Source organism: Paraburkholderia aspalathi, from assembly GCF_900116445.1.
Classification (GTDB): domain Bacteria; phylum Pseudomonadota; class Gammaproteobacteria; order Burkholderiales; family Burkholderiaceae; genus Paraburkholderia; species Paraburkholderia aspalathi.
Genome location: NZ_FPBH01000026.1, coordinates 57167 through 114070 on the forward strand (window position 1 = coordinate 57167; position 56904 = coordinate 114070).

The window sequence follows — 56904 nt, forward strand, 5'->3', positions numbered from 1 at the left end:
GGCAGCGAAAGCGATGGCCGTACGAAGAATCTGCTTGTGCATCATGGTTTCCTCAAGTCGAAAGAAAAGCGAACGCCGGTCACACAATGGTGTTCCGGCGATATGAGTAGTACTAAGCGGGCAAGTCAAAGCGGCACCGGAATTAAATCCGGCGCTACGGTCAAACAACGGTCATCGATCAATCGATATGAACCGGGAGAGAATCAACCCGGCCAATTACGGCGCGCCGCAATGCGGCGCGCGTCGCGCTGGTAAAACGGCGTAACCACGGGTTCGGGCGACTGTCGTGCGCGCTCGAGCTCGGCAGTCAGCCGCGCCAGTACGGTCTGCTCTTCGCCCGGGTGCAGATTGCACGGGTCGATGAAAAAGAAATGCAGTTCCGCTTCATGATCACGCACGATCACCGGCGCCTCGCCTTCGGGTGGCCGCGCGAGCGCATCGGCGAGGTCCCACGCAGTGATACGGGCCTGCCGGGGATCGATATGCAGTTTCAGACGATCGAGCGGATTGCCGGTCGGATCGGCGTCGATCTCAGCCCAGACGCCGTCGCAACGATTCAAGGTCTCGCGCCACAGCGTGAGATAGCCGCGTTCGCGAGCGCGAACCGCGACATGGTCGCGCTGCTGCCATTGTTCGAGCGCGGTAATCGCGCCCACAATGCCTTCCTTGCCGACTTTCATGCCGCGGCCAATGCCGCCGTTCTGGAAATACGCGGCACGTACCAGCGTTTTATTACCCGCGACGATGCCGGCGGTCAGCCCACCGAGAAATTTGTGCGCCGAATAAAGCGCAAAATCAGCGCCGGCTTCGATAAAGCGTTTGAGGTCGTATTCGGAAGCCGCGTCGACGATCACAGGCACACCCTTCGCGTGCGCAACCGCAATGAATTCTTCGAGCGGGATCATGCCGAATTGCACCGTATGATGCGAAACCACGTAAAGCGCCGCAGCCGTGCGTTCGGTGATGCCGGTATTCAACTGGTAGCCGTGCGCTTCGGTTGCCGCACCCACCGGCACGACGCGCGCGCCGGACAAACGGATCGCCTGGTCCGCCGGTGCGCCATAATTGACGAGGTGACCGGTTTGAATCACGACTTCGTTGCGCTGCAGGGCGCTCGTATCGGGCAACCGTTCGATCAGGCCGTGGTCATCGCCCGTCATGGTCGCGGCGATGCACAGCGTGATCGCCGCCGAGCACGACGCGGTGATATACCCGGCTTCGCTACCGCACGCCTCGGCAATCGCCGCTGAGGCTCTGCGTTGCAGATCGTCGATCTCGACGAATTGCGGCAGCACCTGCGCTACCGCGTCGATTACCGGCGCGCTAACGATGGACGCGCCCAGACTCGTCATCGTGCCTGAAGCATTGATGACAGGGCGTAAGCCAAAGCGAGAGCGAATGTCCATGAAGCGCCTCCGACCGGGTATTTCTTAATTATGGAATATATGTTGTAATTGCGGATCAGTCTAGCATACAATCACCCTGCGTCAACTGGACAAAAACATCTCGCGTCAAAGGAGCACGATGGCTCGCACGTCCCGACCTTCCGCGTCCGAAGCAGTACCCGCGGCGCCTTCAGCCAGCGCCGAAGCACAGGCTGAAACTGCCGCGCCGCGCACGCGCACCAGCGCGATCGAGCGCGCCGTGCAGATTCTCGACGCGCTCCAGCAGGCAAACCGCCCGGCCACCGCGTATGAAGTCGCGCGCATGGTCGGCGCGCCGCTGTCCACCGTGTATTCGATCATCAACGATCTGGTCGAGAAGAACCTGTTGGCGCGGCGCATGGACGGCACGATCTGGCTCGGCTCGCGTCTGTACGGCTACGGTTTGACGTACGCCAGCTCGCTCGACTACCTCGCGGTCGCTCATGAAGAAATGCAGCGGCTCTCCGCCGAAGTCGAAGAAACCGTGCAGGTCTGCGGACTCGAAGACGGCATGATGGTCGTCCAGCAAATGGCCGAAGGGCCGGGGCATTTCCGCGTGACCTCGCGAGTGGGCAGCCGCGTGCCGCTCAACTGGACCGCGTCCGGACGCCTGCTCGTCGGGCACCTGCCGGATGCCGAACGGGTCGCGTTTTTTGCGCAGCACGCGCAAAGCTCGCCGACCGGTCGCGCGGAAACCCGGCCGCAAGTGCTCGCGCAGATTGCCCGCGAGGCGCTGGAGGCGCGGCTGTCGATTCAGATCGGCGAATCGGATGCGTCCGTGGCGTGTCTCGCGGCGCCCGTGCTCGACAACACCGGCGCGTGCGTTTTCACGATTTCGATCGTGATGCCCGAGGCGAAAGCCGAGCTTGGCACCGAACGGTTCGCACAAGCTGTGCAGGCGGTGGCCGCCCGGATCGAAGCGCGCCTCGGCTGGCGGCATCGCGAGCAGGACCCGGCGGCGTAAGGCCGCCCGGGCCCGAAGCACGAAGAAGCATTAAAGAAGCATTAACTCCAAACCCGCACGCAACGCTGACTCCTTAAAGACCGCTCACCATCACTTCCCCACCGATGAACTGCTACGACCGGCTGCACACGCGCGGCCTCAAGCTCCCGCAAGTGCCGACGCCGATCGGCAATTTCACGCACTGCACGCGCGAAGGCAATCTGCTGTTTCTATCCGGACAGGGTCCGCTCGACGAATCCGGCTCGCTGATGACCGGCAAGGTCGGCGCCACCGTCAGTGCGGACGAAGCGTACCGGCACGCTCAGATGGTCGGCCTGAATCTGCTTGCCGTGTTGCATAACGAACTGGGCGATTTACGGCGCGTGAAGCAGGTCGTCAAGCTGCTGGGCATGGTCAACGCGGCGCCGGATTTCACCGAGCATCCGCGCGTGATCAACGGCTGCTCGGATCTGTTCGTCGATGTATTCGGCGATGCCGGTCGGCATTCCCGCTCGGCGGTCGGCGTGGGCTCCCTGCCGGGCAATATTACCGTCGAGATCGAGGCGATCGTCGCGATCCAGGATTGACCGACGCCCAATTCTCAACAAATACCCAAATTTCCACATCTTCACAAAAGTTACACAGGTAAGCGACTATTCTTGCGCATCGCTGACCTGGGCGCGTGGATGCCCTGGCGCATCCTCCCCGTGCCGGAGACATTGCCATGTCTGTTGTGTCGAAGCCGTCCATTGCCTTCTATCGCAAACGTTTGGTGGGCGCACTGGCCGCCGTGTCGCTCTGCATGCTGCTCGGCGCTTGCGGCAACGACGATCCCGCACCGGACACGGGCACCACCAGTTCTACCGACGGCGCCGGCGATAACGGCGGCGCTTCACAGGTTCTGTCAGCGAATCCTTCTTCCGCTTCACCAGCGTTACCCGCAGTCACGATTCAAACCCCAGCACTGCCCGCATCAAGCGCCGACGCGGCGCTGTCCGCTGCCGCTTCGACGCCGCTCGCTACACCCGTCATCCACACCGTAGATTGAGTTCCGCGCCCCATGCGGCGCGTGGCTCACGCGCCGCATGGCTCGTTCCTCTTATGAAGATCGAAAGCCAAAACCATGACTTCAAAAAATCGCCGTGATTTTCTGCGCTCCGCCGCGCACGCCGCCGGTTCCGCCACCGCGTTGAGCATGTTGCCGCTGGGCATTCGCAACGCCCTCGCCATTCCAGCCAACAATAAGACCGGCACGATCCGCGACGTCGAGCATATCGTCGTGCTGATGCAGGAAAACCGCTCGTTCGACCACTACTTCGGCACGCTCAAGGGCGTACGCGGTTTCGGCGACACGCGCGCGATCAACCTGCCCAACGGCAAGCCGGTCTGGTACCAGCCGCTCGCCGCGGATGTCGGCTATGTGTTGCCGTTCCGCCCCACCGCGCCAAACCTCGGTCTGCAATTCCTGCAAGATCTCGCGCACGACTGGACCAGCACGCACGCAGCATGGAACGGCGGCCGCTACGATCAATGGGTGCCGTCCAAGGGCACCACGACGATGGCCTACCTCACGCGCGACGACATTCCGTTTCACTATCAACTCGCCGACGCCTTCACGATCTGCGACGCGTATCACTGCTCGCTGATGGGCCCGACCGACCCGAACCGTTACTACATGTGGAGCGGCTGGGTCGGCAACGACGGCAACGGCGGCGGCCCGGTGATCGACAACTCGGAACTCGGCTACGGCTGGTCCACATATCCGGAAGTGCTGCAGAACGCCGGCATCACCTGGAAGATCTATCAGGACATGGGTACAGGACTCAACGCCAGCGGCTCGTGGGGCTGGACGCAGAATCCGTACATCGGCAACTACGGCGATAACTCGCTGCTCTACTTCAACCAGTACCGCAACGCGCAACCGGGCAACCCGCTGTACGACAATGCCCGTACCGGTACGAACGTGGCGAATGGCGACGGCTACTTCGACATCCTCAAGCGCGACGTGCAGAACAACGCGCTGCCGCAAGTCTCGTGGATCGTCGCGCCGGAAGCGTATTCCGAGCACCCGAACTGGCCGTCGAACTACGGTGCGTGGTACGTCGATCAGGTTCTGCAGATTCTCACGTCGAATCCTGAGGTGTGGAGCAAGACGGTACTGCTGATCAATTACGACGAAAACGACGGCTTCTTCGATCATATGGCGTCGCCGTTCGCGCCGGCATCGAGCGCAAACGGTTTGTCCACCGTCGACACCAGCAATGAAAACTATGCGGGCAGCGGCAACACGCCGGCGGGTCCGTACGGACTCGGACCGCGTGTGCCGATGCTGGTGGTCTCGCCGTGGTCGAAAGGCGGCTACGTGTGCTCGGAACTGTTCGACCATACGTCGGTGATCCGCTTTATCGAAAAGCGCTTCGGCCAGCAGCACAATCTCGGCGAATCGAACATCACACCGTGGCGTCGTGCAGTGTGCGGCGATCTGATGTCGGCGTTCAACTTCAGCACCCCGAACGACGCGTTCCCGACTCTGCCGAGCACGGCCGGCTATGTGCCGCCCGATCAGAATCGTCATCCGGACTATGTACCGCTGCCGCCGCTCGTACAGGCCGTGCCGAAGCAGGAACCCGGCGTGCGCCCGGCGCGCGCGCTGCCGTACGAACTGTTCGTACGCGTGCACGGTGAAGGCGCGGAGAACAAGCTGACGATGCGTTTCGTCAATTCGGGCCGCGCGGGCGCCGTGTTTCTCGTCTATGCAGCCAATGGTCTAGCTGCGCCGCTGACCTACACGGTTGAAGCCGGCAAGCGGTTACAGGATCAACTGCCGTTGAATATCGACGGCACGTACGATTACACGGTGTACGGCCCGAACGGTTTTCTGCGCCGCTTCGCGGGCAAGCCGGTCGCAAGAAGCTGGTGGCACGGCTCCGACATTGCACGGCCGGAAGTCGCCGAAGGCTACGACGTCGCCAACGGCAATCTGCAATTGCGACTGGAAAATGTGGGCAGCGCGCGCTGCCAGTTCACCATCGTCAATGCCTATGACGCGCACAACGTGGTCAAGCATTCGGTGCGCGGCGGCGATACTGAACAGCTGTACCTCGATCTGCGTAACGCATACGGCTGGTACGACCTTGTGATCACCGTCGACACGGATCCGTCGTTCGCACGACGCTTCGCCGGACACGTGGAAACCGGCCGGAGCAGCATGAGCGATCCGGCGCTGGGGAGCTAAGCTTCAGTTCGGTTTCGATTCAGTCCGTACGAAAAGAAGCGGCCGCTGCGATAAAAAGCAGCGGCCGTTTTTTTGCCTTCACGTCTTGATGTGTAAGCCTTAATCTCAAGCCGCCACAGCCGACCTCACCGACTCACGCTCGCGCATTTTCTCTCGAATCGCCTGTACGACGAACTCCGCGTCGCGCGCGACGCCCGAGAAGCGCCCCGATCCCCATGTATGCAGCCACGGCAAACCGACGAAATACAAACCGTCGATCGGCGTAATGCCACGGGTATGCGCTGGATAACCACGACCATTGAACACCGGCGCGTCGAGCCAGCTAAAGTCGGGAGTAAAACCGATGCACCAGATAATTGCCGAAATGCCGCTAGTGTGGAGATCAAGTGTCGTACGTTCTTCGGCTGGCCTCCAGACGGGTTCGTAGACTTCACCCACCGGTGCGTCGATGCCATGCTTTTCAATGAAACCATCGATGCTCGCGTTGATCCGGTTGTACGTGTCGTCCGCGGCGTCGAGATTGGTCGCGAGCGTCGGTGCGAAATGGAGGTGCCCGTCGCGCAGGTCGTCGAGCCTGCCGTATAGCTCCATGCCTTCAGCGGCGAACTTGCGCAGATCGATGTCGCGGCCGCCGTCGCGGCCGGTCACATAGTGATTGGTGTTGTCGCGCACGCCTTCGCGCAACGGATGTTTTTCGACCGGCATGTCGTAGTACTGCATGTCGGCGAGCCAATCGACCACGTCACGCCCCCGATAAAAGCGCGCACAGCGTGGCGCCTCGCCAACCGCGAGCACCACTTTGCGTCCAGCCAGATGCAAGTCTTCTGCGATCTGCGCGCCGGATTGCCCCGTGCCGACCACCATGACCGCGCCTTCGGGCAAGGTCTCTGGATTCCGATACGCTGACGATTGCAACTGCACGATGCTTGCGGGCAAGCGCTCGGCGAGACGCGGCACGATCGGCGTGTGATAGCCACCCGAGGCGACCACGACCTGATCCGCTGTGAAATCGCCTTGCGTGGTCACGATCGCATAGACGCCGTCGTCGCGCTGCTTCACGCGTTTGACTTCCGCGTGCTCGATCACCGGTGCTTCGACGTGCGCGATGAAACCGTCGAGATAGCCGATGATCTCGTCCTTCTTCATGAACCCGTGCGGATCGTCACCCAGGTAGGGATAACCGGGCAACGCACACTGCCAGTTCGGCGTCACGAGACAGAACGCGTCCCAGCGTTGCTGCCGCCACGTATGCGTCACCGTGTTCTTTTCCACAACCAGATGGTCGATGCCGGCCTGCTTGAGGTAATAGCTGACCGACAGGCCCGCCTGCCCGCCGCCGATGACGAGCACGCTGTAATGCCCGTCAGCGCGCCCAGGATGGGTTGGATTCGACATGATGCGTCCTCTGCAAAAATAAGCGCCTAGCTGAATTCGATAACCTTGACGGTCGCTTCGGGTCGATCGCGAAAACGCTCGGCTTCGCGTTCGATCTGCGCGAGCTGATCCATCGCCGCCGAGCAGGCAAAGCCGTACTTCTCGCGCACGCGCTCCGAAGCGATACCCAACGCCTGCCGCGAACGTTCGACGAAGTCGTCCAGCGCATAGGCCTCGCCAGGTTTGAAGAAATCACCAATGACGAGCGACGGCGAATAACAGTTCGCTTCATCGCCATCGGGCCACTGAATCCGAAAGTGCATGACAGGCATCGCAAATCCTCAATTGATCAATGAATAGCTAATGCGCGCGCTGCCAGCAATTGGCGGTACACGTCGACGTGACGCCGAGCGCTTGCGGCCCAACTAAAGCGTGCGAGTAACCTGGGCACGGCCTGCTCGAAATCAATTCGACTACCGCTGCCGCCGAGAGCACGTAGCAACGCCGCCGCTATCGACTCGACATCGGTCGGATTCGCCCAGTAACACGTGGAGTCGTCGAGATACTCGGTGAACGGCGCGATTGCCGAGGCAACCACCGGCGTGCCACTAGCAAGCGCCTCCAGCACCACCAGACCGAAGCCCTCGCGCAACGACACCATCGACAACACGTCTGCGCTGCGAAAGAGTGCGGGCATGGCGGCGTCTTCGAGCGGCCCGGTCACGACCACGCTTTCGCCCGGGCCAATTGACAGCCCCAACTCCGCAGCTCGCTTAATCACGCCACGGGCGTAGACGTCGTGGTCGAGCAGGCTCGCGCCGCCGGCAATCACAAGTTGCGCGCCCGGCAACGTGCGCAGCACCAACGCAAATGCTTCCAGCAGCGCGAGGGTGTTCTTGCGCGCTTCGATACCGCCCACTGAAAGTACGATCGGGCCACTATCAATACCCAAGCGCCGCGTGATCTGCGCGTCGTGCTCGTCTTGGTCAGGCGTGAAGCGCGCGATGTCGACACCGTTCGGCACCGTCAGCGCCGCAATACCGAGTGTCGAACGCATCTCTCGCGTCCATGTATCGCTGACACACAACACTTGCTCCGCATCCTCGTACGCCCGCCGCTGCCATGCAGCAAGACGGGGATCGTCGAAATGATCCAGGTGATGAACGGTGCGCATGAAACCACGAATGAGTCCTTGCGCTCTCAGTTCCGCGAGTGCGTTGCCGCTGATACTGTCCTGCGCGTGCAAGACATCAAACGACCACGCGTCGTGTTCCATCAAGGTCTGCTTGAATGCATGGATACGCGCCTCCACCATGGCAACCGTGCTGGTCTGCGATAGCTTGATCGGCGCATAGACCACGCGGCATGGCGGCAGGCGGAACAGCGTCTCGCCCGGCGCAGCCGGCGCAAAGACGGTCACATCATGACCGAGCGCGGTCAACGCGGTCGCCAGTTCAAGCGTATGCACCACCCCGCCACGCGGATTGACCGAATGCGTCAGCAACGCGATACGCAACGGGTTCATCGCAAACCGTCCTTCGCGATCATGAACGGCTCGCGATTAAAATCCCACAACACCGCCGCCTCATCGTGGTGACGCAAAACCACCTCACACGTCGCATCGACCGAACCGATCACGGCGCAAGCGAGCGAACGCGAATCGAACTGCCCCTGCACGGCGTCCACCTGATCTTCGCGAACCGATAGCAGATAGCCGAAGCTCGGAAAAGCGGTGACCCAACGCTCCAAGGGGACGTCAGCAGGCTTCGGAATACGCTCGAGATTGATTCGCGCACCCACTCGTGAACACTCGAGAAGCATCAGCGCCGTGCCGAGTGTGCCGGCCATGCTGATGTCCTTCGCCGCGTCGCATAGGCCACTTTCCGCCAGCCGCGGAAGCAGTTCGAGATCCGCTCTCAAACGTTCAGGCGGCGCACCCACCGACGCATTCCAGAACGGATACGGTTCCTCGAAATGCCCGCGCAGATCGACGGCCATCATCAAACGATCACCGGGCTTTGCATTGAAGCTCGACAAGAGCGCTTTCGCGCGCCCTACGATCGACACCGCCAGTTGCGCCGCATCACTGCGTGTATTCGTATGACCGCCGACTATCGGCACGCCATAAGCAACGGACGCCGCTGCCATGCCGGCGAGCACCTCCTCGGCGGCGCCGATGCCTCGACTCCATAGCGCATCGACCACCGCCAGCGGCCGTCCGCCCATCGCGTAGATATCGCTAATGTTGACCATCACGCTGCTGTAGCCGGCGAACCACGGCATTGCGCTCACGAAATCGCTGACCATGCCTTCGATGGCGAACAGGAGATAGCCATCGCCATCGGCAATGGCCGCGCAATCGTCGCCAAGTGCAACAGCCTGCGCGAGATCCTGCGTGCCGCCAGGCAGACGCCGGGCGAGTGCGCCGACCACGTCGACGATATCCGTCTTGTGCCGAAACCCGCGACTTTCGCGCAGGCTGGCGACGAGATCGGCCACGCTTGTCATGCCGCGCTCCGTGCGGAAGCTGCGCGGTGCGGTTGAGTATGTGTCACGAAGCCGCTATACGGCGTCACGCATGGCGGATACCAATCCAGTTGCGCCTGCATCAGATGATGCGGCCGGCCCAACAACGTTTCCTCTGCAAGCACGTCCCAATGCATTGCGCAAAAGAGCGGCACGTTCTGGCTCTGCACATGGGCGAGAAAAGTCTCGCAGCCGAGCGCATGGGCACTGCTCACGGCGAGACGAATCAGCGTCGCGCCGACTTTTCCGTAGCGGCGAAACGCGGCATGCACGGCCAGACGTGAACCGAACCACACGCTGCCCTCGTCGCGATGAATCCGCACAGTGCCGACCACCTGCTCCGGCATGCCGGCAACACAACTCACTGCTACCAGTTGCTGCGCGTGCGTGTCGATATCGTCGCGATCGTCGCCGACAAAAATGCCCTGCTCGATGCAGAACACCGCGCGCCGCAACATGTGCGCTTCATCGGCCTCCCAATCGAGCGTCGTCCACTTGATGCGGAATTCGCTCGGCGCATAGGGTGCGAAACCCACGTCGCCTTCCAGTGCCTCGCCTGCGATCGCCTCACCGAACATGATCACTCCTCGTACGACGACAACGACGAACACGCGCCGCATTTTCCGCAGCCGGCTTTGATATCGCTTGAGCGCATCGCGGCCACGTTCAGCATTGCGCCGAGCGGTTGCAGAACGGACTTCATGAATTCAGGCGTGGGTGCGGGATGATCTTCGAGCGGCGTCCCACTGATCGGCACGAAGGGCACAACGAACGGATAGACACCGAGCTCGATCAACTCGCGCGACATGGACAGAATGGCCTCCGCGCTATCACCAAGACCGGCGAGTATGTACGTACTCACCTGACCGCGTCCGAACACAGCAACTGCCGCCTTGAACGCTTCCATGTAGCGCGCCGGCGGCACGCTCGCCTTGCCCGGCATGATGCGTTCGCGCAACGCGGGCGTCACCACTTCGAGATGCATGCCGAGCGTATCGATGCCGCTCGCTTTCATGCGCGCGAACCAGCGGTCGTCGTCGGGTGGTTCGCATTGCGCCTGGATCGGCAGATCGACCGCCGCTTTGATAGCGAAGGCGCTTTCGCACAGAATCTGCGCGCCGCGATCGGACGTGGGCGGCGTGCCGGTGGTCAGCACCATATGCTTGACGCCGTCGAGCAATACGGCCGCGCGCGCCACTTCAGCCAATTGCTCCGGCGTCTTGCGCGCAATCGTGCGGCCTGCTGCGAGCGATTGTCCAATCGCGCAGAACTTGCAGCTCTTGCGGCGGCTCTCATAGCGAATGCAGGTCTGCAGCACCGTCGTGGCCAACACGTCCGCACTATGCAGTGCGGCAATGTGCGAGTAAGGCACGCCGTCGAGCGTCTGCATGCCGTAAAAGCGCGGGGCTTTAGGAAAGCTGATATTGGCAATCGGGATCGTGCCGCGCAGCAAGGCGCTCGAGCCGTTTGCGTCCGGCGTCTGTGCGACGAACGGCGAGTGCCAGGCGGTGCTCGTATGCACCGGCACCATGATCGTCACGCCGTCCACCGTCACAGCCTTGTGGTCCGATGGTCCTGCGCCGCCGCGCCGGCTCGCCGCGCCCGCATCCGGAGACACGAGCCGCAAACCAGCCGACTGCAATTCAGTCATCAATTGCCGGCTCGCTGCCGACAGTGTCTCGCTGGAGCTCATCGCGCCATCCCTCGTTTGAATTGAAACCCGTGCTCGAAGCACTGGACCAGGCCGGCATCGGCGCGACGGTTTCCGCCGGCCGCCGGTTGATCGCAAGACTCAGCAATTCCGGCCGCGCGTAGTGGCCGACCGAATCCATCATGCGTTTGCGCTTGGTGATCAAGGCCATGTCGAGATCGGCGATCACCATGCCTTCGCCTTCACGAAGCGGCTGCGCCAGATGCTGTCCTTCCGGCGACACGATCGCGGTGTTGCAGCCGCCACGCAGCGCCTTCTGCAAATTCGTATCGGGTGTGACCGAGGCAATCTGCACTTCGCTCAGCCAGCCCGTTGCATTGACCACGAAACAGCCCGACTCCAGTGCGTGATGCCGGATCGTCACTTCGATCTGATCGGCGAAGATCGGTCCCACCAGTGAGCCGGGAAACTGGCTGCAATGAATCTCCTCGTGCTGCGTCATCAACGCATAGCGCGCGAGCGGGTTGTAATGCTCCCAGCACGCGAGCGCGCCGACACGCGCCACCGCCGTTTGCGCGACCTTCAGGCCGGCCGCATCGCCCTGCCCCCAGATCATCCGTTCATGAAACGTGGGCGTGATCTTGCGACGCTTGAGCAGCAGTTGGCCGTCCACGTCGAAGATCAACTGCGTGTTGTAGAGACTGCCGTGATCGCGCTCATTGACGCCAAGCACCACCACCATCCGATGCAAACGCGCCTGCTCGGCCACCACTTGCGTCACCGGGCCCGGCACGATCACAGCTTCCTCGTAGAGCTTCATGTGATCGGCGCCGGAAGCAACCGGTGGGCGCACGAATGAAAAGTACGGGTAGTACGGCACGAAGGTTTCGGGGAATACGATCAGTTGCACGCCTTCGCGCGCCGCTTTCTCGATGGCCTCGCATACCTTCTCGAGGGTGCCGCCGCTGCGCTCGAAGTCCGGTGCAATCTGGACCGCGGCGGCACGCACGATGCGTTTGTCGGACATAGTGATCACCCGCCTCTCGTCAAACCGTCCACGTGTGGATGATCAGCGCGTTGTCCTTGCGATGAAGCAGCTGGATATCGAGCACGTCGAGCGGACTGATCGGGCGGATACCTTCGATCAACGAAGCTTCGCCGTGCCCGTACAAGGCTTGCAGTGCGAAGCGGCAGGCGTACACCTTGCCGCCCTCTTCCATGAACTTCATCAGTTGCTTGTTGAAGTTAAGGTGGCCGGGGAACGCTTCGTCGCCGAGCGTTGGAAAGCCGCGTTGCAGACCGAGCGTGACACCCGGCCCGTAAAGCAGCACCGACGTCTCGAAGCCTTTGCGTTGCAAGCGCGTGGCTTGCAACAGATTGACGAAACCGATCGACCCCTCGAACGCGACCGTATGAAACGTGACGAGTGCCTTCTCGCCTGGTTCGGCCTTCACGTCTTCGAAGACTTTCTCTTCGTAGTCGACAAGGTAATCGCCTTTCTGATGCAGCGGTTTATTGACGGCTGGCATGACACTCTCCGATCAGGGTTGCTAAGTAAAAGATGGCGCGCTCAATCCGTGCGCGCTTCTCTCAATGCAACGGCCGTGCCATTGATCGGTCATGCCAATGCGATCAATCAGCAATCAATTCCGCCTCGATTCGACATGCGACTCGAAAAATTTTTAGGCGTGAAGCTTGCATATAGCCGGGACGTCGCGGGCAGGAGCCCTCGACCCCGCGATATCGCACCAGCCAAGTGCGATTTGCCTGCCGGGACGAGTCAGCGTGGTGCACTCATTCACCACAGACGATCAATCCGATCATTGATCGCATCCGGATGCGATCAATGATCTCCACCCCCCAGCCGAAGGCTACAAATGAGCAGCCCGACACATCACTGGATCAAACGCCTCGCCGACACCCGCAAGCCGGCCTACCTCGCGATTCCCGATCTGATCGAAGAAGATCTGGCCACCGGCCGCCTGCGTCCACGCGACCGCTTGCCGGGGCTGCGTGATCTGGCCGAGGAACTCGCGCTGAACTACACGACGGTGGCGCGCGCATATGCGGAAGCGCGCAAGCGCGGTCTGCTCGACTCGCGCGCGGGCAGCGGCACCTTCGTGCGTGGTCGAACCGCCACCTTGCCGCTCGCCGGCGGCAGCAGCATCGAGATGTCGATGAATACGCCACCCGAGCCGCCCGATTTCGCGGCCCGTTTGCGCGATTCGGCAGCGCGCCTGATGAGCGGCAGCGATCCGTATCAGTTGCTGCGCTATCAGGACTTCGGCGGCTCGGCTGCCGACAAGGACGCGGGCGCCGAATGGCTGAAGCGTCGCGTGCCGCATTGCGACGCGCAGAACGTGCTGGTGTGCCCCGGCATTCATAGCGCGCTGGTCGCGCTCGTCTCGCAGTTGGCGCGGCCCGGCGGCACGATCTGTCTCGACACGCTGGCTTACCCCGGCATCAAGGCCATTGCCGCGCAACTCGGTGTGCGTCTGCAGGCCCTGCCGCGCGACGACGAAGGTCCGCTCGCGCACGCCTTCGAAGCGCTCTGCAAGACCGACAAACCGAGCGCGTTCTATTGCAATCCGACGCTGCAGAATCCAAGCACGTTGACGCTCACGCACAAACGGCGCGAGGCGCTCGCCGATGTCGCGTTGCGCTACAGCGTTCCGATCATCGAAGACGATGCGTATGCGATGCTGCCGCAAAGTGCGCCCGATGCGCTCGCGAGCTTCGCTCCCGAACTGACCTACTACGTAACGGGTTTATCGAAGAGTCTCGGCGCCGGTCTGCGAGTGGCGCATTTGCACGCGCCGACTGCCAGGCAAACGCAGCGCCTCGCCGGCGCGTTGCGCGCAACAACGGTGATGGCGAGTCCGTTCACCGTCACGCTCGCAACACAATGGATCGTCGACGGCACCGCGCTCGATATGCTCAACGCGATCCGCAATGAATCGCGCGCACGCCAGGCGATTGCATCGCGCATGCTCGAAGCGTGGCCTTACGAAGCGCACGCGGATGGCTTTCATTTGTGGTTGCCGGTGCCGGCCGAAAGCGGCTGGAGTGCATCCGAACTCGCATTGCAACTGCGCAACCAGGGCATCGCTGCCGTTGCAGGAGCGGCGTTTTCCACCGACGGCAATCCGCCGAACGCAATGCGTGTGTGCCTCGGTGGTTCAAAGACGCGCGACGAATGCGAAGAGGCACTGCGCATCGTAGGTGAGACACTCGATCATCCGCATCATCTGCATTCTCCGGTGATGTGAAACCATCTGTGCGCATCGGTATATAGCGTCATCTCCGGCGTTATCGTCATACGAATACAGCACCCTGCAACTCACTGCCAGGGCGCTGTTTCGGCATCCATTGAAAACCCCGCAGCGCGCGAAAAAGTGTGTAGCATCGCGCCGCGCCGCCACGAGCGGCGTTGCCGGCCGCCGTCAGAAACTGAAAGCATTACCTGCTCAAGTCCCCACTGCCGGCGCCGTATACCGCGTATGAGGCCCCCGCCTCACCGACTACGGTTCACTGCTTACTCCGAAAGACTCCCAACATGTTCTCCTCCATTCGCGCGCGCATCGTCGCCCTGTGCGTCGCCATCGTTGTGGTCGCGCTCGCTGCTAACGCGGTTCTCAACTATGTCGTCGCCAACTCGTACAACGCCGATGCGATCGAAAGCAGTTTGAACGCCGTCGAAAGCGGTCATGCAGACGGTATCGAAGATTGGATCGCCTCCAATAGTCAGATGATCAACTCGCTGCAGGACGCAGTGCTGCAACCCGATCCATCCGCCGCGTTGAAGCAGATCGCCGCAGCCGGCAAGTTCACCAACGTGTATGTCGGCTACGCGGACAAGACCGCGAAGTTTTCGGACCCGACCGGCATTCCGCCCGACTACGATCCGACCGGCCGTCCCTGGTACAAGCAGGCCGCCGCAGCGGGCAAGCCGGTAGTAACGCCGCCCTATGTGGACGTGGGCACGGGCAAGCTGGTGGTCGCATTCGCCGCGCCCGTAGTGCGCGACGGCGTGGTGAAAGGCGTGGTGTCCGGCGACGTCGCGATGGACAGCGTGATTGCCAACGTCAAGGCAATTCATCCGACGCCCGCGAGCTTCGGCATGTTGATCGACGCGAGCGGCCATATCGTCGCGCATCCGGATGCCAAGCTGACCTTGAAGCCGGTATCGGACCTCGCCCCCGCACTGACCAGCGACAAGGTGACTGCGCTTTTCAGCGCCGAGCACCCTGTCGAAGTCGAAGTGAACGGCAGCACGAAGCTGCTGCGCGCCGAGGCCATTCCCGGCACCGACTGGTACGCGGTCGTCGCACTCGACAAATCGGAAGCGACGGCGGGCATGCGATCGCTGTTGACTGCTTCGGTGATTGCCTTGATCGTGATCGCCGCGATCGCCGCCGCCATCGTGGCCGCGGTCACCGCTGTATCGTTCCAGCGCCTGTCGAAAGTACGCGATGCGATGGACGCGATCGGCTCGGGCGAAGGCGATCTGACACAACGTCTGCCAGCGGTCGGCAACGACGAAGTCGCGCAGATCGCGCGCTCGTTCAACACCTTCATCGACAAACTCAGCCACGTGATGCGCCAGATTCGCGATGCCAGCGAATCGGTGCGCGTGGCCGCCAATGAAATCGCCGCCGGCAACGTCGATCTGTCGGGCCGCACCGAATCAGCGGCAGCCAGCCTGCAACAGACGGCGGCGTCGATGGAAGAAATCACCTCGACGGTTACGCAATCGGCGAGCGCCGCGAAGCAGGCCGACGATACGGCCGTGTCCGCGTCGCAGGTCGCCTCGCGCGGCGGCGTAGTGATCTCCGAAGTGATTACGACGATGGGCGAGATCGAACATGCGTCCGTGAAGATCTCGGACATCATCGGCGTAATCGACGGCATCGCATTCCAGACCAACATTCTCGCGTTGAACGCAGCGGTGGAGGCCGCACGCGCCGGCGAACAGGGCCGCGGTTTCGCGGTGGTCGCCGGCGAAGTGCGCAGCCTCGCGCAACGCAGTGCGCAGGCCGCGAAGGAGATCAAGGGGCTGATCGAAGCAACCGTGGCGAGCGTGACCTCCGGGTCGGGCCAGGTGCGCCAGGCCGGCGAGACGATGACAGAGATCGTCAGCAACGTCGCCAACGTGACCACCATCATTTCCGAAATCACCCAGGCGGCCAACGAGCAAACGCGCGGCATTCAGGAAGTAAACCGCGCAGTCAGCCAACTCGATGAAATGGTTCAGCAGAACGCCGCGCTGGTGGAGGAATCCACAGCGGCCGCTGCCGCCTTGCAAAGCCAGGCCGTGAGTCTTGCCGGTGCCGTGACGCAATTCAAGCTGGACTAAGATCCACCAAAGGAAATCGCAGTGACGTTCTATAGAAATCTGAAGATCGCCGTCAAGTTGGCGCTGCTCGGCGCGGTGCTGCTCGCCGCGACCATAGTGGTGGGCCTGGAAGGATGGCACGCGCTGTCGAATACGCATGCTCTGCAAATCCAGTCCGCGCAAACGCTCAGTCAATACGCGCAAGCCGCCGACACAGCGCGCGTCGCACAGGTCGAATTCAAGAAACAGGTGCAGGAATGGAAAGACCTGTTGCTGCGCGGCGCGGATCCGGCTGCGTTCGCCAAGTACCGTGACGCCTTCAGCAAGGAAAGCGGCACGACGCACGCCGCGCTGTTGCGTCTGAAGGATCAACTGAGTGCATTGGGCGCCAACGTCGACGGCGTTGACAAGGCGCTCGCCACGCACGCCTCGTTGCAGGACAGTTACCTCGACGCGCTCAAACACTACGATGCGGCCGATCCGAATACGGCGCACATCGTCGACGGACTGGTCAAAGGCATCGACCGCGCGCCGACCGCCGCTATCGACGACATCGTCGCCCTGGTGATGCAGCAGGCGCAAGACTCCAGCGTGCGCACGGGCGATGCCGCGGAACATGCGTACACGCTCGCCTGCGTGCTGCTGTTGTCGGTCGTGATCTGCTCGCTCGGCGTGGGCACCTTCGCGGTCTGGTTCCTGAGCCGTAGCATCACGGTGCCGGTCAGGCAAGCGGTAGGCGTCGCGCAGGCGGTTGCGGCAGGCGATCTGCGTGCCGATGTCGCCGTGGTGAGTCGAGACGAAACCGGTCAGCTGCTAGTCGCGCTCACCGAAATGAATCAACGCCTGCGGCACATCGTCAGCGAGATTCGTGAAGGCGCACACACGATTTCCTCGGCGACGCGGGAGATCGCCGCGGGTAACCTCGATCTGTCGGCGCGCACGGAGCAGCAGGCCGCCTCGCTCGAGGAAACCGCCGCGTCGATGCAGCATTTCACCGACTCGGTTCAGCGCAACGCCAGCAACGCACGCGAGGCCACCACGCTCGCTCAAACCGCAGCGCAAGCGGCACGCGACGGCGGTGTGGTGATGACCGATGCCGTGCGCACCATGGGCCAGATCGATGCGGCATCCAAGCGCATCGTCGATATCATCGCGGTGGTTGAAGCGATCGCTGCGCAGACCAATATTCTGGCGCTTAACGCAGCGGTTGAAGCGGCGCGGGCCGGCACGCAGGGACGCGGTTTCGCGGTGGTCGCGAGTGAAGTGCGCAGTCTCGCTCAACGCTCGGCCGATGCCGCGCGTGAGATCAAGGCGTTGATTCGTGAGTCGGTGGCCACGATCGACGCCGGTACGCAGTTGATCAATCACGCAAGCAATACGATGGACGGCGTGGTGCAAAGCGCGGGCAGCGTGACGCGTATCGTTGAGGCGATCGCGACGGCCAGCGTCGATCAGGCTGCAGGTATTGCGGAAGTGAACGATGCGGTCACGCAGATGGATCAGGTGACGCAGAGTAATGCGGCTTTGGTGGAGCAGGCGGCTGCGGCGGCCGATGCGGTGCAGAGTAAGGCTTCAGGGTTGGTGCAAAGTGTGAGTTTCTTTCGGATTGGTGCTGTAGCTTCTTAATCAAGACTCAAAGTCGAGGCCGCCGAGTAAGACCGTCGGCTCGGCCTGGGTGTGCGAGATGAAGTCCAGTTCGCGGACGTGGCGCCAGGCTTCGAGCTTGCGGGGTAACGCGGCCAGGTAGCCGGCGAAGCGGGATGGGCCTTCTGGGCCCATCAGGCGTTCTATTTCGTCGCTGTCCCAGGTTAGGTATAGGTTCAACGGGTGTGCGTAGTGGCGGAGGTCTTCGATCGGGGTTGCGTGGATTCGCACTCGGGTGGGGTGGCCGTGGCCGCCGTAGGGGAGGACCTCCGTGTGCACGGTTGTCGCGAAACAGGCGGCGATTGCTTCGGCTATGCGGGGGGCGAATTGTTCGTCGAAACGGGTTGCACTCTCTGGACGCATCTATGTCTCCGATGTTCTGTGCGATGAACGGAGCATCGTAGCATGTGAGACGGCCGCCCTCGCCGAGGCGATGGGTGTCAAAGAATCGACCGTTGAAACTTACGCCAAGCGCGCATTCGCGAAGCTTGGCGTGAATTCGCGCCGCGGGTTGTTGTCGCTGGTGCATGGGCATGAGGCGACCACGCAGCGTAATCAGATCGGGCGCTGCGTTTCACGTTCGGGCAAGCGACCCACCACAGCCTCGCCCTCCTCCGCGGCAACCGTGCCGGATGTGACAACCGGTCTCGCCAACGCCGCCTTCAGCTTGTCGCGATCCAGCTCCTTCTCCCACGCCGCAATCACGATCGACGCCACACCGTTACCCATCGTATTGGTCAGCGCACGGCACTCAGACATGAAACGGTCGATGCCGAGAATCAGCACCATCGCCGTCACCGGCACGGTCGGCACGACCGAAAGACTCGCCGCCAACGTGATAAAGCCTGCCCCTGTCACGCCGGTTGAACCCTTCGAGGTCAGCATCGTCACCGCCAGCAACGTGATCTCCTGGGCAATCGTCAAATGGGTATTGGTGGCCTGGGCGAGAAAAAGCACCGCGAGCGTCATGTAGATATTGGTGCCGTCGAGATTGAACGAGTAACCCGTCGGCACAACCAGCCCGACAATCCCGCGCGAGCACCCGAGCCGTTCGAGCTTCTCCATCAACTGCGGCAACGCTGCTTCCGATGTCGACGTGCCGAGCACGATCAGCAGTTCGTCCTTGATGTACACGACGAAGCGCCACAAGCTGAAACCGCATGCCCGCGCAATCAGGCCGAGCCCGCACGAGACGAACAGGAATGCGGTCAGATAGAACGTGCCGATCAGTTTCATCATCGGCAGCAAGGAGACGATGCCATATTTGCCGATCGTGAACGCGATGGCGCCGAACGCGCCGATTGGTGCGAGGCTCGTAATCATGCGCACAATACGGAAGAAAGTTTTCGACAGCAGTTCGATCAAACCGATGACGGGTTTCGCGGGTTCGCCCGTCACCGCGAGCGCGGTGCCGAACAACATGGCGATCAGCAGCACCGGCAGAATATCGCCCTGGGTGAACGCGCCGACGAATGTCTCCGGAATGATATGCATGAAGAAACCCGCGAGCCCTTCGCCGTGCGCGGCTTGTGCGGCGTAACTGGATATCGCGCCCGCATCGAGGGTAGCGGGATCGACGTTAAAGCCCACACCGGGTTTCAAAACGTGCGCGGCCAGCAAACCGATGGCGAGCGCGAGTGTCGACACCACTTCGAAATACAGCAGCGCTTTGCCACCCACGCGGCCGACCTTGCGCATGTCGTGCATGCTGGCGATGCCGGTCACGACCGTGCAGAAGATCACCGGGCTGATGATCATGCGCACGAGTTTGATGAAGGCGTCGCCGAGCGGTTTCATCGCCACCGCATTCGCCGGCAAGAAGTGGCCGACGATCACACCGATAACGATCGCAACGATCACCTGCACGTACAGCACCTTATAAAGCGGTTTGCGCTTCATGTCTCCTCCGTTTTTTAAAGGCAAAGCGCGTCCCTTCCCTTCTGCCGGGGAATCGGTCACACGCGTTTCGGTTGAATGGCGGCGCAAGGGCCGCCAGGGGATTTACAGCACGGCGGCCCAAGGATGCCGTTTGAAATGGATCCGCTCGAACGCTTCAATAGCGGGGAGTGAAGCGAGCGTGAGATCGATGATGTCCATGCCTTCAATCACCATCTGTTTGTGACGCGCGCCGAGCGGGAACGTGAACACGCGGCCACTGGCGGCCGTCACCGTTTGCTGCTCGATGTCGATATGCATTCGTGCAGCCGGATGTGTCACTGCGTCCTGCATTAGAACATCGACTGCTTCGCGATCCAGTTGCACCAGCAACAAGCGGTTATTCATCGCGTTCGAATAGAAGATCTCCGCGAAACTCGGCGCGATCACGGCTTCGAAACCGAATTGCTGAAGCCCCCACACAGCATGCTCACGACTCGAGCCGCAGCCGAAATTCGAGCCGCCGATCAGGATGCGTGCGCCGCGATACGCCGTCTGATTCAACACGCAATCCGGGCGCGGCTCGCCTGCTGCGTCGAAACGCAGGTCATACAGCAAGCCCTCCCTCAACCCGGCCTTGTCAATGATGCGAAGAAACTGCTTCGGCATGATCTGATCGGTGTCGAGGTTTTCGATCGGCAATGGCGTGGCATTCCCGTCGATTTCGGTGAGTCTCGTTAGCATGATTGCGTCTCCAGGGTGCGGACGTCGGTGATGCGCCCGGTTAGCGCGGCGGCTGCGGCCATCGCGGGACTCATCAGATGGGTGCGGCCGCCGCGTCCCTGACGTCCTTCGAAGTTGCGGTTGGTCGTGGATGCGCAGCGTTCGCCTACCGCGAGAAAATCGTCGTTCATCGCGAGACACATCGAACAGCCCGGCTCTCGCCATTCGAAGCCGGCATCGCGCAGCAGGGTCGCTATGCCCTCGGCTTCGGCCTGGCGGCGCACGCTGCCCGAGCCCGGTACGACCATCGCGCGCACCCCTTGCGCGACGTGGCGCCCTCGCACAATCGCAGCGACCACGCGCAGATCTTCGATACGTCCATTGGTGCACGAACCGATGAACACGCGATCGATCGGCGTGCCTGCAATCGGTTGGTCTGAATCGAGCCCGATATAGTCGAGCGCGCGCCGCAGTGCGGCAGCGGCCTCAGGCGTCTTTTGCGCGGCCGCACTGGGAATGCGCTGATCGACCGCAATCGCCTGATCGGGGCTCGTGCCCCACGTGACGAACGGCGCGATATCGTGTGCGTCGAAATGGTGTTCCGTATCGAAACTCGCGCCGACATCCGATTTCAGTTCGCGCCAGTCGTTCATGGCAGCAGCCCACTGGGCATCGTCCAGTGATGTTGCGTGCGCGCGGACATAGTCGAACGTGGTCGCATCGGGTGCGATCAACGCCGCTCGCGCGCCGGCTTCGACAGTCATGTTGCATAAGGTCATGCGCGCTTCCGCAGACAGCGAGGCGGTCGTAGACCCTGCGAACTCCACCGCGTAACCGCGCGCACCCTGTGCGCCAATGCGGCTGATGATCCACAAAATCACATCCTTCGACGACGTGCCGTAAGGCAACGTCCCGTCGATCGTGATACGCATGGTTTGCGCAACGCGATAGACCAGCGTTTGCGTGGCAAGCACGTGCTCGACCTCCGAGGTGCCGATGCCGAAGCCCAACGCGCCGAGCGCGCCGTACGTAGTCGTGTGACTATCGCCGCATAGCACGACCATGCCTGGGCGAATCAAACCGCGTTCTGGCGCGACGATATGTTCGATGCCTTGCAGGGGATCGTTCGCCGCATGCAGTTCGATACCGGCCTGATCGCAGTTGCGTGCGAGGTTGTTCGCCTGCAACAGCGAAGCGGCATCGCGAATCACGCGCGGCGATTCCGCATGCGTGGGAATGATGTGGCTGACCACCGCCAACTGCTGCCGCGGACGACGCACGGGCCGCACTTTCGCAGCGAGCGCGCTGAACGCCTGCGGGCTAGTGTATTCGTTCATCAGATGCAGATCGACATACAGCAGCAAGTTTTGCACATCGATACGCGTGACGACGTGCGAATCGACGAGCTTCTGGTAAAGGGTTCGTTTTGACATGATGGGTCGACCAGCGACTAGGACTGCAAGAACGGCAGGACGCGTTCGAGCAACAACTCGGGCGCTTCCTCGGGAATGTAGTGGCCGCACGGCAAGGCCTCGCCGCTCACGTGCGCCGACCACTGACGCCATTCGGCAAGCGGCTCGAAACATTGCTCGATGACGCCCTGCGCGCCCCACAAAGCCAGAAAATCGCACTCGATCTTCTGTCCTTCCGCGAGCGACGCACGGTCGTGATCGAGGTCGATCGTGATGCTCGCGCGGTAATCTTCACAGATGCCGTGCGCGGCGGCTGGGTCCGACAGACAGCGCAAATACTCGGCGTAGGCGGCATCGGTGAACGGCGTCAGCCCGGCGCTGCGTGCACCTATGGTCTGCTTCAGATAGAGATCGGGATCGGCGCGAATCAGCGTTTCGGGAAACGGCGCGGGACGCACGAGAAAAAACCAGTGCCAGTAAGCGCGCGCAAACGCGAACGACGTTTGCTCATACATCGCGAGTGTCGGTGCGACGTCCAGCGTGACCAGCTTCGTCACGGCTTGCGGATGATCGAGCGCCATGCGCGCAGCAATGCGTCCACCCCGGTCGTGACCGACCACGGCAAATTGTGTGAAGCCATGGGCGCGCATCAACGACACCTGATCTGCGGCCATGCGGCGTTTCGAATAGTTGCTATGGTCGGGCTCGCCTTGCGGTTTGCCGCTGTCGCCGTAGCCGCGCAGGTCCGCGGCAATGACCGTGAAGTGTTGGGCCAGCGTGGGCGCAACCTTATGCCAGATCGCGTGGGTCTGCGGATGGCCGTGCAGCAGCAGTAAGGCCGGGCCGTTGCCGCCGCGGATTGCGTGGATCTGGGTGCCGTCGACGTGGATCGACGCGTCGGTGAAACCTGTAAACATCGTTGCCTCCCGTATCTGAAAGCAGTCTAGTTGAAGCCTGCAGCGACGGGGTTTCCAGTGAGGCAATCCGAAATTAACTTTCAGGAACGAATCGACGGGCGGTTTTCGCCTTGCGACGCGGAGTCAGGGTCGCCAGGGCGGCCGTGGACGAAACTCCCGTTGCAGATGTTGCAGAAAGGTCTTGATTCGTGCCGGCATGCCCGTCCTTTGGTGAACAAGCGCGATGACGTCAGCATCCGGTAACTTCCAGCCTGGCAGCAGCCGGATCAGCGAGCCATTTTGTAATTCCTCCGCTACGTCCCATTCCGACCGAAGCATCACCCCTCGCCCTTCGCGAGCCCACTGGTGAATCACATCGCCGTCGTTCGAACTCAGGCCAGAGGAAACACGAACGCCCCGTGAAGTACGCCCCTTCGAAAAATGCCACAACGTCACGTCCTCGTTGTTTTGACGAAGGGCGATGCAGGGAACGTTCGCGAGGTCTTCGGGGTTGACGGGGGAACCGTATCTTTTCAGAAAAGCGGGGGACGCGCAGACGTAGCGAGCGTTCGGCGCAATCACGTACCTGACAAGGTTCGAAGGGCCCAACTCGCCGATATGAACGACGATGTCATAGCGGTCGTATTCTTCAATGAGCGGGCGGTCGGACAATGTCAAGGAGACGTCCACATCCGGGTGAGCGTCCTTGAACGCAGATGCGATGCGGGCGACGTATCGACGCCCGAAACCAAGTGGCGCGTTGACTTTCAAGCCACCGACCAATTGCCCTCTTCGTCTACCCAACTCTGCGAGCAACGAATCAAAGTCACGAAGAAGCTCTGCGCCTTTGGAACAGAGCAGTTCGCCCTCTTCCGTGAAGCGCAATTGTCTCGTCGAGCGGTCCAGCAAATGGACGTCAAGCTTCGTCTCGATCTGCTGCAATCTCTTCGTGACCGCCGACGGCGTGACGCCCAACTTGCGAGCTGCGCCCGCAAGGCTGCCAGCTTCGCGAATGCTGAGCAGGAATCTTATGTCGACGGCATCATTCATGAAGAAACGAGCTTACTGCTTCTCGGTTTTATGAGGCGGAGTAGTAGTCAAAACGGAGCGTATCGCGGCCGTCTTGTGAGAAGCATTGTAGCAGCGGCGAAATGCGCCTCACGGACATCATCACAAATCCAGACGCAACCGTGGCCCAACTTCAACAAAACCCGCGGACAGATAGAACGCAAGCGTCCTGGCCCACCGTGGCTGATCTGGCGCGCCGACGTCGAGTCGCTTCCATCCTCGCTCCTTGCCGAACTTCGTGGCCTCGCGGACCAGCGCTGCAGCTACTCCACCCGACCGGCATTCCGGCCGGACGTATAGCTCCGTGATCTGTCCGAAGGCTCCTCCCGCGTATATCGCCACGCCTTCTGTCATTAGAATTACGCCTACCGGACTCTCGCCTTCGAGCGCCACATATCCGAAGCAGCGATTCGTTTGGCTCAGAACGGCTTCGGCGATAGACACTCGGCCCGCAGGTTCAAGTTCACCATTGAGAAGCTCCCTCAGAAGCTCATCCACAAGATGCGCAACAGAATGTGCATCGGTCGGTGCAACAGGACGGATATGCGTCATGGTGATCCCCTTTTACTATCTCGCGCGGTGCGGTCAAAAAGCTGTTGGCCTGACACTCATCCACGGCAATGCCTCATATAATGGCAACACGAAGTCATCTTTGAACTGTTCCTTCACTGAAGGCGCCATGCCAAAATCTCAGAACCAGCCACCCGCTGGAGAATCTCCGGACATTGAGGTAGCAGAGAAGCAGGTCGACCCCGCAGTAGAAAAAGTGTCCCGTGCTTTGTCTGCGCAGATTCATGCCTTTCGAACGTCAGCAGGAATCGCTTCAGGCACGCTCGCGAAAATGGCCGGCATTTCGCATTCGATGCTCTCGAGAATCGAAAAAGGAACGGCGACTCCATCGATAGAAACGCTTACGCGGCTTGCGAATGCTTTGGGCAAACCGGTGTCGCGCTTTTTCGTCGACCAGAGTGAACGTCACGACTGCTCGTTCGTACCCGCTGGACAAGGCGTGACTGTCGACCGGGAAGGTTCGTCGTACGGCCACATCTATCGGCTCGTTGGCCACGTATTGTCAGGCAATCTTTCCGTGGAACCGTATGTCGTTACGCTCGACGAGAAGTCCCAACCCTGGTCAACCCACCAGACAACTGGAATCCAGTTCCTTCACGTGCTTGAAGGCAAGATGAAATACCGGTACGCCAATCGGCTCTACGATCTGCAGCCCGGTGATAGTTTGCTGTTCGACCCGAATGCGGCGCATGGTCCGGAAGACATCGAGAGCGTGCCGGTCAAATTTCTCGCCGTATTCTTCAACATCCGGGAATACAGCTAGAAAATTGAGGCCACCGCTCCTGCATCGGCCTCTCGCACATGTCGGTTTACCGCTGTGACCGCTGCAGTTCTGCGAATTGCTTTGCTACGACGCTCTCCCGACTGGCGACAATCTCTCCTGCCCCAACACGCTCCCGGCCGTACACAATCCACGCGTCATCGGGCGAACCGATCGTTGCATCCACCCGCAGCTTCTCCGGTTGAGAATCAAAATAGTATCGATAGACAAGCGCGGAATCGCACTCTCCTTTCATCAGTCGCTCGAAGGCCACTGGAATTGAGACCGCCGGAATCAGTTTCGAATACGAACTGAGGTCGGCGTATTCATCCGTTGCAGGGGAAACCAGCGAGATTGTTTCCGGCTTGCTCACCTCTTTACGCGTGAGGATCGCCAATGTCTGACTCGGCGAAATAAAGGTGTCGACAACGAATCTCTCGCGGAAGTTACTGCCCATCACGCGTGGGGTATCTGGATGAACCGCGCACTGAACAAGATAGTCGATTTCGTCCGCGTCAAACGCAGCCAGGGCATCGTCGAAATTGCCGAAGAGTTTGACCTCGGCCTCAAGCCCGTGGAATTCAATGTAACGACGAGTCACGTACTCGTGGTTCGTCCCGGATGGGCCGAGCGTGCCAAACCTGATTGTGGCCATGCTTTACTCCTGAAAATTCGCGCGCATCTTCAACGTGGCGCATTCATTTTTGAATCATCTGACTGAGGAAGCGCTTCGCGCGTTCAGTCTTCGGTGCGTCGAAGAAATCGGCGGGCTCGCTGTCTTCCACGATTTCGCCTTGGTCCATGAACAGAATGCGGTCGGCCACCGCTCTTGCGAATCCCATTTCGTGCGTGACGCAAAGCATAGTCATGCCGTCTTGTGCGAGCAGCGTAAGCGTATCGAGCACCTCTCTGACCATCTCCGGGTCAAGCGCCGATGTCGGTTCGTCGAGAAGCATGATAGTGGGCGACATGCAAAGCGCTCTTGCGATAGCGACTCGTTGCTGTTGACCACCGGAAAGCTGCGCGGGGTATTTCGTGGCATGGCTCGCAACGCGAACACGTTCAAGCATTTCAAGCGCCCGCGCTTCCGCCTCCTTCCGCTTCAGTCCGCGAACGCGCATCGGCGCCAAGGTGCAGTTTTCCAGCACCGTCATGTGCGGGAACAGATTGAAATGCTGAAACACCATGCCAACGTCGGCACGCACCATGCGCACGTGTTTCGCATCGTCGGTGAGCTCGATTCCGTCGACGTGAACATCTCCCGAATCATGCTTCTCAAGTCGATTCACGCAGCGAATCAGGGTCGATTTTCCAGAACCGGACGGCCCGCACAGAACAATCTTTTCACCTCGTCGGACATGCAGCGAAATTGAGTTGAGTACATTGAACGCGCCGAAACTCTTTGAGAGTCCCTTGATCGATATCGCGAGTTCGTTGTTCGGTACCGTGTTCATAGCGGAAATCCTGTGCATTTCGTGCAGCTCAGCTATCGAGCCGCGTAGGTGTCTGGGCGTGGAATGCCCGAGCTGCCGGGCTCTCCTTCCAGGCTACAACCTGGCCATCGGATAATCGCTCACGGCCATAGACAATCCACGGATCGTCAACGGTACCGATTCGCTCGTCGATTCTGAACCGCGTGGGGTTTTCGATTGCAAGAGACGAGTACGTCAGACCACTTTCGTATTTGCCCGAGAGAAGTCCATCCGCAACCGACGCCGTCGACGTCTCCGGAATGAGCGTCAGTCCATCTGTATTGACATAGTCACGCGTGGCCGGTTGAAGTGCGAGCGTTCGTGGCGTACCGATATCAACTCGGGTCACCACCGCCATGTCTTTGCTGGAAGAGACGAAGGCATCGATGACGAACAATTGCTTGCGGTACTTCGCGACGATGTCGACCGTCGAAGGATGCACTGCAACCTGAACGATATAGTCGGCCTCGCCGTCGATCACCATGCGCGCGGCCTCGTCAAAGCTCAACACCAGAGTCATCGATGCTTTTTCTTCCAGACCGTGATGTTGAATGTATCGGGCAGTCACAAACTCGTGATTGCTACCACTGGGCCCAAGTGTCAGAAACCGAAGCAATTTGCGTTTCTCCATTAACTTTGTGTAGGGGACTCGGGAACATGAGTCCGCCTATAAAGATGTGCTGCAAGAAGACTAGGCTATGTGGGTGTCGCCAGAATCTGAAGACTTCAGCATTGCGGGTTGCTTAGGTTTTCGAGGATTGGCGACGTTGGTGTCCTTGCCTGTTCTGCGTGCGATGTTCTGCTCGAGGATCCGGAACGCATGCGACAGAAAGAACGTCATCGCGAGATAAATCAATCCCGCTCCGACGAAAATCTCATATGGCGCATATGTCTCACTCACCAATAGCTTCGACGTTCCCGTCAATTCCATGATGGTCACCGTCGATGCCAGCGACGTCGCCTTCAGGTTCAGAATCGTTTCGTTGGCGTACGCGGGGATTGCAATACGAATGGCGATCGGCGCTTTAACGCGGCTGAGTATCGAAGCTCGACTTAGCCCGAGTGCCTCGGCAGCTTCCACGATGCCTTTGGGCACCGCAGACAGTGCCCCCATCAAAATGCGCGCCGTGTACGCGCCCGAATTCAACCCCAGCGCAATGACGGCGCAGGTGAACGGGTCACGCAGAAGCGGCCAGAACACGGAGTGTCGAATAAAAGAGAACTGTCCAAATCCATAGTAGAGAAAGAACAGTTGCACGAGCGCCGGCGTGCCGCGAAATGCGCCGATATAAAACTTGACGCAAGCGCTCAGAACCTTCGACGAACTCAATCCCATGAGCGCTGTGGGCACACCCACAATGAGACCCACAACCACGATGCAGACAAACAACTCAAGCGTGACGGGCAACGCAGCAAGCAGACGCGGAAGACTCGAAATGAGCAATGAGAAATCAAACATGGCTCACCTCGCCAATGCGGTCGACGTCTTGCGTCGAACCGTACTAAAGACATTTGTCAGGGCGAAGCTGAGAACAAAGTACAGCACGCCGGCAACAAGGTAAAAGAAGAATGGGCGATTGGTTGCCTCAACAGCGAAGCCTGTTCTTCGCATCAAGTCTTCCAGGCCAACCAGCGAAACCAGCGCCGTTTCTTTCAGGAGTACGGTCAGTTGATTCCCGAAAGCCGGGACTGCGAGGCGCCACGCCTGGGGTGCAATAACGTGGACAAAACTCCCCGTACCCGTCAACCCCAGCGCTGCGGCGGCTTCAAACTGCCCGCGCGGAACCTCCAGAATCGCACCCCGGAAGATCTCCGTTGCATAGGCGCCAAACACCAGTCCAAGCGACACCGCACCCGCACCGAACGCATTGATTTCAATGGATCGGCCGAGGACATGAGAAAGGGTTGCGCTGCCGCCGTAGTACACCAGGAAGATGACCAGCAGGTCCGGAACACCTCGTATCGTGGTTGTGTAGGCCCCGGCGAAATGACTGAGAATCCGCATGGGAGACAACTTGGCAGCGGCCATCAGGATCCCGATGACCGAGCCGATCGCTGTGGCCGCGAGTGCGACCAGCAACGTCGTCACGGCCCCGAGCAGGATGAGCCCGCCATAACCATTCAAAGTGAAATCGACCATGCTGGCTCCCGCATTACATCAGAGAGAAAGGGAAGTACTTCTTTCTGATCTGATCGTAGGTGCCGTTCGCCATGATTGCGGCCAACGCAGCGTTAATCCGATTACAGAGCTCGGCGTTGTCGAGACGAACGGCAATTGCGTTTCCGTCTCCGAGTACGCCGCCTTTGAATTCGGGTCCGACAAACGCAAAGTCTTTCGAGTCAGGCCGTTTGAAGAAGTCTGAGTAAAAGGTTGCCTTGTTGCCGATGATGAGGTCGACACGACCGGCAACGAGGTCCAATTCCGGCTGACGCGTATCGTCATACAGAACAAGTGACGCCGTCTTGTCGTAGCCGTTGGCGACCAACCACTGGTGTTGCGAGGCGCCGCGTTGAACGCCGATGCGTTTGCCTTTCAGACCCGCAGGCGACACGTCCTTGATCCCGCTGTCTTTCGCCGCGATAAAACTGGACGTCGTGTCCTTGTACTTGTTGGTGAACAGCACCTGTTTGCGGCGCGCGGGCGTTGTCGACATCGACGCAACGATTACGTCATACCGATTGGCCTGAAGACCGGGAATGATGCCGTCCCATGCCTGCGCAACGATCTGGCATTTCACCTTCATCTGTGCGCAGAGGGCATTCGCAATGTCCACATCGAAACCCTGTAGCTGGCCGGAGGCATCTTTAAAGCTCCACGGAGGATAGGTGCCCTCTGTGGCGACTCTCAGCGTGTCGCCCTCGGAAAAAGCGGGCACCGACATGACCAACGCTGTCGCCGCCAGGGCGCAGGTGACCAATCCTCGAAAACGTTGAAACAGGCTGTGTGACATGGCAACTCTCTCGTCGCGATTGCTGCGCCCCGGATGTTCCGTCGCATTAGAAGTAAAGGTAGCCCGTCGTTAATTTAACGTCAATATTTTAATTTTATGCAAATTCCCTAATCGGGTTTACGCTTGGTTGGGTGCCGTGGGATGGGTCGAAGGTCGTGCCACAGACGAAACTCGGGACGTGCGTCGACCTTCCCGGAGACGGGATGGAAGCAGGTGTTCGATGGGTTTAGCGAGCGTGCGGGAAGCGAGGCGCTGCAGGGCTGTCACGCGGGTCGGGTGAATACCCGGCGCGTGTGATCATGTTCAGCCAGCGCGCTTGTTTCGTTGAGCGCGATTTGCTCGCCAGCGAATCAGGAAGCCGACCAATGCGGCGAAAGCCGCAGTGGCCGCGTAGCCGGCGAGGCGAATGGCATCCTCACTCGGGAGACGCGAGACCAACACAATGACGATGGCGATTGCAAGTAGCGCGATACATGCGATTGCCCATTTCATCTCCCTCTCCCCTGAAGTTTGATGTGCTGCCAGATGCACGGCTATCTCGCCGTTTTGTTAAGCATACCCGCGAGTGAGGCACCGGCGCTTCGTTCCGACTCAAGCAGCCACCCCTCTGCCACTTCCGTGCGCCTGCTCAAGGATGAACTCGATAAAACTCGCTGCCGCCCGCGTGTGATGCCGATTCGGCATGTAGAGCAGGTACATGTTCGTACCGAAGATGCTTAGACGCCATTCATCGAGCGCCGTCACCACGTCGCCGCGGCGCAGGTCGTCCTGCACCACGTAGTCCGGCACCAGACCGACGCCTAGACCAGCCAGCACCGCCTGGCGCAAGAACAGGAAGTTCTCGGAAATAATCGTCGGCTCAAGCAGTACTTCGTGGCGTTCGTCGCGCAGATACGCCGCCACCCGCAACTGCCTGCCGACCACCGCCGCCGTAATCAAGGGCGCTGTGCGCAATTCGTCGAGACGCACCGGCATACCGCGGCTTGCAGCAAATTCCGGCGACGCGCAGGCAACGTATCGCACCGGCCCCATGTCTCGTGCGACGAGATTCTGCGGCGGCTCCGACATCACCCGAACCGCGATGTCGACCTCGTCGCGCATCAGGTCCTCGACCCGATTCTCGAACATCACGTCCAGCACGATGCCCGGATACAGACGCTTGAACGCGATCAGCCAGTCCGACATCACCAGTTGCCCGTAACCGCTCGGCACACTCAACCGCACCCGCCCCTGCAAGCTCTGCCCGAGCGTAGTCACCGATTCGCGCGCGGCCAGCAGCGCATTCTGAATGGTGCGGCCATGCTCGTATAACTGCAGACCGATTTCAGTCGCTTCGACCCGGCGCGTGGTGCGCCTGACCAGCTGCAGCCCGATCGAGCGCTCCAGCTGGTTCAGGTGGTAACTCACATTCGCTCGGCTCATTTTCAGCCGGCGCGCGGCTTCGCTCAGGTTGCCCGCGTCGAGGATATCGACCAGCAAGGTCAGCGAATTGACGTCCATGGCATAACCTTTGTCAAAATATCTTTGACAGTCTGTCAACCGTCTATGCAATTGTCAATAAACCTTGACCAACCCACAATCGGAGAATTCGCCAGGCCCGGTATGCCCACTCTGCCCCGATATCAATCAGGAGACGACACGATGACCCTCAACCCTTCCGCCGACGTTGTAACGCGCGAATTGCGCGGCAAAGTCCTGCTGGTGACCATCGACCACGCACCGGTCAACGCCTTGTCCGCCGACGTGCGGCGCGGCCTGCTCGCCGCCATCGAAGCAGCGGATGCCGACAAGGCGATCGAAGCCGTGCTGATCGTCGGCGCCGGGCGCAACTTCATCGCGGGTGCGGACATTCGCGAGTTCGGCAAGCCGCCGGTGCCGCCGTCACTGCCGGACGTGTGCAACCGTATCGAGGCATGTTCGAAGCCGGTGGTGGCCGCTATTCACGGCGCTGCGCTCGGCGGCGGCCTGGAAGTGGCGCTCGCAGCGCACTACCGTCTCGCCGTGAATGGCGCGAAGCTCGGTTTGCCTGAAGTGCAACTGGGCCTGCTGCCGGGCGCAGGCGGCACACAGCGTACGCCGCGTCTGATCGGCGCGCAGGCCGCCCTCGACCTGATCTTGAGCGGCCGCCACGCCAGCGCGAAAGAAGCGCTCGCGCTTGGCCTCATCGACCGGTTCGGTAGCAGTGACGACATCCTCGCCGAAGGACTCGCCTACGCGCAGGAACTGCTGGCCGCTCATGCGCCGGTGCGCCGCACGCGCGATGCCGCGGCGCTCAGCGACCGCGCAGCGAGCCTCGCCGCCGTCACCGCAGCACGCGCAGAAACAGCGAAGAAATCGCGCGGCCTGTTTTCCCCGTTAAAGATCGTCGACGCCGTGGAAGCCGCTATCGAACAGCCTTTCGAAGAAGGCCTGCGACTCGAACGCAAACTGTTCCTCGAATGCATCGACAGCCCGCAGCGCGCCGGCCTGATTCACGCGTTCTTCGCCGAACGCGAAGTGCTCAAAGCCCCGGAAACACGCGATACCAAACCACGCGCGCTGAACAAGATCGGCGTGGTGGGTGGCGGCACGATGGGCGCGGGCATTGCCGTCGCCGTGCTCGATGCCGGCCTGCCGGTGACGATGATCGAGCGCGACGACGCGTCGCTCGCACGCGGTCGCGCGCACATCGAAAAGGTCTACGACGGCCTGATCGCCAAAGGCCGCATGAGCGCGGAAAAGAAAGCCGACGTGATGACACGCTGGCAAGGCAGCACTTCATACGACGCGCTCGCCGACACCGATCTGGTGATCGAAGCGGTATTCGAAGACCTGTCGGTGAAAAAAGCCGTGTTTGCCGAACTCGATCGCGTTTGCAAACCGGGCGCCGTGCTCGCCACCAACACGTCGTATCTCGACATCGACGCGATTGCGGCCAGTATTTCCCGTCCTGCGGATGTGATCGGCCTGCACTTCTTCTCCCCCGCCAACATCATGAAGCTGCTGGAAGTGGTGGTGCCGAAGCAGGTCAGCGCCGACGTGGTGGCCACCGCGTTCGAACTCGCCAAGAAGCTGCGCAAGACGCCGGTGCGGGCCGGCGTGTGCGACGGTTTCATCGGCAATCGCGTGCTGGCGGTGTATCGCAGCGCGGCCGACGCGATGATGGAAGACGGCGCGTCGCCGTACCAGATCGACGCGGCCGTGCGTGCGTTCGGCTTCCCGATGGGCCCGTTCCAGGTGGTCGACCTGGCAGGCGGCGACATCGGTTGGGCTGCGCGCAAGCGGCGCGCGGCCACACGGAACCCCAACGCGCGCTACGTGCAGATCGCCGACCGTCTTTGCGAACGCGGCTGGTTCGGCCAGAAGACCGGCCGTGGTTTTTATCTGTACCCCGAAGGTTCGCGCAGCGGCGCACCCGACCCTGAAGTCGAGGCCATCATCGACGCCGAACGCGAGCGCGCCGGCATCACGCCGCGCACGTTCACCGACGAAGAAATCATGCGCCGCTACATGGCCGCGATGATCAACGAAGGCGCCAATGTCGTGCACGAAGGCATCGCGCTGCGGCCGCTCGATGTCGACGTGACCTTCCTCTATGGCTACGGCTTTCCGCGCTATCGCGGTGGTCCGATGAAATACGCCGATAGCGTAGGCCTCGCCACGGTTCTCGCGGACATTCGTGAATTCGCCAAAGAAGACCCGCTGTTCTGGCGCGCGTCGCCGCTGCTGGTCGATCTGGTCGAGCGCGGGGCCGATTTCGCGAGCCTCAACCAGTCAGCTTGAGACAGCACGTTATTTGGAGCATTCTCGACCGACAGGGGGCGCGCTCGTCTGCCCGCTCACCCGCCGGTCCGGTAAATATCTAGGGAAGAACCCGCTATGGATCTGAACTTCACACCTGAAGAAGAGGCTTTTCGCACTGACGTGCAGCGGTTTTTGCGTGACAAACTCCCGCAACGCCTCTCCGAAAAAGTACACGGCGGCCGTCGCCTCACGCGCGACGACATGGCCGAGTGGCACGCGATTCTCAACACACAAGGCTGGCTCGCCAATCATTGGCCGAAGGAGTACGGCGGCCCGGGCTGGAACGCCGCGCAGAAATTTATCTTCGAGAATGAATGCGCATTGGCGGGCGCACCGCGCGTCGTGCCGTTCGGCGTCAACATGCTCGGCCCGGTGTTGATCAAATACGGCAACGAAGCGCAAAAGCGCCACTGGTTGCCGCGCATTCTCGATGGCTCGGACTGGTGGTGCCAGGGCTACTCGGAACCGGGCGCCGGCTCGGACCTCGCATCGGTCAAGACCACCGCGGTACGCGGCAGCGACGCGCAAGGCGAGCACTACATCGTCAACGGTCAGAAGACGTGGACCACACTCGGCCACTACGCGAACATGATCTTCTGCCTCGTGCGCAGCGCCACCGACGTGCGCAAGCAGGAAGGCATCAGTTTTCTGCTGATCGACATGAACACGCCAGGCGTCGAAGTGCGCCCGATCATCACGCTCGACGGCGAGCATGAAGTCAACGAAGTCTTCTTCACCGACGTGCGTGTACCGGTCGAGAACCTCGTGGGCGAAGAGAACAAAGGCTGGACCTACGCCAAGTACCTGCTTACGTATGAGCGCACCAATATCGCGGGCGTCGGTTTCTCAGTGGCCGCGTTTAACCGGCTACGCAAGATCGCCGCGAAGCAGCAGCGCAACGGCAGGCCGCTCGCGGAAGATCCGTCGTTTGCCGCACGCATGGCGCGCGTCGAGATCGATCTGGAGAACATGAAGACCACCAATCTGCGTGTTATCGCGGCGGTGGCCGGCGGCGGCGTGCCGGGCGCCGAGAGTTCGATGCTGAAGATTCGCGGCACCGAGATTCGCCAGGAGATCTCCTCGCTCACGCGCCGCGCGATGGGACCGTATGCGCAGCCGTTTGTCGAGGAAGCCTTGCACGATGGCTTCGAGGGCACGCCAGTCGGTCCAGACGAAGCCGCGAGCACTGCCTCGCTCTACTTCAACAACCGCAAGCTGTCGATCTTCGGCGGCTCCAACGAAATCCAGAAGAACATCATTTCTAAAATGATCCTGGGACTGTAAGGGGCGCACGCCATGAATTTCCAGCACACCGAAGACCGCCGCATGCTGGCGGATACGCTCAACCGTTTTGTCACCGAGCAATATGCGTTCGAAACGCGCGACCGCATCGCAGGTTCGCCCGAAGGTTTCAGCGCCGACCTGTGGAATCGCTTCGCGGAACTCGGCATTATCGGCGCGTTGTTCGATGAATCGCAGGGCGGATTTGGCGGTGGCGGCTTCGATATCGCCGTCGTATTCGAAAGCCTGGGTCGCGGCCTCGTAGTCGAGCCGTTTCTCGATACGCTGATCGTCGGTCAGGCGATCGCGCGGGGCGGCAATGAAGCGCAAAAGGCCGCGCTTGGCGAATTGATCGACGGATCCCGGATCGTTGCGCTCGGGCATGGTGAGCCGGACGGCCACTACGAACTGTCGCGCGTCACAACCAGTGCTCAACGCGTTGGCAACGCATGGCAGTTGAACGGCGCGAAAGCGGTGGTTCAGCACGGCGAGAACGCTTCCGTTTTTCTGGTCTCCGCACGCACCGCAGGTGCTGTCGACGCCGAAGCCGGCATCACGCTCTTTCTCGTCCCGCGCGACGCCGCGGGTGTCAGCGTGCGCGGCTATCACAAGATAGACGGCGGCCGCGCGGCCGAGGTCACCTTCGACAACGTCATGCTCGCAGACGATGCGCTGCTCGGCGCAGCTGGAGAAGGCTTTGCGACGCTCGAATACGCGATCAGTTGCGGCGTGCTTGCGTTGTGTTCCGAAGCGGTCGGCGCGATGGATGTCGCGAAAGACTACACACTCGAGTACCTGCGCACGCGCAAGCAGTTCGGCGTGCCGATCGGCAGCTTCCAGGCGTTGCAACATCGGATGGCGGATCTGCTGCTCGAGATCGAGCAGGCGCGATCGGCGGTGATCAATGCCGCGGCCGCGCTTGGCGCTGAGCGTACGGCGCGGGAACGCGCGGTGTCAGCGGCGAAATACAGCATCGGCAGGATAGGGACGATGGTCGCCGAGGAATGTATTCAGTTGCATGGCGGTATCGGCATGACGTGGGAGTTGCCGATGGCGCACTATGCGAAGCGCCTTGTGATGATCGACCATCAGTTGGGCGACGAGGATCATCATCTCGAGCGGTTTATCGCGCTTGGTAGAGGGTGAGAGCTGGTTTCCAGGCTTGCTTCGAATCGGCGCCGCTGTGGTGGTTTTCCGGCGGCGCTGCCCTCGTCCGTTTGCATCTGTCAAAATCGCAACACCTCATCCGCCTTGATGATCGCCTCGGCGACGGTTTCGATGTGTTCGCGCTTCACCATGGCTTGTGAGCGCAACAGGTCGTAGGCCTCCTGCTCGGAAAGATTGCGCGTTTCCATAAGAATTGTCTTGGCCCGCTGGATCTGTCGTTGCTCGGCGAGCTTGTCCTCAACGCGCCGCACATAGCGCTCCATTTGCAGGCGGTTGCGGTGCTGATTGAGCGTGACGGCAATCGCCGTCAGCAGGCCGAACGAGCGCACCGGTGACGGCACCACGCAATACGCGCCAAGCTGCATGACCGCCTCGATGATGATCGGATTCTCATAACTGACGACCGGAATCACCGGGGGGGCGCCCTTCGCATTCATCCACGGCAGGCTAACCGAAAGTGTCTCCGGACGGACCGCGAGAAACACGACATCGGTGGCGTCCGGCAATGTGTCGAGCGCGGGCCAGGTCATCTGGACCTTGCAGCCGATACGGCACAGCTGCCCCAGCAGTTCCTCCCCGTCCTGATCCTGAGGGTGGATGGCCAGCACGCTTAGCGAGCGGATATCGCGAAGCGCCTGAGGGGTGCGGGAAGACGAGCGCTGCTTCATGAGCGCACCTCGTCTGGTCCACCGTGCGATTCCGCCTCGTCGACTAGCGAGTGCGAAATGACAAACGGATCCGCTCGCGTCCACCCGGGTGAATCGCTCAGGATATCGAACTGGCCATGCCGGTTCAGGCGCCCGATACGAGGATGCAGATAGGTATGGTGATTGTGTTCGTCAATCCGGATACGCCCCTGCGGCGCATTCAGCTCGAGCCCCGGCAGCGTCTTGAGCAAGGCATTGGTGTCATCCCCGCCTGTGATACGCATTGCGTTGGCGAGCACATGCATCTGGAAATAAGCCGCTTCCCAGCACATATCGGTCACGACGCCACTGCCGAAGCGCTGGTGATAGTTGGCGAGGCAACGCTGATTGACGGGGTCGCTCACCGATTGAAAGTAAGTCGCCGCGGTGATGTGCCCTTCGCCGAGCGCGGCGCCCATCGCGGCGACTTCCGTTTCACTGGTTGTCAGGCTCGCGATCGGCGTCTTGTAAGGATCGAGCCCTGCCTCCGCAAACGCGCGGTACATGTGCGAGATACCGCTGCCCACCACGGTCGAGAAGACAAAGTCCGGCGCCTGCGCCGCGATCTTCTTCGCCACGCTCAGATAGCTGGACCAGCCGGCATCGAGCGGCAGATAGATTTCTTCGAGTTTCTCGCCACCCCGCTCGAACACGAGATCGCTCATGATACGGTTCGACTCGTAAGGGTAAATGTAATCTGAACCCACCATGAACACGCGTGAGCCGAAGTGGCCCAGCATGTAGTCCGCGAGCGGCAAGCTGTTCTGGTTCGGTGCGGCGCCGGTGTAGATCACGTTGCGGCTGTACTCGAAGCCTTCATAGAGCGTCGGATAGAACAGCAATGCGTTGTGCCGCTCGACGATCGGAATCACCGCCTTGCGCGTGCTCGACATATAGCAGCCCACCACAACACGGATCTGCTCCTCGACGATCAACTGTTCAATCAGTGCGGCGTAACGGGCCGGCGTCGAAGCCGGATCGCGAAACACCAGTTGCAGCTCACGACCATTGATGCCACCGGCGTGGTTGATTTCTTCGGCTGCCAGGATCGTCGCGCGCTGCTGCGACAACTCGATCGGCGCGGTCACACCGGACGAAGAGAACAACACGCCGACCTTGATCGGTTCATTGGGTGATGAGGTCATAGTTCAGCCAGAGAGTGACGGCAGGTTGAGCGGCCCACCAGCGCGCAGCGCTGTGCACGACTCCGGTTCCATGCACGGGCATTGTGCGTGTTCACCCCAGCTTGGGGAACGCACTGCGCGGCGAAGAATGAAACCGGAACGACGATCACGGCCTGCGAGCTGACGGTAATGTACTGTTCCAAAAGGCATTGCGCGCGGATTGCCTGCATGAGGCCATCAGAAATTCGCATGCACGCTGCCAATGGCACAGCTTTTGCGTTATCGCTGCTCGTGATCGAGTGTGAAGCCGAGACCTGCACCCTCGATCCTAACGAGTTTCGTTGTGCGAGACAAAGGCGTCTTGCATGACACCGGCCAAAAAAGCCCGAAAACCAGCTAATCGCTGGTTTCGGGCTTTTTTTTGTCTTTAACTTTTGTGAAGGGCGCCATGAAGAACAACAGACGTGACTTTTTGAAGACCGCGATCGCCGCCGCCGCAGCTGGTGCAATTCCCGGGTCGCTGATGCTGGCCTCGCGTTCTGCTGCGGCAGCGGACCCGGTGAAGGTCGGCATCCTGCACTCGCTTACGGGGACGGTCGCGATTGCTGAAGCCCACGTCGTCGATGCCGAGAAGCTCGCGATCGACGAAATCAACGCCGCGGGTGGCGTCCTCGGCCGCCCGATCCAGGCAATCGTTGAAGACGGTGCGAGCGATTGGCCGACCTTCGCGGAGAAGGCGCAAAAGTTGATGGAAAGCGACAAGGTCGCCGCTGTGTTCGGCTGCTACACATCAGCGTCGCGCAAGGCCGTACTGCCTGTGTTCGAACGCTATAACGGCCTGCTCTACTATCCGACGTACTACGAAGGGCTCGAGATGTCGAAGAACATCATGTACACGGGTCAGGAAGCCACACAATCGGTGATCCCGGCCGTCAACTGGCTGGCCAAAAACAAGGGCAAGAAGTTCTACCTGATCGGTTCGGACTACATCTGGCCGCGCACGACCAACCGCATCGCGCACCCGACCATTGCGAAAGCAGGCGGCACTGTTGTCGGCGAAGACTACTTCCCGCTCGGCACCGTCGAGTTCTCCTCGGTCATCAACAAGATCAAGGCCGCCAAGCCCGACGTGATTCTTTCGACGATCGTGGGCGGCTCGAATGTGGCGTTCTACAAGCAACTGAACTCGGTCGGCATCACCGGCCAGAATCAGCCGATCATGGCGCTCGCGGTGACCGAAGAGGAAGCCATCGGCATCGGCCGCGACAACCTGACCGGCGTGCTCTCGTGCATGGGCTACTTCCAGAGCGTGCAGAACCCGGTGAACGCGAAGTTCGTTCCTGCGTTCAAGGCAAAGTACGGCGCCGACCGCGTGATTGGCGACACGATGGAAGCGGCCTACACGTCCGTCTATCTGTGGAAGCTGGCGGCGGAAAAGGCCAAAAGCTTCGCCGTGGAGAAGGTGGTAGCGGCGTCGTCGAATCTCAGCTGGGACGCACCAGAAGGACAGATCCATTTCCACGTCAGCAACCATCACCTGTGGAAGCACGCGCGGATCGGCGCCTTCAAACCGGACGGACAGGTCGACATTCTGTACGAATCGCCGCTCATCGAACCGAATCCGTTCCCGAAACTCGGCTGAGCGAATTCTCATGTCATACCCGGCGCCGATGGGTCGCCCCTGCCTATCGCGCCTTGTTTTCCAGGCATCCTTTCCGGCAAAAGAACTGCGATGACTCTCGATACTTTTCTGACCCAGGTCTTCAACGGCTTATCGCTCTTCACGGTGCTGGCGCTGATGGCCATCGGTCTTGCGATCGTGTTCGGCCTGATGGGCGTCATCAACATGGCGCACGGCGAATTGATGGCGCTCGGCGCGTATATGACTTATCTCACCTCGCTCGTGTTCGCCCGCTATCTGCCTTCGCTGATGGGCGCGTATTTCCTCGTCGGTATCGTGGTGGCGTTCGTGGTAACGGGGGCAGTCGGTTTTGTACTGGAACGCTCGATGATCCGCTTTCTCTACCACCGGCCACTCGACACGATGCTGGCAACCTGGGGGTTGTCGCTGGTGTTGCAGCAGCTCTACCGTCAACTGTTCGGACCCATCGACGTGAGCGTGCCCACCGTGTCATGGTTGCAAGGTGCATGGAATCCGACGCCGGGGATCGCGATTCCGCTCTCCCGCATCTTCATCATTGGTCTCACGCTGGCAGTGGCGCTCGCGGTGTACCTCTTTCTGTTTCGCAGCCGCTGGGGGCTGCGCATCCGCTCGGTGATGCAGAACCGCGCGATGGCAGGCGCCGCCGGCATCAATACCGAGCGCGTGGACGCAGTGACCTTCGCAGTGGGCTGCGGCCTCGCCGGAATTGCAGGCAGCGCCCTCACGATGTTGGCCTCGACCGGACCGGTAACCGGGCAGCAATACATCGTCGACACCTTCATCGTTGTCGTGTTCGGCGGCGTCGAGAGTCTCGTCGGCACATTCCTCTCGGCGTTTTCGATCGGACAGTTGCAATCGATGTTCGAGCTGGTGCTGAGCGGTTCGATGGCGAAGGCGGCCATTCTGCTGCTGGTGATCGTCGCACTGTACTTCCGGCCCAATGGGCTCTTCGCACTCAAGGTTCGCCGCTAACCATGAAAGACCTCCCTATTTCATCGCCGCGTGCTTCGAATCCCGCCGCGTCGACGCATAGCGCTGGATTGCGTGCCACGCTGCTGCTCGAACGCTATTCCGTGGTGATCCTCGCGCTGCTTCTGCTGGTCGCCATTCCGGCGGTGTCCGGCTCGTTCCGCCTCGGCCTGTTCGCGAAGTATCTGAGCTTCGCGTTCTGCGCGGCGGGGCTCGTGCTCACCTGGGGCTACGGCGGCATTCTGAGTCTCGGACAAGGCATTTTCTTCGGCCTCGGCAGCTACATGATGGCGATGTACATGAAGCTCGAGGCGACCTCGGCCGACCCGGCGGCGGCCGTGTTCGGCAATGGCGGGCCGCCTGTGCCCGACTTCATGACCTGGAACAGCATCGACAAGCTGCCCTGGTGGTGGGCGCCCTTCGAGCACGCGTGGTTTGCCCTGCCCGCCATCGTGATCCTGCCGACGCTGCTCGCCTTCATCCTGGCGTACGCGAATTTTCGCAAGCGCGTGGGCGGTGTGTATTTTTCGATCGTGACACTGGCGCTCGCATCGATCATGTCGATCGTGATCATCGGGCAACAAGGCTACACGGGTGGCATCAACGGCATCACGAATCTGCCCACCTTCATGGGTTACAGCGTGCAGAGCGACACCGCCGTCTACGTGCTGTACTACGTGAGCGCGTGCCTGTTGCTGGCCGCGATCCTTGCCGGCCGGTTCATTCTGAAAAGCCGCCTCGGCAAGGTGTTGATCGCGATCCGCGACCGCGAGGACCGCATCCGTTTCTCGGGCTATGACCCCGCCCTCTTCAAGGGCTTCATCTTCGCCGTGGCAGCGTTGTTCTCGGCGATCGGCGGCGCGATGTTCACGCTGCAGGTCGGCTTCGCGTCGCCCTCGGTCTGCGGCATCGTGCCGTCGATCGAAATGGTGATCTACGCAGCGGTGGGTGGACGGCTATCGCTGGTCGGCGCGGTTTATGGCGCGATCCTCGTCGGTGCCGCCAAGAGTTTCCTGTCCGAGAACTTTGTCGGCTTCTGGCTGTACCTGATCGGCGCCCTCTTTATCTTCGTGCCGATGTTCCTGCCCAAGGGACTCGCCGGCGTCATCGAATGGCTGCGCGAGCGCCAGGGAGCGGCCCAATGAGTCAGATGATCCTTTCGGTCGAGAACCTGACCGTGTCGTTCGACGGCTTCAAGGCGGTCGACGATCTGAATTTCTACGTCGAAGAAAACGAGTTGCACGTCGTGATTGGCCCAAACGGCGCCGGCAAGACCACGCTGCTCGACATGATCTGCGGCAAAACGAAACCCACCTACGGAACGATTGCGTTTAAGGGCTTGAACCTCGAACGCTTGCTCGAATATCAGATCACCCGTGCGGGCGTCGGCCGAAAATTCCAGAACCCGCTCGTCTACGAAGATCTGACCGTGGCCGAGAATCTGGAAATTTCCTACCCGAAGAAACGCGATGTGATCGGCTGCCTGTTCTTTCACCGCGACGATACCGTGCGCAACGAAATCGACCGGGTCGCGCAAATGATTTTCCTCGCCGATCAACTCGACCGCAAGGCGGCACAGTTATCGCACGGCCAGAAGCAGTGGCTCGAAATCGGCATGTTGCTGATGCAGGATCCCGAACTGCTGCTGCTCGACGAGCCTGTTGCCGGCATGAGCGCGAAGGAGCGCGAACAGACCGGAGCGCTCCTTCGCGAGATTGCAAAGGGGCGCTCAGTCGTGGTCATCGAGCACGACATGGAATTCGTCAAAGCCGTCGCACACAAGGTCACCGTTCTGCACCAGGGCAAAAAGCTCGCCGAAGGCACGATGGACCAGGTGCAAAACGACCCGCGTGTCATCGAAGTCTATCTGGGACACTGAACATGCTCGCTATCCAGAACCTCAACGTGTTCTACGGCGAAAGCCATATTCTTCACGACCTCAGTTTCGAGCTGACGGCGGGCGAAACAATCGCCGTGATGGGCCGCAACGGTATGGGCAAGACCACCTTGCTGAAGTCGCTGATTGGCATGATTCCGTCGCGCAGCGGCGAAATACGTCTGGGCGGCCGCGATCTCGCGGGCACCAAAAGCTACGAGCGGGTTGCCGCGGGCTTCGGCTATGTGCCACAGGGACGGATGATCTTCCCTTATCTGAGCGTGGAAGAAAATATTCTCACGGGCATGGACCGGATGCGCAAGCCGAAGATTCCCGAGTACATCTACGACTCGTTTCCGGTGCTCGCGGAAATGCGCAACCGGCGCGGCGGCAATCTCTCCGGTGGCCAGCAACAGCAGCTTGCGATTGCCCGCGCCCTCGTCTCCGAACCCAAGGTGCTGATCCTCGACGAGCCGACGGAAGGCATCCAGCCGTCGATCATCAAGGACATCGCCCGCGCGCTCAACCGCCTGAAGAAGGAACGCAACTTCGCCCTGATCGTATCGGAGCAGGTGTTGACCTTCACGCTCGAAATCGCCGATCGCTTCCTCATCATCGAGAAGGGGCGCTTCGTGCACGCCGACCGGCGTGAGAACGTCGACGCGGAACGGATCATGCGCTATCTGACCATCTGAGTCGACCAACTGGATTCATGACGCTCCCGCACGGGAGTTCATCCTTACCCAAAAGGAGTACTTATGTTACACGGCGACATTTCAAGCAGTCTCGACACGGTTGGCGTAGCGGTGGTCAACTACAAGATGCCCCGTCTTCACACCAGGGCGGAGGTGCTCGCGAACGCGCGCAAGATCGCCGAGATGGTCAAGGGCATGAAGATCGGCTTGCCCGGCATGGATCTCGTGATTTTCCCCGAATACAGTACGCACGGCATCATGTACGACCAGCAGGAGATGTACGACACCGCGGCCGCCGTGCCCGGCGAGGAAACGGAAATTTTCGCCGAAGCATGCCGCAGCGCCGGCGTGTGGGGCGTGTTCTCGCTCACGGGCGAGCGGCACGAGGAGCATCCGCACAAGGCCCCGTATAACACGCTGATCCTGATGAACGACAAGGGCGAGATCGTGCAGAAGTACCGCAAGATCATGCCGTGGGTGCCGATCGAGGGCTGGTATCCCGGCAACTGCACGTATGTATCCGATGGTCCGAAGGGCCTGAAAATCAGTCTGATCATCTGCGACGACGGTAACTACCCGGAGATCTGGCGCGACTGCGCGATGAAAGGCGCCGAACTGATCGTGCGCTGTCAGGGCTACATGTACCCCGCCAAGGAGCAACAGGTGCTCATGGCGAAATCGATGGCGTGGGCAAACAACGTCTACGTGGCCGTCGCCAACGCCGCCGGCTTCGATGGCGTCTACTCCTACTTCGGCCACTCGGCAATCATCGGCTTCGACGGCCGCACGCTGGGCGAATGCGGTGAGGAGGAATTCGGCATCCAGTACGGCGCGCTCTCGAAGAGTCTGATCCGCGATGCGCGCAAGAACATGCAGTCGGAGAACCATCTGTACAAGCTGCTGCATCGCGGCTACACCGGCAAGATCAATTCGCGCGAGGACGCCGACGGCGTGGCCGACTGTCCGTACGACTTCTACTCGAAGTGGATTACCGATCCGGAAGGCACCCGCAAGATGGTCGAGGCACTGACGCGCGGCACGCCAGGCACAGAGGAATGTCCGATCCCCGGCATTCCTAACCCATCCGATCTGGCACACCGCTAAACCGGCCGGCGGGAGCGACACGCGATGATTACCTACACGTCGATCATAGGCAGTGCGGCCGAACCGCGCATTGCCGACCTGTTGCACTCGCTCGAGCATCACGGGCGGGTGGATTATGTGACGCTCGCCGCCGACGATATCAAGCGGCACCGCCTGCGCGCGCGCACTCAGCGCGGCGATGAGTGCGGCATCGCGCTCGATCGCGATATGCATCTGTTCGACGGCGCGGTGCTGCGGCTCGACCGCGACGCCGCGCTTGTCGTGCGCACCGAGGACACGCGCTGGCTGCGGCTTGCACCACGCGACGCGGCGGCGGCGCTCGAACTCGGCTACTTCGCGGGCAATATGCACTGGAAGGTGCGTTTCGGTCGAGGCGCACTGGAAATCGCGGTGAAAGGCGCGCTCGACGACTATCTGCAAAGACTCGCGCCCATGCTGGCGGATCAACGTATTCGCCTCGCGAACGAGGTGTCTGACGGCAGGGAGCATCACCATGTCTGACCTGTCCTCCGCCCGGGCAACCGGCGCAAACCATGGCATCACGGCGTGCCCCGTCAGCCTGCTTGCCAGCTTGCAACAGTCGGACAGCTTCTTTCCGGGCGGCACGATGGCTTTCTCGTGGGGTCTCGAAGGCCTCATGCGTGACGCGCTTGTCACCGACGCTGCAACGCTGTTTGCATTCGTCGAGTCGCAGGCACTGTCGCGCTGGGCCAGTCTGGATCAGGGACTTGTGTGCGCCGCCTGGCGTGCCGGGGATTCGTTCGACGCATGGCGTGAGGTCGATGCCCTCGCCGAGGCTACCGCCTTGGCGCCGGCCCTGCGCAATGGCTCGCGTCGGCTCGGGCGCACGCTCGCCGATGTGCACGCGCGGCTCGGCTCGGAAACCGCGAGCCGGATCCGCGAGGCCATCGTGGATGACCGCACACGTGGCCATCTCGCCGCCGTTCAAGGCGCCATATGGCGAAGCCTGCACATCGATGAGAACGAGGCGCGCGCCATCTCCGCGCACATGACCTGTACCGGCGCGGTGAGTTCAGCCGTGCGCCTCGGCATCGTCGGGCATCTCGACGCGCAGCGTGTGCTCGCGCTCCTGCGCGCGCCGCTTGCACAAGTCCTCGCTCAGCCGGCGCCGCCTCTCGACGACCTGCATGCCACCACCTTCGCGGCCGACATTGCCGCGCTGCGCAGCCAGACCCACGATGCGCGGCTCTTTGCCAACTGACAGGAAGGAAGACCGCGATGCTGCTGACCCCGACCGAATACGAGCGCCTGACACTCTTCACCGCCGCGCAACTCGCCCGCCGTCATCGCGACAAGGGCCTGAAGCTCAATCATCCGGAAGCCGTCGCGCTGATCGCCGATGAGATTCTGGAGGGCGCGCGCGAAGGCCGCAGCGTGGCCGATCTGATCGCGTACGGATCGACGCTGCTTTGCGAGGACGATGTACTGCCCGGCGTCGCCGATCTGGTACCGATGCTGCAGGTGGAAGGCTCGTTTCCCGATGGCACCAAGCTCGTCACCGTGCATCAACCGATCCGGCCCGGCATGCACGCAAGCGCCGCCGACGCCGTGGTCCCCGGCGAAATCCTCGCCGCGGAAGGCGAGATCGAACTGAACGCAGGCCGCGTTCGCACCACCGTGCGTGCCGTCAACACGGGCGACCGGCCCATTCAGGTGGGCAGTCATTTCCACTTCTTCGAAGTCAATCGTGCGCTGCGCTTCGACCGTGCCACCGCGTTCGGCATGCGGCTCGATATCCCGGCAGGCACGGCCGTGCGCTTCGAGCCCGGCGATGCGAAGGACGTAACGCTGGTCGCCTTCGGTGGCACACAGGAGATTTTCGGTCTCAATGGTTTGACCGACGGTGCGCTCGACGACCCCGGCCGCCGCGAGGCGGCCATCGCACGCGCCGCACAGCGCGGCTTCGAAGGAGCCTGAATGGTTACGATGACACGCAAGGCCTACGCCGAGATGTTCGGCCCGACCACCGGCGACGCAGTGCGGCTAGGCGACACGTCGCTTCTCGCCGAGATCGAGCACGACTATGCGGTGCCGGGTGACGAATGCCTGCACGGGGGCGGCAAGACGCTGCGCGACGGCATGGGCCTGAAGGCCGGACACGACAGCGCAGACGGCGCACTCGACATGCTGATCTGCAACGCGACGATCATCGATCCGGTGCTCGGCATCGTGAAAGGCGACATCGGCGTCAAAGACGGCCGGATCGTGGCGATCGGCAAGGCGGGCAATCCACAGGTGATGGACGGCGTCGATCCGCGCCTCGTGTGCGGCGTCGCAACGACCGTCAAGGACGCCGAGGGGCTGATCGCCACCCCAGGCGGCATCGACGTCCACGTGCATTTCGATTCGGCGCAGCTCTGCGAACACGCGCTCGCCTCCGGCCTCACCACGTTGATTGGCGGTTCGCTTGGCCCCATCACGGTCGGCATCGATTGCGGCGGCGAGTGGAACGTGGGGCGCATGATGCAGGCCTCCGAGCAGTGGCCACTCAACTTCGGTTTTCTCGGGCGCGGCAACTCGAGCAAGCCGGGCTCGCTCATCGGCCAGCTACGGGGCGGCTGCCTCGGGCTGAAGATTCACGAAGACTGGGGCGCCATGCCCGCGGTGATCGACACGTGTCTGACGGTCGCCGATGAATACGATTTTCAGGTGCAACTGCATAGCGACACGTTGAACGAGTCCGGCTTTCTCGAAGACACCGTTGCGGCGATGAAGGACCGCACGATCCACATGTACCACACCGAAGGCGCGGGCGGCGGCCATGCGCCCGACATCATCGCGGTGGCGGGACGTATGAACTGCCTGCCCTCGTCAACCAATCCGACCAATCCGTACACCGTGAACACCTTCGATGAGCATCTCGACATGATCATGGTGTGTCACCACCTGAACCCGGCGGTGCCCGAAGACGTCGCGTTCGCTGAATCGCGCATCCGCGCGCAGACGATTTCCGCCGAAGACGTATTGCACGATCTCGGGGCGATCTCGATGCTCGGTTCGGACAGCCAGGGGATGGGGCGTATCAATGAGGTGATCTGCCGGACCTGGCAGCTGGCCTCGCAGATGAAGGACCAACGCGGGCGTCTTTCAAGCGAGCGCACGGCGCGCGGCGACAACGAGCGGATCAGGCGCTACATCGCAAAGTACACGATCAACGCCGCGCGCACCTTCGGTATTGCCGACACGGTCGGATCGCTCGAAGACGGCAAGCTCGCCGACATCGTGCTGTGGCGGCCCGCGTTCTTCGGCATCAAGCCCGAGGTCGTGATCAAGGGTGGCTTCATTGCGTGGGGGGCGATGGGTGATTCGGCAGCATCGCTCATGACCTGTGAGCCGCTTGCGATGCGTCCGCAATGGGGGGCATTCGGACGCGCGCCCGCCTCGCTCGCGGTCAACTTCGTGAATCCGCTTGCGCTCGGCGCCGATTTGCACGGCCGGCTAGGCATCATGCGCAGGCTGGTCGGCGCACATGGCACACGAAGCCTTAGCAAGCGCGACATGCTGCATAACGACGCGTGTCCGTCCATCTCCGTCAATGCGCAGACGTTCGAAGTGTCGGTGGACGGCCAGGTGATCCGCTGCGACCCCGCACGCGAAGTGCCGCTTAGCCGGCGTTACATGTTGCGTTAGCGGCATCGGACGCGATAGAGGAGTGTTTTCGATGAGCACCGATTCTGATTTATCCGGCGGCATGCAGCTTGCAACGAATCCCTTTGAGAACGCCGCGCGGTCTACTGTGCATGCCGCACGTGCGGCCCGCGTCGGCATAGGCGGTCCAGTGGGATCGGGCAAAACGCGCCTGCTCGAGCAGTTGATTCCGCGTTTCGCCGCACGCGGGATCGACCTCGCGGTGATCACCAACGATCTCGTCACGCGCGAAGACGCCGAACGCGTGCGTCGCAGCGGCCTGATCGATCCGGCACGCGTGCTGGCCGTCGAAACGGGCGCGTGTCCGCACACTGCGATCCGCGAAGACCCGACCCTCAACCTGCAGGCGGCCGACGAACTGGACGCGCGTTACCCCGGCTTGCGGCTGGTACTGATCGAATCGGGCGGTGACAATCTCGCGTCGTCGTTCTCGCTCGATCTGGTCGACTACTGGATCTTCGTCATCGACGTCGCGGCCGGTGACGACATCCCACGCAAACGCGGCCTCGGTGTGCTGTCCTGCGATCTGCTCGTGATCAACAAGTTCGACCTCGCGCCTCACGTGGGTGTCGATCTGCAACGGATGGTCAGCGAGGCGCGCGAAGTGCGCGGCGAGCGGCCCGTGCTGTTGACCAACTGCGCAACAGGCGACGGGGTCGATGCGGTGGCCGATGCCATTATCGAGAACGTGCTCTTCGATGCGCTCTGAAACACTGCCCGATCACGCCGGCGCGGGCGCTTGCACGACGGCCGGCATGGGTGCCGGCTTGTGCGCTCCTGGCGCCCTTGCAGCGGTCCACGGCCATGCGGATGCCGCGCAACTCGATCTGTGTTTCGAACGCGCACCGTCCGGAAAGACGTGGCTCTCGCGGCAACGCAGCGGTTATCCGTTCCATGTCGGCCGTATCTTGCCGGTAACACGGTGTATCGATCGTGCGCCGGCCTCGGATGCGACAGCGGAAGTGATCGTGCAGTCTTCATCGGGCGGCCTGTTCGAGGGCGACCGCGTGTTTCAGCGCTTCGTGGCGATGCCGCGCGCGCAAGCTGCCATTCGCACAGCGGCAGCAACCATCGTGCATACGATGACACACGGCATCGCGCATTCGCGGGTCGCCATTGAAGCGCATCCGCAATCGCGATTCGACTATCTGCCGCAGCCGACCATCCTGTTTCCCGCCGCCCGGCTTGTGAGCACCATCGATGTCGTGTTGCATGGCGGCGCGACGGTTCTCATCGCCGATACGTGGCTCACTCACGACCCCACGCGTCGCACCGCGGGCTTCGGCATGCTGGATGCGACCATCAACATACACAACGCCGACGCACAACTGCTGGCGCGCGACCGTTTTCGCCTCGCGCCTGGCGCATCACGCGGTTCGCTCTCCGGCGTGCGCCAGATGTATGGCGCGCACGGCGGCCTGCTCGTGCTCAGGCTCGACGACGGCGATGCAGGCAGCGAAGCACTGGCGCACGCCATCAACGCAGCCCTTCAGACACTCGACATGCCGCTCACAACGGCCTATGCCGCAGCCGGTGTGCTGCCGGGCGCGTGCGGCACGTTCGTCAGGATGCTGGCCGCCGACAGCGTCGCGTTGCGCGCGATCTTTTCCACCGCCGTCGAGGCTGTCCATCGGACGCTCGACGGTGTCCACGAAGGGGCGCCGCGCGCGTCCCATTCGTCCCAAAACCGCAACCGAGGGGTATGCCCGTGACACTGCGCCGTCCGTCCAAAACCGATCTGATTGAAATCAGCCGAGCCCGTCATCTGTCTCTGACCGAAGTCGAACTCGACGAGTACTACGAACTCGTCTGCGAAAACCTGTCGCTTTACGACACGCTCGATCAGTATTCCGAACCTGCATTCGACGTCCTGCCGGCGGTGCGTGTCGCGGGCACGCGTCCGGCCCCGCACGACGATCCGCTCAACGCAGTGGTGCGCAACTGCTCGGTGCATCTGCCCGGCGCGCAGGGGCGGCTCTCCGGGAAAACCGTCGGGCTCAAGGATACGATCAGCGTCGCCGGCATTCCAATGTCGTGCGCGTCGCGCCTGCTGTACGACTACGTGCCCGAGCGTGACGCAACCATCGTGAAGCGGCTGCTCGCCGACGGCGCGCACATCACCGCGATTCTCAACACCGACGACTTCGCGTTTTCGGGCGGCGGCCACACGAGCACTTACGGCCCTACTCTCAACGCAGCGAACCCGGCGCATCTCGCGGGCGGCTCGTCATGCGGCTCGGCCGCGGCGGTTGCCAGCGGTCTGGTCGATCTCGCGATCGGCGGCGATCAGGGTGGCTCGATCCGGATTCCGTCGTCGTGGTCGGGCACCGTCGGCCACAAACCGACGCACGGCCTCGTGCCGTATACAGGCATCGTCGGCTTCGACCTGACGATCGACCATATCGGTCCGATGACGCGTACCGTCAGCGATGCCGCCCTGCTGCTCTCGGTCATCGCCGGGCTCGACGATGCCGACGCCGACCCGCGTCAGACGAAACCCGTTGAAAAGTGCGACTACACGCGTGCGCTGACGGGCAGCATTCATGGCCTGAAGATCGCAGTCGTGTCGGAAGGATTCGGCTCGGAGGAAGCGCTGCCTGAAGTCGACGAAGCCGTACGCGTTGCGGTGCAGGCGCTGACGCGTCTCGGCGCGACGGTCGACACGATCTCCGTGCCGGAACATCGGATGGTCGTGCCCGTGTGGAACGCGGTCGCAATCGAGGGAGGCGTCGCCAATTTCTATGCGGGGCATCACGCCTACCAGAACAAAGGGCTCTACGACCCACGCCTGATGTCAGCGATGGGACGCGGCATCAAGACTCACGGCGGCGACTTCTCGCCGACGGCCAAGATGGGTGTCCTCGTCGCCGCATACATGACGGACTACTACCAAGGCGTGTTTTATGCTCGTGCCCGCAATCTGGCGCGCCAACTGAACGCTGCGTACGAACGCGTGTTCGGTACGTACGATCTCGTCGTCATGCCGACTACGCCGCAGACGGCGCATGCGCGGCTTGCCGGTCAGGAGACCGATCGCAAGACCTTTGTGAGGCAAGCGCTCAACATGTGCGCCAATACAGCCGCGTTCGATCTGACGGGTCATCCTTCGATTTCGGTGCCATGCAAAGCGGTGGATGGTTTGCCCGTGGGTCTGATGATCACGGGGCGGCATTTCGCCGATGCCACCGTACTACGGGCTGCGCATGCCTACGAGCAGGGGGGCGCATGACGAGACCGCAACTCGCGCCGGCCGGCGCACCGCTGGATGCGTGGCGCGTCACGCAGGAGCCGTGGTATGAACCGGTCGACCATGAACTGGCGTGGTTCGAAGCGGCTTACCATGCACGGCTGCCGATCATGCTCAAAGGACCGACCGGCTGCGGCAAGACGCGCCTGGTCGAACACATGGCGTGGCGGCTGAAACGCCCGCTCGTGACCATTGCCTGTCACGAGGACATGAACGCAGGCGATCTCGTCGGGCGCTACCTGCTCGACGGCAACGGTACCTACTGGCAAGACGGGCCGCTCACGAACGCCGTCAGGCATGGCGCGATCTGCTACCTCGATGAAGTGGTCGAAGCCCGTCAGGATACGACCGTTGTCATCCATCCGCTCACCGATTCGCGCCGCATTCTGCCGATCGACAAAAGCGGCGAGCTGATTACCGCGCATCCGGATTTCACCCTGGTGATTTCGTTCAATCCGCACTATCAGCATGTATCGAAAAATCTGAAACCGTCGACACGTCAGCGCTTTGTCGCGCTCGACCTCGGCTGGCCGGGTGCGCAGACGGAAGCCGCAATCGTCGCGCATGAAGGCAATGTGCCGCACGACGTGGCTGAAAAGCTCGTGACAATTGCGGCGCGGACCCGCGTACTCGACGATCCCGCCTTGCCGGAGGGGGCTTCGACGCGCATGCTGATCTACGCTGCGACGTTGATTGCACACGGAATGGATGCACTGGCCGCGTGCCGGATCGGCATCATCCAGCCGCTCAGCGACGACGCCGATCTGTGCGCCGCGCTGACGGCAATCGCCAGTGGCGTGTTCGGATGAACGCCGGTACGGCGGTAGCAGCGAGCCCTGGCATCGACGAGGGACCCTGTGCGATCGCAACGCGTGAGGTCTTTCCGTTCACGCGCTTCGAGCGGACGCTCGGTTTGTATCTGCGCGCGGCGTGGCAAATAAGCACTCCCGTGCAGGCGCTCGCGCGCAGCGAACAGACAGTCGCCGCACGACCATGTCCGATCGTGACGGGCACCGCGCTGATGTTGCCGCGTGAGTATGAGGCCGATAGTCCGGACGACTCACGCCGCTTCTACCTGGCGTGTGCGGCACATGCGGCAGCCCATCTGACTTATTCGACAGTGCGTTTCGATCCCGCCAGACTGCGGCCGCTGCAGTTGACGCTGGTTGGTGTGATCGAGGACGCACGGGTCGAACGGCTCGCGATTGCGCGCTATCCGGGACTGCGGCGCTGGTGGCTGCCGTTTCATCGAACGGGCTCAGAAAGCAGCGGCACCGCGGCCGCTTTGATCGCGAGACTTGCGCGCGGTCTGCTCGACCCTGGCTATGTCGATCGCGACGGTTGGGTCATAAAGGGTCGCACGCTATTCGAAGCGGCGTTCAGCAGAACCGCTGGTACGGACGCGGGTATCTCACGCCATCTGGGCAACTTGCTGGGCAACGACCTCGGGCAGATGCGGATCCAGTTCAACGCGAAGACTTACACCCCAGCCGCCATCTATCGTGACGACAACAGCGGATTGTGGGACTTGCCGCCGACAGCGGTCGCGCCGGTATCCGGCGATGTCGCGCCCGAGCGCAATGTTGCGCCACAGGAAAGCGAGGGAGTCGGCGAGATTCCACCAGATCAGCCAACGCCGCCCAGGCGGATTGCGGATAGACCCGGAGACACGCCGGCAGCCGCTGCCCCACACGATGAAGAACTGCCCACACGCGTCGTATCTTTGCACCGCTATCCGGAGTGGGACTACGTGATTCGACGCTATCGCAGCGATTGGTGCAGCGTCGAGTCATTGAGTCTGGATACCGCTTCGCCAGACTGCCCTGCCCTTCACGATTACGCCGCGCCGGCACGGCGCGTCAGGGCGGTGCTCAATACGACACGGCAGCACGCCGTCACGGGCAGGACGCGCGAGTTCGAAGGCGATCTGCTTGATCTCGATGCATGTATCGCGGGTCGCATTGATGCCCTGCGCGGCGAGCGGGACCGCTTCAAAGGCTTCGTGGCGCCCCGCCGCGAGGCGCGCGGTGTGCCGCTCGCGATACTGCTCGACCTCTCGGCATCGAACGCGTTCGACGGGCGCATCGATACCGTGCTGGACGTCGCGCGCGTACTTGGGCAAGCGCTGCGCACGGGCGATCGACCTTATGCGATGTACGGCTTTCATTCCGAGGGGCGGCAACGGGTGCGCTTTCACGTGTTCAAGGATTTCGACGAGGCGTGGAGCGCGTCGACCGAGGCCTATATTGCGCGGATTCGTCCAGGGCTTTCCACCCGCTTTGGTGCTGCGCTTCGGCATGCCGGTGCGCGGGTGAGCCACGAAGCCGCGCGTATAGGCTTGTCCAGGGCCAGCTTGTTGACCGTGTCCGATTGCGTTCCGTTTGATATCGATGTCTTCGATCCTCGCTATTTGCGCGAAGACACGCGGCGGGCATTGAACGAGCTCGCTGTGCGCGGGATCGAATGCGGGTGTCTGGCTCTTGATCCGCAGACGCTTGAGGATGCGAAAGCGCTATTCGGCCGACGCCGGGTTGCGCCTCTCAGTGACCTGCGTGGTTTGCCATCGGCGCTGGTCGCGGTTGCTTCACGATAAGAATGGCTAGGCGAGCGAGTCCAGAGGAACCGTCAGGTTGTTGGTGCGGGCACGTAAGAGCCGACCGTGGTGTGAGAGCAACCGTGGGGGCAAAATCCACCCCAAAACGAAAAAGGCCTCACAAGCGTTGCTTGTAAGGCCTTGATTTCTTTGGTCGGGGCGAGAGGATTTGAACCTCCGACCACCTGCACCCCATGCAGGTACGCTACCAGGCTGCGCTACGCCCCGAACAGCTAAAAATTATAACAGACACTTCAATCGATTAGAACCGCTCTGCGCTAACAAAGAAAACTAGTGACCCAACAGGTCGATCACATGCAGCAATTCCTTGCGCAACTGCTCCACATCTACCGCAGCCGTTGCGGCGGCCGGAACCGCCGCGCCCTCGCCTTCCTCGACCAGGTCAGCCGGTCCACCCTGCGCACCGCCGCCATGCGAATCGAGCCGATTGCGTGCACCGTTGATCGTAAAGCCCTGCTCGTACAGCAACTCACGAATCCGCCGGATCAACAGCACCTCATGATGCTGATAGTACCGACGATTGCCGCGCCGTTTGACCGGCCTCAACTGCGTGAACTCCTGTTCCCAATAGCGCAGCACATGCGGTTTCACGCCGCATAGTTCGCTGACCTCACCAATCGTGAAGTAGCGCTTCGCCGGAATCGGAGGCAAGACGACTTTTTCGATCGTCGCTGTCATCGTCAGTTAGCCGTCGTGGTGGGTTGCGCAGGGACGCGCCAGTCGATCAGCGCGCGAAGCTCGCTTCAGCGCCGTTCTCGACCAACGCTTTCAGCTTTTGACTTGCATGGAACGTCACAACGCGGCGCGCGGCGATCGGAATCGCCTCGCCGGTCTTCGGGTTTCTGCCGGGACGCTGGGGTTTGTCGCGCAACTGGAAGTTGCCGAACCCCGACAGCTTCACGCTATCGCCACTCTCCAGCGCATCGCGGATCACCTCGAAGAATGCTTCGACCATGTCTTTCGCTTCCCGCTTGTTGAGCCCGACATTGTCGAACAGCAACTCGGCAAGTTCAGCCTTGGTAAGCGTCGGCGTTTCGGAGGAAACGGCCGCGGGTGATGTCGGAATATCGCGAATCATGGCGCTGCGTTGCGCCGTAAGAAGGGCTTCGAAATCACTCGAGTTCATTTCATTCATATCTATCAAATGGCGCGCCAAGCAGAAACGGAGGTTGCGAAAAAATGCCGTGCAAATGTTAAATGCGGGTTATCCACGCAACCGTGCGCCATATACTCGAGCCAGACGTTCCACCAGAGTTTGAATGGCCAGATCGACCGTTTCATCCTGAAGGGTCCCGCCAGTATCTTGCAAGGTCACACGGAACGCAAGGCTTTTCTCGTGAGCAGCCAAGCCACCGGAAGTGTTTGATTTTGGACGGAATTCGTCGAAAAGCACAACCTTCTGAACAGTCTTGCAGGCCTCTTCGGACTGAGCCTTCTGGAGCTCGTCCAGCAGCGCCTGCACCTCGATTTTCTGATCGACAACCACCGCGATATCGCGACGCACCGGCGGGAATTTAGACACATCCGCCGGAGTCGGCAATACGCGCTGCATTAATGCTTCCGATTCGATTTCAAACAGAATCGGCGCATGCGGCAAATCATATTTCTGCATCCAGCGCGGATGCAATTCACCAATCCAGCCCACTGCGCGGCCATTCAGTTCAATACGCGCGCTGCGGCCCGGATGCAATGCCGGATGCTCCGCTTTCACGAAGCGCGCCACTGCCGGCGCGAGCACGGCTTCCAGATCGCCCTTCACGTCGAAGTAGTCGACTGTGCGCGTTTGCGCGCCCCACTGCTCTTCGAGCACGGGACCGTAGGCCAGGCCGCCGATCATCTTCGGCTGCGCGAAACCCTCGACGGTCAATTCACCTGCCTTGATCGACGGATCGTGCAGGAACACGCGGCCGGCTTCGAACACGCGCACGCGATCGGCCGCGCGACGGTTCAGGTTCGTGCGCAGGACCTCGATCAGGCTGCCGAACAGCGTGGTGCGCATGACCGACAACTGGCTCGCAATCGGATTCAACAGACGAACAGGCTTGTCGTTGCCGGCGAAGTCCGACTCCCACTCGGCATCCACAAAGCTGAAGTTGACTGTTTCTGCGTAATCGCGTGCGGCGAGTGCATGACGGATAACGTGAATCGAGCGCTGCGTTTCGTTGGTCGGCAGCATCTCGCTGGTCGCGACCGGCGGACGTGCAGGGATCTTTTCGAAGCCGTAGATACGCGCGACTTCTTCGATCAGGTCTTCTTCGATTTCGATATCGAAGCGGTACGACGGCGGGATCACCGAGAACGTATCGCCGTCGCGTTCGAACGTGAGGCCGAGGCGCGTGAAGATCTGCGCAATTTCGTCCACGTCGATCTTGATGCCGATGATGCGGTTCGCACGCGAGACACGCATCTTCACCGGCTCGCGCTTCGGCACGTTGACGATCTGATCGTCGACCGGTCCGGCTTCGCCACCGCAGATATCGAGGATCAGTTGCGTGATGCGTTCGATGTGTTCGACGGTGGTCGCGTAATCGACGCCACGTTCGAAACGATGGCCCGCATCGGTCGAGAAGTTGTACTTCCGCGAGCGGCCACGAATGCTATCCGGCCACCAGAATGCGGCTTCGAGATAGATGTTGGTGGTGTCGAGCGTGACGGCCGTGCTGTCGCCGCCCATGATGCCGGCGAGGCTTTCGATGTGCTGTTCGTCTGCGATCACGCCGACGGTTTCATCGAGTTCGACGGTGTTGCCGTTCAACAGCTTGAGCGTTTCGCCCTTGCGGCCCCAACGCACGTCCATGCCGCCGTGGATCTTGTCCAGATCGAACACGTGCGACGGACGCCCCAGTTCGAGCATCACATAGTTCGAGATGTCGACGAGTGCGGAAATGCTGCGCTGACCCGAACGCTCGAGACGCTGCACCATCCATTGCGGGGACTTCGCGCGCGCATTCACGCCGCGAATCACGCGACCCGAGAAGCGGCCGCACAGATCGGGCGCCGAGATTTTGACGGGCAACGTTTCGTTCAACTTGACTTCGACCGGCTTGATCTCGAGCGGACGCAGCGGCGCGCCGGTGATGGCCGATGTTTCGCGCGCCACGCCGAACACCGACAAGCAGTCCGCCTTGTTCGGCGTCAGCTTGATTTCGAAAACCGTGTCGTCGAGA

General features: G+C 61.4%; 56 protein-coding genes, 1 tRNA gene and 1 pseudogene (2 of these 58 only partly in view). 27 read left to right on the top strand and 31 right to left on the bottom strand.

The annotated features are described in order from the left end of the window. Positions 1-45: the start of a porin gene (locus BM438_RS31840; RefSeq protein ID WP_093643143.1), read on the bottom strand. 1074 nt of this gene lie to the left of the window's left edge; 45 of the gene's 1119 nt are visible here — the first part of the coding sequence; it begins with the start codon at positions 43-45; the stop codon falls past the left edge of the window. Between the two features lie 158 nt (positions 46-203). Next, positions 204-1406, bottom strand: coding sequence for an aminotransferase class V-fold PLP-dependent enzyme (locus tag BM438_RS31845; RefSeq protein ID WP_093643146.1), 1203 nt, complete (start codon positions 1404-1406; stop codon positions 204-206). A gap of 118 nt (positions 1407-1524) precedes the next feature. Between BM438_RS31845 and BM438_RS31850 the strand changes: the two genes are divergently transcribed. From BM438_RS31850 to BM438_RS31865, 4 genes are all read left to right on the top strand, one after another. Then, positions 1525-2388 (top strand): IclR family transcriptional regulator, encoded by an 864-nt coding sequence (locus tag BM438_RS31850; RefSeq protein WP_093643149.1) that lies wholly within the window; start codon positions 1525-1527, stop codon positions 2386-2388. A gap of 104 nt (positions 2389-2492) precedes the next feature. Further along, on the top strand, positions 2493-2954 hold the full coding sequence (locus BM438_RS31855; protein ID WP_054040495.1) for a RidA family protein: 462 nt from the start codon (positions 2493-2495) through the stop codon (positions 2952-2954). A 137-nt stretch (positions 2955-3091) separates the two neighbouring features. Beyond that, positions 3092-3415 carry a hypothetical protein gene (locus BM438_RS31860; RefSeq protein WP_093643152.1) on the top strand — a complete coding sequence of 108 codons (324 nt, stop codon included), beginning with the start codon at positions 3092-3094 and terminating at the stop codon, positions 3413-3415. 75 nt (positions 3416-3490) lie between these two features. Further along, positions 3491-5602, top strand: a complete 2112-nt coding sequence (locus BM438_RS31865; RefSeq protein ID WP_093643155.1) for a phosphocholine-specific phospholipase C — start codon at positions 3491-3493, stop codon at positions 5600-5602. Positions 5603-5707: 105 nt separating this feature from the next. Here BM438_RS31865 and BM438_RS31870 read toward each other — a convergent pair whose 3' ends face one another. The 8 genes from BM438_RS31870 to BM438_RS31905 are packed head-to-tail and all read right to left on the bottom strand — an operon-like array spanning position 5708 to position 12682. After that, the gene (locus BM438_RS31870; RefSeq protein ID WP_093643158.1) at positions 5708-6997 is read right to left on the bottom strand and encodes an MSMEG_0569 family flavin-dependent oxidoreductase; all 1290 of its coding nucleotides are present in this window, start codon (positions 6995-6997) and stop codon (positions 5708-5710) included. Between the two features lie 26 nt (positions 6998-7023). After that, complete coding sequence (locus tag BM438_RS31875) at positions 7024-7308, bottom strand: MSMEG_0570 family nitrogen starvation response protein (RefSeq protein ID WP_093643161.1); 285 nt, start codon at positions 7306-7308, stop codon at positions 7024-7026. A 17-nt stretch (positions 7309-7325) separates the two neighbouring features. Continuing rightward, the gene (locus BM438_RS31880) at positions 7326-8501 is read right to left on the bottom strand and encodes an MSMEG_0565 family glycosyltransferase (protein WP_093643164.1); all 1176 of its coding nucleotides are present in this window, start codon (positions 8499-8501) and stop codon (positions 7326-7328) included. Continuing rightward, positions 8498-9484 (bottom strand): sll0787 family AIR synthase-like protein, encoded by a 987-nt coding sequence (locus tag BM438_RS31885; RefSeq protein WP_093643166.1) that lies wholly within the window; start codon positions 9482-9484, stop codon positions 8498-8500. Before BM438_RS31885 ends, BM438_RS31880 begins: the two co-directional genes overlap by 4 nt. Then, the gene (locus tag BM438_RS31890) at positions 9481-10080 is read right to left on the bottom strand and encodes an MSMEG_0567/Sll0786 family nitrogen starvation N-acetyltransferase (RefSeq protein ID WP_093643169.1); all 600 of its coding nucleotides are present in this window, start codon (positions 10078-10080) and stop codon (positions 9481-9483) included. The genes BM438_RS31885 and BM438_RS31890 overlap by 4 nt, the downstream gene beginning before the upstream one ends. Positions 10081-10082: 2 nt before the next feature. After that, positions 10083-11153: an MSMEG_0568 family radical SAM protein gene (locus BM438_RS31895; RefSeq protein WP_093643173.1), complete on the bottom strand. Its 1071-nt coding sequence runs from the start codon at positions 11151-11153 to the stop codon at positions 10083-10085. After that, entirely contained in the window at positions 11146-12180 is a 1035-nt protein-coding gene (locus BM438_RS31900) for a Nit6803 family nitrilase (RefSeq protein ID WP_093643176.1), read from the bottom strand. Before BM438_RS31900 ends, BM438_RS31895 begins: the two co-directional genes overlap by 8 nt. A gap of 19 nt (positions 12181-12199) precedes the next feature. Then, a complete protein-coding gene (locus tag BM438_RS31905) occupies positions 12200-12682 on the bottom strand; it encodes an MSMEG_0572/Sll0783 family nitrogen starvation response protein (protein WP_054040483.1) in 483 nt (160 codons plus the stop codon). A 348-nt stretch (positions 12683-13030) separates the two neighbouring features. On the opposite strand from BM438_RS31905, the gene BM438_RS31910 reads away from it, so the two are divergent. The 3 genes from BM438_RS31910 to BM438_RS31920 all read left to right on the top strand — a co-directional run bounded on the left by BM438_RS31910 (position 13031) and on the right by BM438_RS31920 (position 18114). Beyond that, positions 13031-14422 (top strand): aminotransferase-like domain-containing protein, encoded by a 1392-nt coding sequence (locus tag BM438_RS31910; RefSeq protein ID WP_093643179.1) that lies wholly within the window; start codon positions 13031-13033, stop codon positions 14420-14422. 287 nt (positions 14423-14709) lie between these two features. Continuing rightward, entirely contained in the window at positions 14710-16509 is a 1800-nt protein-coding gene (locus BM438_RS31915) for a methyl-accepting chemotaxis protein (RefSeq protein WP_093643181.1), read from the top strand. 21 nt (positions 16510-16530) lie between these two features. Next, the gene (locus BM438_RS31920) at positions 16531-18114 is read left to right on the top strand and encodes a methyl-accepting chemotaxis protein (protein WP_093643184.1); all 1584 of its coding nucleotides are present in this window, start codon (positions 16531-16533) and stop codon (positions 18112-18114) included. On the opposite strand, the gene BM438_RS31925 is transcribed toward BM438_RS31920, so the two are convergent. After that, on the bottom strand, positions 18115-18495 hold the full coding sequence (locus tag BM438_RS31925; RefSeq protein ID WP_093643187.1) for a DUF5594 family protein: 381 nt from the start codon (positions 18493-18495) through the stop codon (positions 18115-18117). It lies immediately after the preceding gene. On the opposite strand from BM438_RS31925, the pseudogene BM438_RS46875 reads away from it, so the two are divergent. Then, positions 18446-18637: pseudogene (locus BM438_RS46875) on the top strand (LuxR C-terminal-related transcriptional regulator); the annotation flags it as partial. The gene BM438_RS31925 and the pseudogene BM438_RS46875 overlap by 50 nt on opposite strands. 50 nt (positions 18638-18687) lie before the next feature. On the opposite strand, the gene BM438_RS31935 reads toward BM438_RS46875, so the two are convergent. The 6 genes from BM438_RS31935 to BM438_RS31960 form a co-directional block, all read right to left on the bottom strand. Then, complete coding sequence (locus BM438_RS31935) at positions 18688-20031, bottom strand: dicarboxylate/amino acid:cation symporter (RefSeq protein ID WP_093643190.1); 1344 nt, start codon at positions 20029-20031, stop codon at positions 18688-18690. Between the two features lie 102 nt (positions 20032-20133). Beyond that, the gene (gene leuD / locus BM438_RS31940; RefSeq protein WP_093643193.1) at positions 20134-20751 is read right to left on the bottom strand and encodes a 3-isopropylmalate dehydratase small subunit; all 618 of its coding nucleotides are present in this window, start codon (positions 20749-20751) and stop codon (positions 20134-20136) included. Continuing rightward, positions 20745-22163 carry a 3-isopropylmalate dehydratase large subunit gene (leuC, locus tag BM438_RS31945; protein WP_093643196.1) on the bottom strand — a complete coding sequence of 473 codons (1419 nt, stop codon included), beginning with the start codon at positions 22161-22163 and terminating at the stop codon, positions 20745-20747. The genes leuD and leuC overlap by 7 nt, the downstream gene beginning before the upstream one ends. A gap of 17 nt (positions 22164-22180) precedes the next feature. Then, positions 22181-23059: an alpha/beta fold hydrolase gene (locus tag BM438_RS31950; RefSeq protein WP_093643199.1), complete on the bottom strand. Its 879-nt coding sequence runs from the start codon at positions 23057-23059 to the stop codon at positions 22181-22183. 123 nt (positions 23060-23182) lie between these two features. Further along, on the bottom strand, positions 23183-24088 hold the full coding sequence (locus BM438_RS31955) for a LysR family transcriptional regulator (RefSeq protein ID WP_093643202.1): 906 nt from the start codon (positions 24086-24088) through the stop codon (positions 23183-23185). 120 nt (positions 24089-24208) lie between these two features. Continuing rightward, a complete protein-coding gene (locus BM438_RS31960) occupies positions 24209-24658 on the bottom strand; it encodes a GNAT family N-acetyltransferase (RefSeq protein ID WP_208620731.1) in 450 nt (149 codons plus the stop codon). On the opposite strand from BM438_RS31960, the gene BM438_RS31965 reads away from it, so the two are divergent. After that, the gene (locus BM438_RS31965; protein WP_244179508.1) at positions 24657-25439 is read left to right on the top strand and encodes a helix-turn-helix domain-containing protein; all 783 of its coding nucleotides are present in this window, start codon (positions 24657-24659) and stop codon (positions 25437-25439) included. The two genes, BM438_RS31960 and BM438_RS31965, sit on opposite strands and share 2 nt — an antisense overlap. A gap of 46 nt (positions 25440-25485) precedes the next feature. Here BM438_RS31965 and BM438_RS31970 read toward each other — a convergent pair whose 3' ends face one another. The 8 genes from BM438_RS31970 to BM438_RS32005 form a co-directional block, all read right to left on the bottom strand. After that, the gene (locus BM438_RS31970) at positions 25486-26091 is read right to left on the bottom strand and encodes a hypothetical protein (protein WP_093643207.1); all 606 of its coding nucleotides are present in this window, start codon (positions 26089-26091) and stop codon (positions 25486-25488) included. Between the two features lie 43 nt (positions 26092-26134). Next, on the bottom strand, positions 26135-26890 hold the full coding sequence (locus BM438_RS31975; protein ID WP_054040453.1) for an amino acid ABC transporter ATP-binding protein: 756 nt from the start codon (positions 26888-26890) through the stop codon (positions 26135-26137). A 28-nt stretch (positions 26891-26918) separates the two neighbouring features. Next, positions 26919-27524, bottom strand: a complete 606-nt coding sequence (locus tag BM438_RS31980) for a hypothetical protein (protein ID WP_143131796.1) — start codon at positions 27522-27524, stop codon at positions 26919-26921. 75 nt (positions 27525-27599) lie between these two features. Beyond that, the gene (locus BM438_RS31985; protein ID WP_093643213.1) at positions 27600-28367 is read right to left on the bottom strand and encodes an ABC transporter permease; all 768 of its coding nucleotides are present in this window, start codon (positions 28365-28367) and stop codon (positions 27600-27602) included. Positions 28368-28370: 3 nt separating this feature from the next. Beyond that, positions 28371-29048 (bottom strand): ABC transporter permease, encoded by a 678-nt coding sequence (locus BM438_RS31990; RefSeq protein ID WP_093643216.1) that lies wholly within the window; start codon positions 29046-29048, stop codon positions 28371-28373. Positions 29049-29061: 13 nt separating this feature from the next. Then, positions 29062-29790: a transporter substrate-binding domain-containing protein gene (locus BM438_RS31995; RefSeq protein WP_244179509.1), complete on the bottom strand. Its 729-nt coding sequence runs from the start codon at positions 29788-29790 to the stop codon at positions 29062-29064. A gap of 372 nt (positions 29791-30162) precedes the next feature. Next, positions 30163-30351 (bottom strand): hypothetical protein, encoded by a 189-nt coding sequence (locus tag BM438_RS32000; RefSeq protein WP_093643223.1) that lies wholly within the window; start codon positions 30349-30351, stop codon positions 30163-30165. 99 nt (positions 30352-30450) lie between these two features. Then, entirely contained in the window at positions 30451-31359 is a 909-nt protein-coding gene (locus BM438_RS32005) for a LysR family transcriptional regulator (RefSeq protein ID WP_093643226.1), read from the bottom strand. A gap of 141 nt (positions 31360-31500) precedes the next feature. Here BM438_RS32005 and BM438_RS32010 point away from each other — a divergent pair, with 141 nt between their 5' ends. The 3 genes from BM438_RS32010 (at position 31501) to BM438_RS32020 (ending at position 36069) form a co-directional block, all read left to right on the top strand. After that, a complete protein-coding gene (locus tag BM438_RS32010; RefSeq protein ID WP_093643229.1) occupies positions 31501-33621 on the top strand; it encodes a 3-hydroxyacyl-CoA dehydrogenase NAD-binding domain-containing protein in 2121 nt (706 codons plus the stop codon). 96 nt (positions 33622-33717) lie between these two features. After that, the gene (locus BM438_RS32015; protein WP_093643232.1) at positions 33718-34926 is read left to right on the top strand and encodes an acyl-CoA dehydrogenase family protein; all 1209 of its coding nucleotides are present in this window, start codon (positions 33718-33720) and stop codon (positions 34924-34926) included. A gap of 12 nt (positions 34927-34938) precedes the next feature. After that, a complete protein-coding gene (locus BM438_RS32020) occupies positions 34939-36069 on the top strand; it encodes an acyl-CoA dehydrogenase family protein (RefSeq protein ID WP_093643235.1) in 1131 nt (376 codons plus the stop codon). Positions 36070-36149: 80 nt separating this feature from the next. Here BM438_RS32020 and BM438_RS32025 read toward each other — a convergent pair whose 3' ends face one another. Both BM438_RS32025 and BM438_RS32030 read right to left on the bottom strand, forming a co-directional pair. Then, positions 36150-36758 (bottom strand): ANTAR domain-containing response regulator, encoded by a 609-nt coding sequence (locus tag BM438_RS32025; protein ID WP_093643238.1) that lies wholly within the window; start codon positions 36756-36758, stop codon positions 36150-36152. Next, complete coding sequence (locus BM438_RS32030) at positions 36755-37921, bottom strand: transporter substrate-binding domain-containing protein (RefSeq protein ID WP_093643241.1); 1167 nt, start codon at positions 37919-37921, stop codon at positions 36755-36757. The genes BM438_RS32025 and BM438_RS32030 overlap by 4 nt, the downstream gene beginning before the upstream one ends. A 427-nt stretch (positions 37922-38348) precedes the next feature. Here BM438_RS32030 and urtA point away from each other — a divergent pair, with 427 nt between their 5' ends. The 15 genes from urtA (at position 38349) to BM438_RS32105 (ending at position 53716) form a co-directional block, all read left to right on the top strand. Continuing rightward, positions 38349-39542 carry an urea ABC transporter substrate-binding protein gene (gene urtA, locus BM438_RS32035; protein ID WP_093643244.1) on the top strand — a complete coding sequence of 398 codons (1194 nt, stop codon included), beginning with the start codon at positions 38349-38351 and terminating at the stop codon, positions 39540-39542. A 90-nt stretch (positions 39543-39632) separates the two neighbouring features. Further along, complete coding sequence (gene urtB, locus BM438_RS32040) at positions 39633-40535, top strand: urea ABC transporter permease subunit UrtB (protein WP_093643247.1); 903 nt, start codon at positions 39633-39635, stop codon at positions 40533-40535. Between the two features lie 2 nt (positions 40536-40537). After that, positions 40538-41677, top strand: a complete 1140-nt coding sequence (urtC, locus tag BM438_RS32045; protein ID WP_093643249.1) for an urea ABC transporter permease subunit UrtC — start codon at positions 40538-40540, stop codon at positions 41675-41677. Continuing rightward, positions 41674-42411, top strand: coding sequence for an urea ABC transporter ATP-binding protein UrtD (urtD, locus tag BM438_RS32050; protein WP_093643251.1), 738 nt, complete (start codon positions 41674-41676; stop codon positions 42409-42411). The genes urtC and urtD overlap by 4 nt, the downstream gene beginning before the upstream one ends. A 2-nt stretch (positions 42412-42413) precedes the next feature. Further along, the gene (urtE, locus tag BM438_RS32055) at positions 42414-43103 is read left to right on the top strand and encodes an urea ABC transporter ATP-binding subunit UrtE (protein ID WP_093643254.1); all 690 of its coding nucleotides are present in this window, start codon (positions 42414-42416) and stop codon (positions 43101-43103) included. A 63-nt stretch (positions 43104-43166) separates the two neighbouring features. Then, positions 43167-44207 (top strand): aliphatic amidase, encoded by a 1041-nt coding sequence (locus BM438_RS32060; protein ID WP_093643257.1) that lies wholly within the window; start codon positions 43167-43169, stop codon positions 44205-44207. Between the two features lie 24 nt (positions 44208-44231). Beyond that, entirely contained in the window at positions 44232-44708 is a 477-nt protein-coding gene (gene ureE / locus BM438_RS32065) for an urease accessory protein UreE (RefSeq protein WP_093643261.1), read from the top strand. After that, positions 44701-45429 (top strand): urease accessory protein UreF, encoded by a 729-nt coding sequence (locus BM438_RS32070; RefSeq protein ID WP_093643265.1) that lies wholly within the window; start codon positions 44701-44703, stop codon positions 45427-45429. Before ureE ends, BM438_RS32070 begins: the two co-directional genes overlap by 8 nt. Before the next feature lie 17 nt (positions 45430-45446). Further along, positions 45447-46145, top strand: a complete 699-nt coding sequence (ureB, locus tag BM438_RS32075) for an urease subunit beta (RefSeq protein ID WP_093643268.1) — start codon at positions 45447-45449, stop codon at positions 46143-46145. Between the two features lie 9 nt (positions 46146-46154). Beyond that, the gene (gene ureC, locus BM438_RS32080) at positions 46155-47858 is read left to right on the top strand and encodes an urease subunit alpha (protein WP_279630572.1); all 1704 of its coding nucleotides are present in this window, start codon (positions 46155-46157) and stop codon (positions 47856-47858) included. Positions 47859-47889: 31 nt separating this feature from the next. Then, the gene (gene ureG / locus BM438_RS32085) at positions 47890-48585 is read left to right on the top strand and encodes an urease accessory protein UreG (RefSeq protein ID WP_244179510.1); all 696 of its coding nucleotides are present in this window, start codon (positions 47890-47892) and stop codon (positions 48583-48585) included. Beyond that, entirely contained in the window at positions 48575-49588 is a 1014-nt protein-coding gene (locus tag BM438_RS32090) for an urease accessory protein UreD (RefSeq protein WP_167378497.1), read from the top strand. Before ureG ends, BM438_RS32090 begins: the two co-directional genes overlap by 11 nt. After that, positions 49579-51105 (top strand): amidase, encoded by a 1527-nt coding sequence (locus BM438_RS32095; protein WP_093643277.1) that lies wholly within the window; start codon positions 49579-49581, stop codon positions 51103-51105. Before BM438_RS32090 ends, BM438_RS32095 begins: the two co-directional genes overlap by 10 nt. Then, a complete protein-coding gene (locus BM438_RS32100; RefSeq protein ID WP_093643279.1) occupies positions 51102-51932 on the top strand; it encodes a CbbQ/NirQ/NorQ/GpvN family protein in 831 nt (276 codons plus the stop codon). Before BM438_RS32095 ends, BM438_RS32100 begins: the two co-directional genes overlap by 4 nt. Next, entirely contained in the window at positions 51929-53716 is a 1788-nt protein-coding gene (locus BM438_RS32105) for a nitric oxide reductase activation protein NorD (protein WP_093643282.1), read from the top strand. Before BM438_RS32100 ends, BM438_RS32105 begins: the two co-directional genes overlap by 4 nt. Before the next feature lie 151 nt (positions 53717-53867). On the opposite strand, the gene BM438_RS32110 is transcribed toward BM438_RS32105, so the two are convergent. The 4 genes from BM438_RS32110 to pheT form a co-directional block, all read right to left on the bottom strand. Beyond that, positions 53868-53944, bottom strand: a tRNA-Pro gene (locus tag BM438_RS32110). Positions 53945-54007: 63 nt separating this feature from the next. Further along, positions 54008-54415, bottom strand: a complete 408-nt coding sequence (locus tag BM438_RS32115) for a MerR family transcriptional regulator (RefSeq protein WP_093643284.1) — start codon at positions 54413-54415, stop codon at positions 54008-54010. A 46-nt stretch (positions 54416-54461) separates the two neighbouring features. Continuing rightward, complete coding sequence (locus BM438_RS32120; RefSeq protein ID WP_093643287.1) at positions 54462-54872, bottom strand: integration host factor subunit alpha; 411 nt, start codon at positions 54870-54872, stop codon at positions 54462-54464. 69 nt (positions 54873-54941) lie between these two features. Beyond that, positions 54942-56904 carry the 3' portion of a phenylalanine--tRNA ligase subunit beta gene (gene pheT, locus BM438_RS32125; RefSeq protein WP_093643290.1) on the bottom strand. Its footprint extends 473 nt past the window's final position, so 1963 of the gene's 2436 nt are visible here — the last part of the coding sequence; the start codon falls outside the window, past its right edge; the stop codon is at positions 54942-54944.

Excerpts from the sequence above, each read along its gene's own strand:
- leuD (WP_093643193.1), bottom strand. The coding sequence starts at position 20,751 with ATGCTAACGAGACTCACCGAAATCGACGGGAATGCCACGCCATTGCCG.
- BM438_RS31965 (WP_244179508.1), top strand. The coding sequence starts at position 24,657 with ATGGTGATCCCCTTTTACTATCTCGCGCGGTGCGGTCAAAAAGCTGTT.
- BM438_RS31975 (WP_054040453.1), bottom strand. The coding sequence starts at position 26,890 with ATGAACACGGTACCGAACAACGAACTCGCGATATCGATCAAGGGACTC.
- BM438_RS32095 (WP_093643277.1), top strand. The coding sequence starts at position 49,579 with ATGCCCGTGACACTGCGCCGTCCGTCCAAAACCGATCTGATTGAAATC.
- BM438_RS32025 (WP_093643238.1), bottom strand. The coding sequence starts at position 36,758 with ATGAAGCAGCGCTCGTCTTCCCGCACCCCTCAGGCGCTTCGCGATATC.
- BM438_RS31985 (WP_093643213.1), bottom strand. The coding sequence starts at position 28,367 with ATGTTTGATTTCTCATTGCTCATTTCGAGTCTTCCGCGTCTGCTTGCT.
- BM438_RS31845 (WP_093643146.1), bottom strand. The coding sequence starts at position 1,406 with ATGGACATTCGCTCTCGCTTTGGCTTACGCCCTGTCATCAATGCTTCA.
- BM438_RS32090 (WP_167378497.1), top strand. The coding sequence starts at position 48,575 with ATGCGCTCTGAAACACTGCCCGATCACGCCGGCGCGGGCGCTTGCACG.
- BM438_RS31890 (WP_093643169.1), bottom strand. The coding sequence starts at position 10,080 with ATGTTCGGTGAGGCGATCGCAGGCGAGGCACTGGAAGGCGACGTGGGT.
- BM438_RS31895 (WP_093643173.1), bottom strand. The coding sequence starts at position 11,153 with ATGACTGAATTGCAGTCGGCTGGTTTGCGGCTCGTGTCTCCGGATGCG.
- BM438_RS31990 (WP_093643216.1), bottom strand. The coding sequence starts at position 29,048 with ATGGTCGATTTCACTTTGAATGGTTATGGCGGGCTCATCCTGCTCGGG.
- BM438_RS31925 (WP_093643187.1), bottom strand. The coding sequence starts at position 18,495 with ATGCGTCCAGAGAGTGCAACCCGTTTCGACGAACAATTCGCCCCCCGC.
- BM438_RS31885 (WP_093643166.1), bottom strand. The coding sequence starts at position 9,484 with ATGACAAGCGTGGCCGATCTCGTCGCCAGCCTGCGCGAAAGTCGCGGG.
- BM438_RS32010 (WP_093643229.1), top strand. The coding sequence starts at position 31,501 with ATGACCCTCAACCCTTCCGCCGACGTTGTAACGCGCGAATTGCGCGGC.
- BM438_RS31875 (WP_093643161.1), bottom strand. The coding sequence starts at position 7,308 with ATGCCTGTCATGCACTTTCGGATTCAGTGGCCCGATGGCGATGAAGCG.
- urtB (WP_093643247.1), top strand. The coding sequence starts at position 39,633 with ATGACTCTCGATACTTTTCTGACCCAGGTCTTCAACGGCTTATCGCTC.
- BM438_RS31960 (WP_208620731.1), bottom strand. The coding sequence starts at position 24,658 with ATGACGCATATCCGTCCTGTTGCACCGACCGATGCACATTCTGTTGCG.
- BM438_RS31915 (WP_093643181.1), top strand. The coding sequence starts at position 14,710 with ATGTTCTCCTCCATTCGCGCGCGCATCGTCGCCCTGTGCGTCGCCATC.
- BM438_RS32060 (WP_093643257.1), top strand. The coding sequence starts at position 43,167 with ATGTTACACGGCGACATTTCAAGCAGTCTCGACACGGTTGGCGTAGCG.
- BM438_RS31880 (WP_093643164.1), bottom strand. The coding sequence starts at position 8,501 with ATGAACCCGTTGCGTATCGCGTTGCTGACGCATTCGGTCAATCCGCGT.
- BM438_RS31995 (WP_244179509.1), bottom strand. The coding sequence starts at position 29,790 with ATGTCGGTGCCCGCTTTTTCCGAGGGCGACACGCTGAGAGTCGCCACA.
- BM438_RS31935 (WP_093643190.1), bottom strand. The coding sequence starts at position 20,031 with ATGAAGCGCAAACCGCTTTATAAGGTGCTGTACGTGCAGGTGATCGTT.
- BM438_RS31865 (WP_093643155.1), top strand. The coding sequence starts at position 3,491 with ATGACTTCAAAAAATCGCCGTGATTTTCTGCGCTCCGCCGCGCACGCC.
- BM438_RS32005 (WP_093643226.1), bottom strand. The coding sequence starts at position 31,359 with ATGGACGTCAATTCGCTGACCTTGCTGGTCGATATCCTCGACGCGGGC.
- BM438_RS32120 (WP_093643287.1), bottom strand. The coding sequence starts at position 54,872 with ATGAATGAAATGAACTCGAGTGATTTCGAAGCCCTTCTTACGGCGCAA.
- BM438_RS32015 (WP_093643232.1), top strand. The coding sequence starts at position 33,718 with ATGGATCTGAACTTCACACCTGAAGAAGAGGCTTTTCGCACTGACGTG.
- BM438_RS32100 (WP_093643279.1), top strand. The coding sequence starts at position 51,102 with ATGACGAGACCGCAACTCGCGCCGGCCGGCGCACCGCTGGATGCGTGG.
- BM438_RS32020 (WP_093643235.1), top strand. The coding sequence starts at position 34,939 with ATGAATTTCCAGCACACCGAAGACCGCCGCATGCTGGCGGATACGCTC.
- BM438_RS32115 (WP_093643284.1), bottom strand. The coding sequence starts at position 54,415 with ATGACAGCGACGATCGAAAAAGTCGTCTTGCCTCCGATTCCGGCGAAG.
- urtC (WP_093643249.1), top strand. The coding sequence starts at position 40,538 with ATGAAAGACCTCCCTATTTCATCGCCGCGTGCTTCGAATCCCGCCGCG.
- ureG (WP_244179510.1), top strand. The coding sequence starts at position 47,890 with ATGAGCACCGATTCTGATTTATCCGGCGGCATGCAGCTTGCAACGAAT.
- BM438_RS31870 (WP_093643158.1), bottom strand. The coding sequence starts at position 6,997 with ATGTCGAATCCAACCCATCCTGGGCGCGCTGACGGGCATTACAGCGTG.
- ureC (WP_279630572.1), top strand. The coding sequence starts at position 46,155 with ATGACACGCAAGGCCTACGCCGAGATGTTCGGCCCGACCACCGGCGAC.
- BM438_RS32000 (WP_093643223.1), bottom strand. The coding sequence starts at position 30,351 with ATGAAATGGGCAATCGCATGTATCGCGCTACTTGCAATCGCCATCGTC.
- BM438_RS31950 (WP_093643199.1), bottom strand. The coding sequence starts at position 23,059 with ATGTTTACAGGTTTCACCGACGCGTCGATCCACGTCGACGGCACCCAG.
- urtE (WP_093643254.1), top strand. The coding sequence starts at position 42,414 with ATGCTCGCTATCCAGAACCTCAACGTGTTCTACGGCGAAAGCCATATT.
- leuC (WP_093643196.1), bottom strand. The coding sequence starts at position 22,163 with ATGTCAAAACGAACCCTTTACCAGAAGCTCGTCGATTCGCACGTCGTC.
- urtA (WP_093643244.1), top strand. The coding sequence starts at position 38,349 with ATGAAGAACAACAGACGTGACTTTTTGAAGACCGCGATCGCCGCCGCC.
- BM438_RS32030 (WP_093643241.1), bottom strand. The coding sequence starts at position 37,921 with ATGACCTCATCACCCAATGAACCGATCAAGGTCGGCGTGTTGTTCTCT.
- BM438_RS31905 (WP_054040483.1), bottom strand. The coding sequence starts at position 12,682 with ATGCCAGCCGTCAATAAACCGCTGCATCAGAAAGGCGATTACCTTGTC.
- BM438_RS31860 (WP_093643152.1), top strand. The coding sequence starts at position 3,092 with ATGTCTGTTGTGTCGAAGCCGTCCATTGCCTTCTATCGCAAACGTTTG.
- BM438_RS31900 (WP_093643176.1), bottom strand. The coding sequence starts at position 12,180 with ATGTCCGACAAACGCATCGTGCGTGCCGCCGCGGTCCAGATTGCACCG.
- urtD (WP_093643251.1), top strand. The coding sequence starts at position 41,674 with ATGAGTCAGATGATCCTTTCGGTCGAGAACCTGACCGTGTCGTTCGAC.
- ureB (WP_093643268.1), top strand. The coding sequence starts at position 45,447 with ATGCTGCTGACCCCGACCGAATACGAGCGCCTGACACTCTTCACCGCC.
- ureE (WP_093643261.1), top strand. The coding sequence starts at position 44,232 with ATGATTACCTACACGTCGATCATAGGCAGTGCGGCCGAACCGCGCATT.
- BM438_RS32070 (WP_093643265.1), top strand. The coding sequence starts at position 44,701 with ATGTCTGACCTGTCCTCCGCCCGGGCAACCGGCGCAAACCATGGCATC.
- BM438_RS31970 (WP_093643207.1), bottom strand. The coding sequence starts at position 26,091 with ATGGCCACAATCAGGTTTGGCACGCTCGGCCCATCCGGGACGAACCAC.
- BM438_RS32105 (WP_093643282.1), top strand. The coding sequence starts at position 51,929 with ATGAACGCCGGTACGGCGGTAGCAGCGAGCCCTGGCATCGACGAGGGA.
- BM438_RS31955 (WP_093643202.1), bottom strand. The coding sequence starts at position 24,088 with ATGAATGATGCCGTCGACATAAGATTCCTGCTCAGCATTCGCGAAGCT.
- BM438_RS31850 (WP_093643149.1), top strand. The coding sequence starts at position 1,525 with ATGGCTCGCACGTCCCGACCTTCCGCGTCCGAAGCAGTACCCGCGGCG.
- BM438_RS31855 (WP_054040495.1), top strand. The coding sequence starts at position 2,493 with ATGAACTGCTACGACCGGCTGCACACGCGCGGCCTCAAGCTCCCGCAA.
- BM438_RS31910 (WP_093643179.1), top strand. The coding sequence starts at position 13,031 with ATGAGCAGCCCGACACATCACTGGATCAAACGCCTCGCCGACACCCGC.